Source organism: Streptomyces sp. BE20, from assembly GCF_036322525.1.
Classification (GTDB): domain Bacteria; phylum Actinomycetota; class Actinomycetes; order Streptomycetales; family Streptomycetaceae; genus Kitasatospora.
In genome coordinates this window covers 1-55,646 of sequence record NZ_JAQYWW010000471.1, presented here as the reverse complement: position 1 = coordinate 55,646, position 55,646 = coordinate 1, and the positions used below count along the sequence as shown (strand labels likewise).

Here is a 55,646-nt window from a genome sequence, read left to right as displayed (position 1 = left end):
CAGGACGGAGGCCGCCGCCGCGTTCCGCACTCTTCTGATGGGGAAGGGATTCGAGATGGCTCCGGAAGCCACTCTTGACTGGGTGAAGCTGAAGAATCCCAAGGACAAGTTCGTGGCGGTCCTCGACGGAGTGTCGGACAGCAGCCGCAATCTCTCGCTCAACGTCAGCACGCCCTGCGTCTGGCCGAAGGGGACGCCGCCGCCGTCCTGACGCTCGGGGGTGGTGTGTGCCCGGGAGTCGGAGGGGTTACTCCCAGCGGAAGAAGCGGGCGGCGGCGGTCAGGGCGAGCACCGACCAGCCGGCGAGGATGCCGAGGTCGGACCAGGGCACGCCCGCGCCGGTCTGGAGGACGGACCGCAGGCCGTCGGAGAGGGCGGCGATCGGGAGCAGCTCCAGGACGGACTGCACGGCCGCCGGGAACTTCGACAGCGGCACGATCACCCCGCCCGCGAGCAGCAGCAGGATGAACACCAGGTTGGCCGCCGCCAGCGTCGCCTCCGCCTTCAGCGTTCCGGCCATCAGCAGGCCGAGTCCGGAGAAGGCCGCGGTGCCGAGGACCAGGAGGGCGGCCACGGTGAGGGGGTTGCCCTGCGGGGACCAGCCGAGTGCGAGCGCGATCACCGTCAGCAGCGCCACCTGGAGCGCCTCGGTGACCAGGACGCAGCCGGTCTTGGCGGTGAGCAGCGCCCAGCGCGGCAGCGGGCTGGCGCCGAGCCGCTTCAGCACGCCGTACCGGCGCTCGAACCCGGTGGCGATGGCCTGCCCGGTGAACGCGGTGGACATCACGGCCAGCGCGAGCAGGCCGGGTGCCAGGAAGTCGACGCGCTTGCCGGGGCCCTCGACGGCGACGATGTCGACCGCCGAGAAGAGGACCAGCAGCACCGTGGGGATGATCACGGTGAGCAGCAGCTGTTCGCCGTTGCGCAGCAGCATCTTCGTCTCGAACGCCGTCTGGGCGAGCAGCATCCGGCCGACGGGGGCGGCACCGGGCCGGGGGGAGTAGGTGGTCACGAGCGGAGGTCCCGTCCGGTCAGGTCGAGGAAGACGTCTTCGAGGCTGCGGCGCTGTACGGCGAGCCGCTCGGGCAGGATGCCGCAGGCCGCGCACCAGCCGGTGACGGTGGCCAGGAGCTGCGGGTCGACGGGCGCCTCGATGCGGTAGCTGCCGGGCGTCGTCTCGGCGGCGGTGGAGCCGTCGGGCAGCTCCTTGAGCAGGGTGGTGAGGTCGAGTCCGGGCGGGCCGTCGAAGCTCAGGCCGCCTTCGGCGCCGTCCCGGCGCAGTTCCTCCGGGGTGCCTTCGGCGATCACCCTGCCGCGGTCGACGATCGCGACCCGGTCGGCGAGTTGTTCGGCCTCGTCCATGTGGTGGGTGGTGACCACGACGGTGACGCCGTCCCGGCGCAGGTCGCGGACGAGGTCCCAGGTGGCGCGGCGGGCCTGCGGGTCGAGGCCGGCGGTGGGCTCGTCCAGGAAGACCAGCTCGGGGCGGCCGACCACGGCCATGGCGAGGGCGAGCCGCTGCTGCTGTCCGCCGGAGAGCCGGCGGTAGGTGGTGCGGCCGCAGGAGCCGAGACCGAGCCGTTCGACCAGCGCGTCGACGTCCAGGGGGTGTGCGTGCAGCTTGGCGGTGTGCCGGAGCATTTCGACGGCGCGTGCGCCCGCGTACACGCCGCCGGACTGCAGCATCACTCCGATCCGGGGGCGCAGCGCCGCGCCCTGGGCGACCGGGTCGAGGCCGAGGACGCGGACGGTGCCGGCGTCGGGGCGGCGGTAGCCCTCGCAGGTCTCGATGGTGGTGGTCTTGCCGGCGCCGTTGGGGCCGAGGACGGCGGTGACGGCGCCGCGCGCGAGGGTGAGGTCGAGACCGTCCACCGCGGTCTTCTCGCCGTAGCGCTTGACCAGCCCGGTGATCTGGACCGCGGGATCGGAATGCATACCGGCGAGTCTAAGAGGACCGAACACGGCGGCCGTACGGGAGCCCGCACGCGAGCCCCGGCGGAGCCCGCGCGGGAGCGCGGCTCGAAGCGGGCCGGGGTCGGTGGACGGGGCGAGAAGGGCATGGCGGAGGATTGGATTCCGCTTGTGCGGACCCCCCGGCCCGGGCCCGGAGTCGTCCCGGTGACCGGCGAAGCGGAACCTCCGGTGATCGTTTCCGCAGGTCAGGTAAGGCTTACCTGCGTGACAGATGCCACGGATGAGGTCTGGGTCACGGCTTGTCCTGCCGGAAGGAATTACGCAACACTGGTGTTGTGAAAAACATGCGCGAGCACCCCGTACAGCCGGAGGCCGAGTCGGCCCCCGGCTGCGCCGTGCCCGCGACGGCGGCCGAGGTGCTCCTGGACGGCCACCGGGCCACCCGGGACCGGGTCGCCCGGTCGATCCTCGACCACGGTCCCTCCTCCGCCACCGATCTGGCGAACCGGCTCGGTCTGACCACCGCCGCCGTCCGCCGTCACCTGGACGGGCTCACCGCCGCCGGCCTTGTCGACGCCCGCGAACAGCGGGTGTACGGCAGCCGTGGCCGGGGCCGTCCCGCCAAGGTCTTCGCCCTCACTGACGGCGGCCGGGACGCCTTCTACCAGGCGTACGACCAGCTCGCCGCCGACGCCCTGCACTGGATCTCCGACGCCGTCGGCGGCGGAGCGGTGGGCGAGGAGGCGGTCGCCGCCTTCGCCCGCGCCCGGTTCGGGCGGCAGGCCGAGAAGTACCTGGAGACCGTCCGGTCCGCCAAGGCCGAGGAGCGCACCGAGGCCCTCGCCCAGGCGCTGAGCGCCGACGGGTACGCTGCCACGGTGCGGCGGGTTCCGTCCGCTGCGGCGCAGGCCCCGGCGGGCGCCCAGCTCTGCCAGCACCACTGCCCGGTCGCGCACATCGCCGAGCAGTTCCCGCAGCTCTGCGAGGCGGAGACCGAGGTCTTCTCCCAACTGCTGGGCACCCATGTGCAACGACTGGCCACCATCGCCCACGGCGACGGGGTCTGCACCACCTATGTGCCGGCACCCGGTGCCGCATCGTCGCCCGCCCTGCGCACTGTCGCCGGCCGGGGTACCGATGCCGCGCCGACTGCCGGTACGTCCACCGATGATTCAGCGTCCGCGCGTTAGGAAGCTCGCATGACTGACACCGTTTCGCACCCGGAGCTCGAAGGCCTGGGCACCTACGAGTACGGCTGGGCCGACCCGGACACCGCGGGTGCCGAGGCCAAGCGCGGGCTCAGCGAGGAGGTCGTCCGCGACATCTCCGCGAAGAAGAACGAGTCCGAGTGGATGCTGAACCTGCGGCTCAAGGGCCTCAAGCTGTTCGGCAAGAAGCCCATGCCGACCTGGGGCTCCGACCTGACCGGCATCGACTTCGACAACATCAAGTACTTCGTCCGCTCCACCGAGAAGCAGGCTGCGTCCTGGGAGGACCTGCCCGCCGACATCAAGGCGACGTACGACCGGCTCGGCATCCCGGAGGCGGAGAAGCAGCGCCTGGTCGCCGGTGTCGCCGCGCAGTACGAGTCCGAGGTCGTCTACCACCAGATCCGCGAGGACCTGGAGGAGCAGGGTGTCATCTTCCTCGACACCGACACGGCGCTGCGCGAGCACCCGGAGGTCTTCAAGGAGTACTTCGGCACCGTCATCCCGGCCGGCGACAACAAGTTCGCCGCGCTGAACACGGCGGTCTGGTCGGGCGGCTCCTTCATCTACGTGCCGAAGGGTGTCCACGTCGACATCCCGCTCCAGGCCTACTTCCGGATCAACACCGAGAACATGGGCCAGTTCGAGCGGACGCTGATCATCGTCGACGAGGACGCCTACGTCCACTACGTCGAGGGCTGCACCGCCCCGATCTACTCCTCCGACTCGCTGCACTCCGCGGTCGTGGAGATCATCGTCAAGAAGGGCGGCCGCTGCCGCTACACGACCATCCAGAACTGGTCGAACAACGTCTACAACCTGGTCACCAAGCGCGCCGTGGCGTACGAGGGCGCGACCATGGAGTGGGTCGACGGCAACATCGGCTCCAAGGTCACCATGAAGTACCCGGCCGTCTACCTGATGGGCGAGCACGCCAAGGGCGAGACCCTGTCGATCGCCTTCGCGGGCGAGGGCCAGCACCAGGACGCCGGCGCCAAGATGGTCCACATGGCGCCGAACACCTCCTCCAACATCGTCTCCAAGTCGGTGGCGCGAGGCGGCGGCCGCACCTCCTACCGCGGTCTGATCGAGATCGGCGAGGGCTCCAAGGGCGCCAAGTCCAACGTGCTCTGCGACGCGCTGCTGGTCGACACCATCTCCCGCTCGGACACCTACCCCTACGTCGACGTCCGCGAGGACGACGTCTCCATGGGCCACGAGGCGACCGTCTCCAAGGTCAGCGAGGACCAGCTCTTCTACCTGATGAGCCGCGGCATGACCGAGTTCGAGGCCATGGCGATGATCGTCCGCGGCTTCGTCGAGCCGATCGCGCGCGAGCTGCCGATGGAGTACGCGCTGGAGCTGAACCGGCTGATCGAGCTGCAGATGGAGGGCTCCGTCGGCTGATCCGCCGGCCGCCCCGCCGTCCATCGACACTTTGAGGAAGAGAGCACAACGAACAGCCATGGCTGACGTCAACACCCCCACCGGCTCCACCACCGCCGGTTCGATCGAGGTCGGTACGGCCGGCGCGGGCGCGCAGCTCGCCGGCCCCGGCACCGGCCGCGCCACCGTCCAGCAGCCGATCGACGCCCGCGTCACGGTCAAGCCGTCCTTCGACGTGGCGGACTTCCCGGTGCCGACCGGCCGCGAGGAGGACTGGCGGTTCACCCCGCTGCACCGCCTCGCCGGCCTGCACGACGGCACCGCCGCCGAGGGCGCCCAGGGCGAGGACAAGGTCGAACTGAGCCTGCCGGACGGCGTCACCGCCGAGACGGTCGGCCGCGGCGACGCCCGCCTCGGCAAGGCCGGCAAGCCGGTCGACCGGGTCGCCGCGCAGGCGTTCAGCGCCTTCCAGCAGGCGCTCGTCGTCACCGTCCCCAAGGAGACGGTGCTCACCGAGCCGGTCAAGATCGACGTGCACGGCGAGGGCGGCAGCCGCTTCGCCCACGTCGTGATCGACGTCAAGCCGTTCGCCGAGGCCGTCGTGGTGATCAACCACACCGGCACCGGCACCCGCGCCGCCAACGTCGAGCTGCTGCTCGGCGACGGCGCCAAGCTCACCTTCGTCTCCGTCCAGGACTGGGACCGCGACGCGGTCCACGTCGCGCAGCAGACCGCGCTGGTCGGCCGCGACGCGTCGCTGAAGTCCGTCGTCGTCACCTTCGGCGGCGACGTGGTCCGGATCCACCCGCGCGTCTCCTACGCCGCGCCCGGTGGCGAGGCCGAGCTGTTCGGCCTCTACTTCGCCGACGCCGGCCAGCACCTGGAGCACCGTCTGGTCATCGACCACGACACCCCGCACTGCCGCTCCAACGTGGTCTACAAGGGCGCGCTGCAGGGCAAGGACGCGCACGCCGTCTGGGTCGGCGACGTGGTGATCCGCGCCGCCGCCGAGGGCACCGACACCTACGAGCTCAACCGCAACCTGGTGCTCACCGACGGTGCCCGGGTCGACTCGATCCCCAACCTGGAGATCGAGACCGGCGAGATCGTCGGCGCCGGCCACGCCTCCGCCACCGGCCGCTTCGACGACGAGCAGCTCTTCTACCTGCAGGCCCGCGGCATCCCGGCCGACGAGGCCCGCCGCCTGGTGGTGCGCGGCTTCTTCGCCGAACTGGTCCAGCAGATCGGCGTCGCCGACATCCAGGACCAGCTGATGGAGAAGATCGAGGCCGAGCTGGAATCGGCGGTCTGACCCGATGAGCTTCCTTCGCGCCTGCGCGCTGAGCGAGCTGGCTGAGGACGAGCCCAAGCGCGTCGACCTCAACGGCGTCCCGGTCGCCGTCGTCCGCACCGACGAGGGGGTGTTCGCGATCAACGACATCTGCTCGCACGCGAACGTCGCGCTCTCCGAGGGCGAGGTCGAGGACTGCATGATCGAATGCTGGCTGCACGGTTCCAGCTTCGACCTGCGCACCGGCAAGCCCTCCGGGCTGCCCGCCACCAAGCCGGTCGCTGTCTACCCCGTAAAGATCGAAGGGGACGATGTGCTCGTCTCCGTCAACCAGGAGTCCTGAGTACCCATGGCAACGCTTGAAATCCGCGACCTGCACGTCTCCGTCGAGACCGAGAACGGTCCCCGCGAGATCCTCAAGGGCGTCGACCTGACCGTGAAGCAGGGCGAGACCCACGCCATCATGGGTCCGAACGGCTCCGGCAAGTCCACCCTCGCCTACTCCCTCGCGGGCCACCCGAAGTACACCGTCACCAGCGGCACCGTGCTGCTCGACGGCGAGGACGTCCTGGAGATGTCCGTCGACGAGCGCGCCCGGGCCGGCGTCTTCCTGGCCATGCAGTACCCGGTCGAGGTCCCCGGCGTCTCGGTCTCCAACTTCCTGCGCACCGCCGCCACCGCCGTCCGCGGCGAGGCTCCCAAGCTGCGCCTCTGGGTGAAGGAGGTCAAGGAGGCGATGGCCGGCCTCCAGATGGACCCGGCCTTCGCCGAGCGCAACGTCAACGAGGGCTTCTCCGGCGGCGAGAAGAAGCGCCACGAGATCCTCCAGCTGGAACTCCTCAAGCCGAAGATCGCGATCCTCGACGAGACCGACTCCGGTCTCGACGTCGACGCGCTGCGGGTCGTCTCCGAGGGCATCAACCGGGTCCGCTCGACCGGCGAGGTCGGCACCCTGCTGGTCACCCACTACACCCGCATCCTGCGGTACATCAAGCCCGACTACGTCCACGTTTTCGCGGCCGGCCGCATCGTCGAGTCCGGCGGTGCCGAGCTGGCCGACAAGCTGGAGGCGGAGGGCTACGAGTCCTACGTGAAGGGCGGCGCTTCCGAGTGACCCATACGCACGAGTCGAGGGTCCTGTCGGGCCTGCTCGACACCGACGCGATCCGCAAGGACTTCCCCGTCCTGCAGCGCCTGCTGCACGACGGCAAGCCGCTGGTCTACCTCGACAACGCCGCCACCTCGCAGAAGCCCCGCCAGGTGCTCGACGCGCTGAACACCTACTACGAGCGGCACAACGCCAACGTCCACCGCGGCGTGCACGTGCTCGCCGAGGAGGCCACGGCGCTGTACGAGGGCTCCCGTGACAAGGTCGCGGCGTTCATCAACGCGCCGAGCCGCAACGAGGTGATATTCACCAAGAACGCCTCCGAGTCGCTCAACCTGGTCGCCAACATGCTGGCCTGGGCGGAGGAGCCCTACCGGGTCGACGCGGACTCCGAGATCGTCATCACGGAGATGGAGCACCACTCCAACATCGTCCCGTGGCAGCTGCTCGCGCAGCGCAGCGGCGCGAAGCTGAAGTGGTTCGGGCTGACCGACGAGGGCCGACTCGACCTGTCGAACATCGACGAGCTGATCACCGAGCGGACCAAGGTCGTCTCCGTGACCCTGGTCTCCAACCTGCTCGGCACGGTCAACCCGGTCGAGGCCATCGTCCGCAAGGCCCAGTCGGTCGGCGCGCTGGTCGTCATCGACGCCTCGCAGGCCGCGCCGCACATGGTGCTGGACGTGCAGGCGCTGGAGGCCGACTTCGTCGCCTTCACCGGCCACAAGATGCTCGGCCCGACCGGCATCGGCGTGCTCTGGGGCCGCCAGGAGCTGCTGGAGGACCTCCCGCCGTTCCTCGGTGGCGGCGAGATGATCGAGACCGTCACCATGGGCTCGTCCACCTACGCCCCGGCGCCGCACAAGTTCGAGGCCGGTACCCCGCCGATCGCCCAGGCGGTCGGGCTCGGCGCTGCCGTCGACTACCTGACGAACATCGGCATGGAGAGGATCGCCGCCCACGAGCACGCGATCACCGAGTACGCGGTCGAGCGGCTGCTGGAGGTCCCGGACCTGCGGATCATCGGCCCGCGCACGGCCGTCGACCGCGGCGCCGCGATCTCGTTCACGCTGGGCGACATCCACCCGCACGACGTGGGCCAGGTGCTCGACGAGCAGGGCATCGCGGTGCGCGTCGGCCACCACTGCGCGCGGCCGGTCTGCCTGCGGTACGGAATTCCGGCGACCACGCGGGCGTCGTTCTACCTGTACTCGACGCCGGGCGAGGTCGATGCCCTGATCGACGGCCTCCACCACGTCCGGAACTTCTTCGGCTGACGGGACGGGGCACGCGAACATGAAGCTCGACTCGATGTACCAGGACATCATCCTGGACCACTACCGCAACCCCCACGGCAAGGGGCTGCGCGACGGTGACGCCGAGGTGCACCACGTCAACCCCACCTGCGGGGACGAGATCACCCTGCGGGTGCGGCTCGACGGCGGCACGGTCGCCGACGTCTCGTACGAGTCCCAGGGCTGCTCGATCAGCCAGGCCAGCGCCTCGGTGCTGAACGACCTGGTGGTGGGCAAGACCGTCGGCGAGGCGCAGGCGGTCCAGGAGGCCTTCCTGGCGCTGATGCAGAGCAAGGGCCAGGGCGAGGGCGACGAGGAGGTGCTGGAGGACGCGGTCGCGTTCGCCGGCGTCTCCAAGTACCCGGCCCGGGTGAAGTGCGCGCTGCTCAGCTGGATGGCCTGGAAGGACGCCACCGCCAAGGCCCTGGCCGAGCACCCCGCCGTCAACGACTGAAGCAGAAGAGGAGGACAGACACATGAGTGACACCGAGACGCCGACCCCTTCCGCTTCCGCCGAAGAGGGTCCGACCGTCATCGTCGGCACCACCGCCGGAACCGTCTCCGTCGAGGACCTGACCGAGGCCCTGATGGACGTCGTCGACCCGGAACTGGGCATCGACGTCGTCAACCTGGGCCTGATCTACGGCATCCACATCGACGAGTCCGACGTGGCCACCATCGACATGACGCTCACCTCGGCGGCCTGCCCGCTGACCGACGTCATCGAGGACCAGGCCAGGACCGCCACCGACGGCCTCGTCCAGGACCTGCGCATCAACTGGGTCTGGATGCCGCCGTGGGGCCCCGACAAGATCACCGACGACGGCCGCGACCAGCTCCGCGCCCTCGGCTTCAACGTCTGACGGTCGGATCTTCCGCCGATCCACTGCCGCGCGAACCTCCCCTTCGGGGGAGTGATCGCGCGGCAGTGGTGCGTCTGCCGGCGGACGCGGCCGAACGCCGCTGCCCGGGACGGATCCTCCGTCCCGGGCAGCGGCGTTTCCCGTGGTCAGGCGTGCCTGGGCCGGCGGGCGACGGCGACGGCCAGGGCGGCGCAGAGGGCTGCGGCGAGGAGGACGAAGCCGCTGGTGGCGGGGAGGAGGCCGTAGGTCTGGACGAGGGCGCCGACGGCGACGATGGGGAGGGACGAGCCGAGGTACACGATCACCCAGAGGGAGGAGAGCTCGGAGCCCCGGCGCTCCGGGTTCATCGCGGCGACGGCGCCGGTGAAGAGCGAGCGGAACGCGATCCCCTGGCAGGCGCCGCCGAGGACGCTGCCGATGAACAGCAGGGCCGGGGTGCCGGTGTACTGGGCGGTGACGACCAGGCCGAGGCCGGTGGCCAGGCCGGTCATGCCGAGGGCGATGACCAGGCGGTCGGCGGTCGGCGGGACGAGCAGCTGGGCGGCGGCCGAGGAACCGAGCAGCAGGGCCGCGACGACGGCGCCGGTCAGGCGGGAGTCGGTGTGCAGCAGCTTGGCGGAGAAGGCCGGGGCCAGGCTGAGGTAGACGCCGAAGACCGCGTAGGAGATGAAGCCGGCCGAGGAGGCCAGCAGGAACTCGCGGCGGCCGGTGATCGGCAGGGCCAGGCGCTGCGGACGCAGGTGGGCCGGGGTCGTGATGCGGGGCGGGGAGGCCGGCGGGCGGTTGCGGCCGGGCATCCGGGGGTGGACCAGCGCGAGCGGCACGCAGAGCGCCAGCAGGGCGATCGCGTGCAGCAGGAACGGGGTCAGCAGCGGGTCGGAGCCGCCGGCCAGCAGGGCGCCGACCACCGGGCCGAGCGCCACACCGCCCGCGGAACAGGCGAGGGTGAGCTTGGCGGCCAGGGTGGGGTGGTCGGGCAGCAGGTCCCCGAGGGCGGCCCCGGCGGCGCCGGTGGACAGGCCCACCGCGACGCCCTGGACGGCGCGGCCGGCGGCGAGCTGCCAGAAGCTGCCGGAGGTGGCGAAGACGACGTCCCCGGCGGCGGCCAGGGCCACGGCGGGCAGGATCAGCGCCCGCCGGCCGAGGTGGTCCGACCAGTGGCCGACCGCGGCCAGCACCGGGACCAGCGCGAACACGTAGATCGTGAACAGGACGGTGGTGTCCAGCGCGGTCAGGGACAGCCGCTGTTGGAGCAGCGGGTAGATCGGGGTGGCCAGGTTGGCGCCGATCAGCATGAAGAGGAGGGCGGCGGCGACGAGGCCGACGCGGACACCGCGCAGCGCGTTCCAGCGGCTGATCGCGGCGAGCCGGAGCTGGGCGCGGGGCGCGAGCTCCAGGGGAAGCAGGGCCTCCGACAGTCGGCGTCCGTCGAGCTGCGCGGTGCGCAGGCCGGAGCCGGCGGGGGAGAGGTCCGCCATGGCAGGGGTCTCCTGTGGCCGGGCACCACCGGGGTCGGCGGGGTATGCCGGCGCGCCCGTCCTGGGCGCTGTGGTGGTGGCCTCGGTGCGGGGCTCCCTGGTGGAGCGGGTGAGCTGAAGCGGGCTTCGTTGCCCGTGGGCCCGCGCGGGGTGTGCGCGGTACCGATTCGAAGGATAAGGGGTAGGCGCGCGCTCGCGGCGCGCGCCCCTTGAGGCCGGGCATCGGGCGTGCGCGGCCTATACGCTGAGGTGATGGACCGGTACGCGCGGGTGATGCCGCGGGGCCGGCGGATTGACCTCGGGGTAGGGAGAACGCGCAACGATGGCCGCACGACGTCGTAAGAACGCCGGGACCTCGGAGGCGGGCACGCCGGGCGAGGGTGCGGTGCTGCCCGCCGACCTGGAGCTGCAGGATCTGTACGGGGCGTTCGCCGCACACGGGTTGGACGACGACGACCTGGACGACTCGGCCGTGCTGGTGCCGCCGGTGACGCTGCCGCCCGAGGCCGAGCTGGCCGCGCAGGCGAAGGCCGTCCCGATGTTCGGGTGGGCCCTGGAGCTGGCCCGCTGGACGGCCCCGCACCGCACCGTGGACGAGTTCGGCGACCTCACCGACCCGGACCGGGAGCCGGCCGCCCGGCTGCTCGGCCTCGCGCCGGAGGAGGGCGAGGTGTCGGAGGAGGCCGTGGTCGAGGCGATGCGCGCCTGGTCGCTGGCCTGTGACCTGGATCTGATCGAGATCGGTACCACGGCGGCCGGCGAGCACGTCGCCGTTCCCGGGCCGGACCTGGAACCGGCCGAGGAGGGGGACCCGGAGACCGTTCTGGAGCTGTGGCTGACCGCCGCCGGGATCGTCCGCGAGCTGGCCGTCGAGGCCGACTCGATGCCCGAGCCGGGTCACGAGGGGCACGGCGGTCACGAGGGCGGGGAGGACGCCGAGGGCTCGGAGACCTCGGCGGACGAGGACGAGGACGAGGACGACGAGGACCGGCTCAGCGAGGTCGAGGAGGCCCGCGACGAGGCCGCCGAGCTGCTCGACGAGGCGCTCCAGGTGCTGTACGAGACCACGGCCTTCGCCGAGCCGGGCGGCGAGACCGTGCCGCTCGGCGTGCTGGCCGCGCTCCTGGTGGTGCCGGAGGGCGAGGAACCGAGCGAGGAACTGCTCGGTGACATCACCGACGTGATGGTCGCCCTGGACCCGATGCTCGCGGACCTGGCCGAGCTGGGCCTGCTGGACTACCGGCCGATCGACCCGGACCTCTTCGACGAGGAGGAGGGCGAGGCCGCGGTGCCGGAGGCCGACACGGAGGAGCCGCTGGACGAGGCGGAGTCCGCCCGCTTCGGGCTGGTCCGCCTCACGCCGCTGGGCCAGTACGGCATCCGGCAGTGGCTGCTGGAGGACGGCTACGACGCGCCGCTGGTCGGCGACCTGGCCGGGGGCGACGCGGCCGCGCTGCTCAGCGGGATCAGCGAGGCCGCCAACGTGCTGCCCGAGGAGGAACTGCGGGTCTGGATCACCGACCGGGATCCGGTGGAGGCGGCGCGCGAGCTGCTCGCCGCGGCGCGCGGCCACGACGCGTACGCCCCGATGCGCCGGATGCTCTGCCACTCGGCGCTGACCATGCTCGGCGGGCCCGCCGAGCCGGCCGTCCGGGAGGTGCTGGACGACCCGGAGCTCGGCGGCGGGGCGCGGACCTGGCTGGTCTCGCTCGGCGCGGCCGACGTGCCCGCGCCCGAGCGGGCGATGGCGCTGTGGACGGTGGTCGACGCGTTCGCGGCCCAGCTGCTCGACTCCGGCGGCGACCCGGAGCAGCTGCGCGAGCTGATCACGGACCTGCCGGTGACCGGCAATCCGGCGAGCTACTTCGGCGAGCTGTGGCGGGTCGACCACCCGTACACGGCGGACGTGCTGGAGGCGGTCGGCGAGCTGCACCTGGACCGGACGGTCGCCAAGGAGGCCCGCAAGGCGGCGTTCAAGGCGCGGTCGAAGGGCTGAGCCGCCCGGGGCCGCCCGGGTGGCGGGTGGCCCGGCTGCGGGGGCGGCGGGGCGCCCGGCCCGCCCGATCGGTCGCCGGCCTCACGGCAGGTCCAGCGAGCCGCCTTCGGCGATCGGGAAGAACGGGTTGTGGGCCAGCTCCCAGAGGTGGCCGTCCGGGTCCTCGAAGTAGCACGAGTAGCCGCCCCAGCTGGTCGGCGCCGGCGGCTTGACCACCGTCGCGCCGGCCGCCGCCGCCCGCTCCAGCGCGGCGCCCACCTGGGCGGGCGACTCCAGGTGCACCGCGAGGGTGACGCCCCGGAACGAGGGCTCGCCGCCGGCCGGCACACCCGCGTCGGCGGCCAGCTCGTCGTGCGGGAAGAGGCCGAGCACCGAGTCGGCGGTGCGGAACCAGACGATCTCCGGGCTGGAGACGGAGGAACGGCGCCAGCCCAGCGCCTCGTAGAAACGGGCACTCTCGTCGAGGTCGGTGACCCCGAGGGTGACGATGCTGATCCGGGCCGGGAATTCCGTGATTGCTGTCATGCCGGCCAGCGTACGAAGGGGGACCGACAGCCGGGCGCCCGGACACGGCCGCCGGCCGCCGGTTCCGTTTGCCGGGCCGATCGGCCCGCTGCGACAAAGGGCCTGATGACCCGGCAGGTCGGGCCACGTATCGTTGCCCGCAGTCGACGGGGCACGGCGAGGACCAGGAGGTGCGGCGCGGGATGACGCGGGCGAGCGGCAGCGGGCGGGACGGCCGGCACAGGGACGGCGCGGGGACGGTGGACCGGTTCGACCGGCCGGACGGATGCCGCGGTGACGACCTGGAGGAGTGCCTGGCGGCCCAGGAGGAGTTCGCCCGCCGCACCCTCGCCTCGGCCTCCTTCCCGGTGTACGGCGCCGCGCCCCTGCTCGGGCCGGGCGGGGCCGTGCTGGTCGCGTTCGAGGCCGGTGGCGCCGCCTCCGGCGCTGCCGGGACCGAGGCGTCCGGTGCGCGGTTCGGCGGTACGGGGACGGCCGGCGCGGGATTCGGCGGCGTCCGTACCGTCGCCGGGCCGGGCTGGATCGAGGTCGGCTCCGGCGACTGGAGCTCCCCCGACGGCCCGTTCATCACCGTGCGCACCCACCGGCCCGGCGTCGAGCGCCTCGGGCCGCTGCCCGAGCTGGACGACGTGGTCGAGGACGAGCGCGACCGCGTCTACGAACAGCTCGGGGTGGACGAGGGGGACGGCCCCGGCCGGGTCCGGGCGCTGCGCGAGTGGATCACCGTGGACGGCGAGCCGCGCGCGGTCGAGGTGCACGAGGACCGGCGCGGGCTCTGGTCCGGTGCGGCGCTGCCCGGCTGCTGCCCGATCAGCGGGGCCGAACCCGTGTGGGCCGGCCGCCTCCGGCTGGACGGACTGACCGTCACCGTCTGCGGCCGCGGGGTGCCGCCCGGCGGCGTCGAGCTGGCCCGGATCGGTGACCAGGAGCGGTACCTGCGGGGCCGGACCGCGATGCTGCGCGACCTGGCCGTCCGGCGGGGCCGCCAGGTACCCCTGGGCGAGCGCGAACTCGCCCTGGCCACCGGCCTGGAGGCGCACCGGGCGGTGATCGCCCAGGGCATCAGCGAGGCCGCCGCGGTCGAGGCGCGGGTCCGGGCCGGACGGGCGCCCAGGCCGTCCCGCGGAGCCCGCGCGGAGGCGGGCGCGCTGCGCTGGGAGACGGCCGTGCGGCAGCAGATGCGGCTCGCCTCGGAGACCCGGGAGGAGGCGCTGGCCGCGGTGGCGGCGATGGTCGAGCAGCTCAACCGGCTCTCCCAGCTGACCCACTGGGTGGTGGGGACGCCGGAAGGGGACGCCGCGGTCGAGGAGGTGATCCGGTACACGGTGTTCGCCAGCGAGGTGGCGAGCCTGCCGGCGCAGCGGGCCTGGGAACAGGTCCGGCGCGGCCGCGCCGGCCGGGGGCCGGAGGACCGGGTTCAGGAGGGGCTCGGGGAGGGCGAGGAGCACCGTCTCTGCGAACAGCTCTGGCTGGCCTCCTGGGAGCAGTGGCGGGTGGCCCGGAACGGTCGCTGAGCCCCCGTTCGCCCGCTCGACCTGCGGTTCGTCGGGGAAGGGCGGATCATGAGTTCGAATACGGTCGGCAAATGACCACCCTGACGAGGCATCTGCTTAACCGTGCGTTCACCGAACGGGCGGAGTCTCTGGGCGTCGACGTCCAGCCTCGACACCTCGCACGCCATGCACCGGGGACCGTCCCGGTCGGCGCCACCCCTCAGGAGTGACTGCCATGTCGCTGTCCCGCCGGGACTTCGTCAACCGTTCCACCGTCGTCGGGGCCGGTGTTCTGATCGCCGGCAGCGCCGAGGCGCTGGCCAGCGCGCCGGGCGCGATCGCCGCCCCGGTCGGCGGCGAGGCGCCGGCCGCCGCCGTCGCCGAGGCCGAGCGGGTGGCCGTCGGCTACGGCCCGCTGGTCCAGGACCCGGAGGGCCTGCTCGCGCTGCCCAAGGGCTTCAAGTACAAGGTCGTCAACCGGACCGGCGTCACCAAGCTGCGCACCGGCGAGTTCACCCCGAGCAACCACGACGGCACCGCGGCGTTCGAGGACGAGCGCGGCGGCAACCTGCTGGTCGTCAACCACGAGCTGTCCGGCGGCCGTGCCAACTGGCCGAACCCGGTCCCGCTGATCGAGGGCCACGTCTACGACCCGGGCGCGGCCGGCGGCTGCACCATCGTGCACGCCAAGGCCAACGGCAAGGTCGAGCAGTGGGTCGGCATCGCCGGTACCTCCACCAACTGCGCCGGTGGCGTCAGCCCGTGGGGCACCTGGCTGTCCGGCGAGGAGACCGAGGACAAGGCCGGCAAGAACGGCCTGACCAAGGACCACGGCTACATCTTCGAGGTCGACCCGTTCGACGACGACTACAACCGCGACCCGCAGCCGGTGAAGGCCTTCGGCCGGTTCGCCCACGAGGCCGTCGTCGTCGACCCGAAGCGCGCCCACGTCTACCTGACCGAGGACGCCTCGAACCCGAACGGCCTGCTGTTCCGCTGGACCCCGCCGGCCGGCTTCAAGCACGGCCGCTACCAGCTGCGCAAGCTGGCCGCCGACGCCGGTCTGCTGGAGGCCTTCAAGGTCTTCGACGCCCAGGGCAAGTTCGTCGACGACCTCTCCCGCGCCACCACGGTCGGCACCACCTACGGCGTGGACTGGGTCAAGGTCGAGGACCGCGACGCCCGCACCGTCTCGATCCGCAAGCAGTTCAAGGACGGCGAGGTCACCCGCGCCCGCAAGCTGGAGGGCATGTGGTGGGGTGACGGCGGCTTCTACTTCGTCTCCAGCTTCGCCCGCTCCGAGAGCCCGGTGCAGCACGACGGCCAGGTCTGGTTCTACAACCCGGTCCGCCGCACCATCACCCTGAAGGTGCTGCTGGGCGTCAACACCGACGTCTTCGGCGACCACGACAACTACGACGGCCCGGACAACATCACCGTCTCGCCGTACGGCGGCATCGTGATCGCCGAGGACGGCGAGGGCGTGTCCCACCTGTTCGGCGCCACCGAGGACGGGCTGACCTACCCGATCGCCCGCAACGACCTGAACATCGGCACCGCCACCAAGCCCGAGTTCAGCGAGTTCACCGGCGTGACCTTCTCGGACGACGGCAAGACCCTCTTCGCCAACATCCAGGTCCCCGGCATCCAGCTGGCCATCACCGGCCCGTGGCACCGGCTGAACGAGCACAAGCGCGGCCAGGGCTACGGCGCCTGAACCGACCGCAGGTGAGTGACGGGGGCCCGCTTCGGCGGGCCCCCGTCGCGTCCCCCGACGGGTGCGTCCCCCGGGGGCCCGGACCAGGGCCGGGCGTGGAGCGGGCGGGCTACGGCTCGGCCGGGAGCCGGAGCTGGAGCATGGCCAGCAGGCGTTGCTGCGGCTGGGCCAGGTCGATGCCGGTCAGCTGTTCGGCCCGGCGGACCCGGTAGCGCAGCGTGTTGGGGTGGATGTGCAGGGCGTCCGCCGCGACCCTGACCTCGCCCAGCGCGTCCAGCCAGGCCAGCACCGACTCGCCGAGCCGGGTGCCGTGCCGGCGGTCGTACGCGGTGAGCGCGGTCAGCCGCGGGTCGCGCAGGCCGCCGCGCTCCTGGAGCAGCGCCAGCACCTCGCTGACCAGTACCTCTGCCTGCACGTCGATCAGCGCCGCGACCTCCAGGTCCACCCCGCCGCGGCCCATCGCGTCCAGGATCCGGTCCGCCTGCGCCCGGGAGTCGGGCACCTGGGCGAGGCCCTCCACGGTCGACCCGATCGCCGCCCGCAGCGGGACGCCCAGGTGGTCCCGGGCCGCCTCGACCACCTCCCGCGCCCAGTCCCGCACCGTCGCCATCGGCAGGTTGGCCGGCAGCTCCGGCAGCAGCACGTACACCCGGGACTCGATCGGCGCGAGCAGCGCGGTCCGGTGCCGGGCCGCCGTGTGCACCGAGATCAGGCCGGTCACCTCGGCCCGGGTCAGCTCCTCGGTGGAGCCCGCGCTGTACGCCAGCACGGTCGCCGGGCGGCGCAGGTCCAGCCCCAGGTGGGTGGCGAGCGACTGCGCGCCGGTGGAGCCCTCCAGCAGGCCGGTGAGCAGCGTCCGGGTCAGCCGGACGTCCGCGGACAGCTCCCGGCGTCGGCGCACCAGCTGGGCCGCCGCCACCCGCGCCGCGCCGACCAGGGCCTGCTCGGCCAGCGGCGCGAGCGGCTGGGCCCCCTCCTGCACCCAGATGGTGCCGAGCGGCTGCGCGCCGGCCCGGATGCCGATCGCCAGCCGGCGGCGCAGGCCCAGCTCCGGGTGCGGGTCGACCGCGATCGCCGTGTCCGAGGTGCGCAGGTGCTGGAAGACGCCCCACTCGCGGAGTTTCGACAGATACGGTTCGGGGCCCTGCCAGCCGAGGATGGAGAGCCGGCGCAGGTCGTCCACCTCGTCCGAGTCGGAGGAGCGCGAGTAGGCGAGCACCCGGCTGGAGGTGTCCTCGATCGAGACGATGCCACCGGTGAGGACGGCGACCGTCTGGGCGAGCGAGAAGAGGTCGCCGGCGTTGTGCTCGGCGGTGCCCGGCGAGTCCGGGGTGTCCGGCCCGGCGATGATCGCGCGGGCGAGCGAGTCGAGGTGCTCCCAGCGGGTCTCCCGGCGGACCGAGAGCAGGGCCACGCCCGCCTCGGTGGCCGCCTCGCGCAGCGCGTCGGCCTGCCCGGGCGCGTCCAGTTTGACGGCCACCGCGGCGGCGCCGGCCCGTCCGGCCGCACGCAGCGCCGGGAGGGCGGCCCGGCCCCGGGCGCCGATGGCGAGCACCAGCTCGCCGGTGGCGGCGGTGGGCGGGTCCTCCGGGTCGAGGATCGCCACGTCGCGGACGGCGACGTCCAGTCCGTGCGGGGCGGCCTGGAGCTCGACCAGCGGCTCGCCGAGCGACATCAGCAACTGGCGGAGCGGGATGCCCGGGCTGGTCATCGGTCCGCCTCCTTCGGGCACCGGCCGGCCCCGTCCGGGGACCGGTCCGCCTTCCTTCCGCCGCCTCGCCGTTGCGGCGGTCCGCGCGTCGATCGGCGCGTCGATCGGCGCGATCGGCCGGCTGTTCATCCAGTTGGACAACGCCGTGCGAATGATTTTAGCCGCCCGGCCAATCAAGCGGGCCCTGGTGCGGGAATAGCGTTCGTCCTGTGGCCGTCGTGCGACCCGCGCCGGCATCCCCGCAAGACATGAAGGAGAGCGTGCGCTCATGGATGCTGTGACCCAGGTCCCCGCGCCGGTGAACGAGCCGGTCCACAGCTACGCCCCGGGCAGCCCCGAACGGGCCCGTCTGGAGGCCAAGCTGAAGGAGCTGGGCGGCCAGGAGCCGGTCCAGCTGACCATGACGATCAACGGTGAGCGCCGCATGGGCGCCGGCGCCGAGATCCACGTCGTCCAGCCGCACAACCACGCGGCGAGGCTCGGTACCCTGCGCAACGCCACCCAGGCGGACGCGCAGGACGCCGTCGATGCTGCCCTGGCCGCTGCCCCGGCCTGGCAGGCGCTCTCCTTCGACTCCCGCGCCGCGATCTTCCTGCGGGCCGCCGACCTGCTGGCCGGCCCCTGGCGCGAGACCCTGGCCGCCGCCACCATGCTCGGCCAGTCCAAGACCGCCCAGCAGGCCGAGATCGACACCCCCTGCGAGCTGGTCGACTTCCTGCGCTTCAACGTGCACTTCGCCCGGCAGATCATGGCCGAGCAGCCGATCTCCTCGGACGGCGTGTGGAACCGCAGCGACCACCGCCCGCTGGAGGGCTTCGTCTACGCGATCACCCCGTTCAACTTCACCGCCATCGCCGGCAACCTGCCGACCGCGCCGGCGCTGATGGGCAACGTGGTGCTCTGGAAGCCGTCGCCGACCCAGCAGTTCTCCGCGCACCTGCTGATGCAGCTGCTGGAGGCGGCGGGCCTGCCCAAGGGCGTCATCAACATGGTGACCGGCGACGGCCTGGCCGTCTCCGAGGTCGCGCTGAAGCACCCGGCGCTGGCCGGCATCCACTTCACCGGTTCCACCGCCACCTTCCAGCACCTGTGGCGCGAGGTCGGCACCAACATCTCCGGCTACCGCACCTACCCGCGGATCGTCGGCGAGACCGGCGGCAAGGACTTCCTGGTCGCCCACCCGTCCGCCGACAAGGCCGTCCTGAAGACCGCGATGACCCGCGGCGCCTTCGAGTTCCAGGGCCAGAAGTGTTCGGCGCTCTCGCGCGCCTACGTCCCGGCGTCCATCTGGGCCGAGCTGAAGGACGAGTTCCGCGACGAGGTCGACGGCCTCACCATGGGCGACGTCAGCGACCTGTCGAACTTCATGTCCGCCGTCATCGACGACCGGGCGTTCGCCAAGAACAAGGCCGCGATCGACCGCGCCCAGGCCGACCCGCAGGTCGAGGTGCTGGCCGGTGGCACGTACGACGACAGCGTCGGCTACTTCGTCCGCCCGACCGTCCTGGTCTGCCAGGACCCGGCGAGCGAGTACTTCCGTGACGAGTACTTCGGCCCGGTCCTCGCCGTGCACGTCTACGAGGACGACCGGTACGACGAGATGCTGACCCAGATGGAGTCGGTGTCGGACTACGCCCTGACCGGCGCGATCATCTCCCAGGACCGCGAGGCCGTCCAGCACGCGATGCTCAAGCTGCGCAACGCGGCCGGCAACTTCTACATCAACGACAAGCCGACCGGCGCGGTCGTCGGCCAGCAGCCGTTCGGCGGCGCCCGCGCCTCGGGCACCAACGACAAGGCCGGCGCCAAGCAGAACCTGGCCCGCTGGACCTCGACCCGTTCGGTCAAGGAGACCTTCGTCCCGCCGACGGACTACCGCTACCCGCACATGGGCTGAACGTCCTCCCCCCGGGACCTTGTCCCCTGACGCCCGGTCCCGCAACCGGCCGTCCCTCGGGCGGCGGACCCCACCCCCCGGTCCGCCGCCCGCCTTTCTGCCACCCTTAGAAGCACCAGTTCCAGGAGTCACGATGCTCCGTTCCGCCCTCCTCGCGGCCTCCCGTTCCCCGCAGGTCCGCACCGTCGTCGAGAAGTTTCCGCCGACCCACGCGATAGTCGAGCGCTTCGTCGCCGGCGAGGCCCTCGACGACGCCGTCACCGCCTGCGACGACCTGGTCGCCACCGGCCGCAAGGTCACCCTGGACCACCTCGGCGAGGACACCCAGGACGCGGCCCAGGCCGCCGGTACCGCCGAGGCCTACGAGCACCTGCTCGCGGCCCTCAAGGACACCGGCCTGGCCGCCGGCGCCGAGGTCTCGGTCAAGCTCTCGGCCGTCGGCCAGTTCCTCCCGGTGGACGGCGAGAAGATCGCGCTGGAGAACGCCCGCCGCATCTGCGAGGCCGCCGCCGACGCGGGCACCACGGTGACCCTCGACATGGAGGACCACACCACCACCGACTCCACCCTGTCGATCGCGCGCGAGCTGCGCGCCGACTACCCGTGGCTCGGCGTCGTCCTCCAGGCCTACCTGCGCCGGACCGAGGCCGACTGCCGCGAGTTCTCCGGCGCCGGCTCCCGGGTCCGCCTCTGCAAGGGCGCCTACAAGGAGCCCGAGTCGGTCGCCTTCCAGGGCAAGCACGAGGTCGACCTCGCGTACGTCCGCGCGCTCAAGGTCCTGATGGCCGGCGAGGGCTACCCGATGATCGCCTCGCACGACCCCAACATGATCAAGATCGCCGGCCAGCTGGCCCAGTGGAACGGCCGCAAGCGGGACTCGTTCGAGTACCAGATGCTCTTCGGCATCCGCCCCGAGGAGCAGCTGCGCCTCGCAGGCGAGGGCAACACCATGCGCGTGTACCTCCCGTACGGGCAGGAATGGTACGGGTACTTCATGCGCCGCCTCGCGGAGCGCCCGGCCAACCTGACGTTCTTCCTGCGTGCCATGGCGACCCGCGGCTGACGACCGCCGCCGAGGACACGGCCCGTACCCCCGATGCGCGGAGGGGTGCGGGCCGTTCTCGTCGTCCGGGGCCGGAGCTCGGAGGAAGTCCTCCTGCGACAGGGAACCCGTGATCGGTAGCTCGTGCGCCACAGCACGCGTGATGCCCCTCCTTCGGATGCGCGTCACGCCAGTGGCGGGTCGGAGGAGTTGTGCCGTGCGGGACGGTCTTTCACCCGATGGTGTGGGACTGGCTGCGGCGTAGGATCCTCCCGCTGGTGAACTGGGCTGCGGGAAGAAGGAGTTGGCATGGTGATGAAGCGGTTCGCGGAGCTGTCGACGCCGTTGGTGGCGGACGCGTGCGTGCGGCTCGGCGTCGAGGTGCGGGTGGCGCCCGCCGGGGTGGCCGCGGTGGCCCCGGGGAGCCGCGTCGCCGGGCGGGTGCTGCCGGTGCGGCACTACGGCAGCGTCGACGTCTTCCTGGAGGCGTACGGCTCCGCGGAGTCCGGGGACGTGCTGGTGATCGACAACGGCGGGCGGGTCGACGAGGCGTGCGTCGGTGACCTCGCGGTGCTGGAGGCGCGGGCCTCCGGGGTGGCCGGGCTGGTGGTGTGGGGGCTGCACCGGGACACGCCGGAGCTGCTGGAGATCGGGCTTCCGGTGTTCAGCTACGGCAGCCTGCCGCTCGGGCCGGTCCGGGTGGACGCCCGGGAGCCGGAGGCGCTGACCACGGCCCGCTTCGGCCCGCACCTGGTGAGCGCCGGGGACGTGGTGTTCGCGGACGCGGACGGCGCGCTGTTCGTCCAGGGCCCGCGGGTGGACGAGGTACTGGAGACCGCCGTCGGGATCGCCCGCACCGAGCGCGTCCAGGCGGAGCGGATCCGTTCGGGCGACACGCTGCGCCGGCAGACCGCGTTCGACCAGTACCTGGAGCGCCGTGCCCGGGAGCCGGAGTACACCTTCCGCCGGCACCTCCGGCAGGTGGGCGGGGCGATCGAGGAGTAGCCGCCCCGAGGGCGCGAACGGGTTGACGCGGCAGGGAGCCGACGGGCCCGGCTGCTCCTGTTCGCGGGAGCGGCCGGGCCCTCGGTGGTGCCGGTACCGGCACCGGTGCGGGTGCGGTCAGAGCATCGAGGCGGCGGGCTTGACCATCGCCCGGGCGGTCTTGGCGTCGACGTACTCGCCGATCGCGGTCATCACCCACTCGCCCGAGAACTGGCGGACCAGCTTGCACATCACCACGCCGGTGCGGGGCTCGGACTGGGTGAGGTCGAAGCGGACCAGCTCCTGGTTGGAGGACGCGTCGACCAGACGGCAGTAGGCGTTCTTGACGTCGGTGAACTTCTGCCCGGAGAAGGAGTTCACGACGAACACCAGGCCGCACACCTCCGGCGGCAGGCCGTTGAGGTGGACGGTGATCGACTCGTCGTCGCCGCCTCCCTCGCCGGTCAGGTTGTCGCCGGAGTGGGCGATGGAGCCGTTGAAGATGCCCAGCTTCATGAACCAGGCGGTGTCCAGCTTCTCGCGCTTCGCGTCGAAGGCGATGCAGGACGCGTCGAGGTCGATGTTGCGGCCGCGGCCCGCGGGCTCCCAGCCGAGGCCCATCCGGATGGAGGAGAGGAAGGGCTTGCCGTTCTTCTCCAGGGAGACCGAGCCGCCCTTGGTGAGACTGACCCGGCCCTTGTCCAGGGTGACCTTGGTGAGGGACGGTGCGGTCGGGGGCGCCGGCGGCACGGGCGGGGCGCCCTGCGGCATCGGTGGGGCGGAGGCCATCGCGACCCGGGGGTCGACGGGCGTCTGGACCGTCCGGGCCGTCGGCGCGGCGGGGGCCGGCGCGGCGGGCGGGGCGACCGGGGCTGCGGCGGGGGCCGTGGCGGCCGGGGCGGCCGGCTCCTCGACGCTGACGCCGAAGTCGGTGGCGATGCCCGCCAGGCCGTCGGCGTAGCCCTGACCGACCGCGCGGACCTTCCAGGCGCCGTTGCGCTGGTAGACCTCGACCACGATCAGGGCGGTCTCCCGGCCGAGCGGCGGCGGGGTGAAGGTGACCAGCACCTCGCCCGTGGCGCTGTCCCGGACGGTGGCGGTCGGCTCGATGCCCGCGAAGGTGGCGCCGGACTCGTCCGGGCTGGCGGTCACCACGATCTTGGTGATGCCGGCCGGGACGGCGGCGGTGTCGATGGCGATGGCGTCCGGGCCGCCGGCGGAAGCCGGACGGTGGGTCACGCCGGGCCCGTTCGGGGCGTTGTAGAAGACGAAGTCGGCGTCCGAGCGGACCTTACCGTCATCGGTCAGCAGCAGGCCCGAGACGTCCAGCGCCTTGGGTGCGGTGACCTCGACGGTCACCCGCGCGGTGGTCAGCGGGGCGTTTCCGCCTTGGGTCAGGACCGTGGACACGAACTCCTCCTGGGATGCGGTGGTGCGGGGCCGGCCCCGTGGGACGGGACGGCTGTGCCGACTGGCGACCACAGTAACGAACGAGGTGGCCGAGATGAGCCCGAACGGGAGCCGACCCGTCCGGTGGCCGGGCGGTCCTCCGGCGGGCGACCCGGTGGTCGGGCCGGGGCAGCGGGCCAGGTCAGCGGGCCGGTGCGGTCGCGTGGGCCCGGGGGCGCGGTACGGCGGACGCGGAGGGTCCGGCGGGGGCGCCGGGTGCGTCCGTCGGGGGTGCGAAGGTGCCGAGGGCGGCGACCGCGCGGGGGTGCCGGATGCCGAAGGCGGCGGCGCTCCAGGTCTCCGGCGCGGTGGCCGGGCACGGGGCGGCACTCGGCGCGGGCGCTGCGGAGGGGGCCGTCGGCGCGGGTCCCGCGACCGGTGCGGCGGTGGCCGCGGCGGAGCGGCTGCCGAGGACGCCGAAGACGTACCGGCCGGGGCGGACGTCGGTGCCGGGCGGCGTGGTGAAGCGGTAGACGAGTGCGCCGCGTTCGTGGTGGGTGGTGGTCACGGCGCCCGCCAGGTCGGTCCAGGCGGTGCCGGAACCGGGCGCCAGGGTGCCGGGGGCGAGCCGGAACTCGGTCTGCAGCGCGGTGAGCGGCTCGGTGACGGTCAGGGCGAGCAGGTGCCGGGTGCCGTTGCGGCCGAGGGACTGGACCAGGGCGGCGCCGGTGAGCGCCCGGTCGGTGTGGTCGGTGGCGTCGGTGTTGCCGGTTTTGGTGCCGCTCTCGGTCCCGGCGGTCGGGTTCTCGTTGCCGGTCTCCCTGCCTCCGGTTTCCCTGCCTCCGGTTTCCCTGCCTCCGGTCTCCTCGGAGGTCAGGCCGCCCGGGCCCGGGGGCGCGACGGGCGGGCGGGGCGCGGCGCCGCCCGGCGACGGGACGAGTGGCCGCGGAACGGAGGTCGCGGGGGCCGACGGTGACGGTCCGGACGGTGACGTGCCGTCGGCGGGCTCTCCGGCGGGGGGCCGCTCGGCGGCCGGGTACCCGTCGGCCTGAGGTCCGTCGGTGCCCGCCGGGTCGGCGCCGGGCTGCCGGCCGTCGGCGGCCCTCGGGCCGGGTCTCGGATCGCCGCCCAGGGCCTCGTTGCCGCCGGGACCGTTCCCGCCGAGTGCCTGGGCGGAGGGTTCGCCGGTGAGGCCGTGCGAGGTGGCCGGGCCGCGCGAGGCGGCCGGGCCTTCGGCGAGCGGCCGGCCGGACGCGGAACTCCCGGGGCGCGGCGCGCCCGACGCGAACGGGCCGGGGGAGTGCGTTCCCGCGGCCGGTCCCGGCGCGCCGGTTCCGCCGGCCTGCGGAGGGACGGCCGGTGCGCGGCCCGCGGGCCCGGTGGCGGTCGGGTCGGAGGAGGGCCCGTTGGCGTCGGGGGAGGCCGGACTGGGCGGCCCGCTGGATCCGACCCGGGCGACCCCGGCGCGCCGGCCCACGCCCTGCTGCTCGTTGAGCAGGAAGGTGGTGGCGATGCTGATGCCGACCACGGTGGACATCGCCATCGCGGCACCGGAGAACCGCAGCGTGGGCAGCCGGAGGCGCCCGCCGAACGGCTTCGGCCGACCGTGCCGACCGTGGCGTTCGCGGTGTCGGTCGTGCGGGTACGCCGCGTCCTGACCGGTGTCCTCGGACAGAGTCACCGGGCCCCCTCCCTCCCCTGAAGTCGCCGTTGCGGTCGTCGCATTCTCCCACGTACCGACGGCGGCGCCGGTGCTGCCGGACCGGGCGGACGGCCGCCTGGCCGGCCGGTCCGGCGAGGTCTCGTCCGGGGCTGCGCGTGCGGGGTCCACCGGTGACTCGCGCGCGGGCGCGCGCCGGCAGGGGGACGAGCGTACCAGCGGGCGGCCCGGGGGTGGCCAGCCCTCGGACGGAACCGATCCGATCCGTGGACAACCCTTCGGATAGCGGAAGTTGACGGTCCGTCTGACAGGATCGGTAAGGATCTGCCCGGTCGGGCAGGGATTATTGCAACCTCCTTGCAACCCTTGCCGCCCGGTGACCAGTGGCGCAGGCTGATGCCATCCCACGCCGTCCCGGAGAGACCGTCATGCCGCCCGACCCGCTGTCAGCACCCTCCAGTGCCCCTCTCGCCGCTACCCCCACGGGCGGCGATGAGGCAGGCTCCACCGCCGCTCCGGCGGCGGTGGAGGAGGTGCTGACCCTGCGGATCTCGTTGGGCGAGGAGGTGGTCGGCGAGGTCCGCACGCGGTTCCGGTTCGACGCCGACCGCCCGTACGAGGTGCTGCTGACGTTCCACCTGGGCCGGCCGGACGAGGCCGACTGGGTGTTCTCGCGTGAACTTCTGCGCGACGGCCTGCGCTCGTTGAGCGGTCAGGGCGACGTCAAGCTGTGGCCGGCGTACTGTCCGTGCCACGGCTCGACGTTGCACCTGGCGCTGGAATCGCCGCACGGCAGCGCCCTGCTGGAGGTCTCCAAACCGAAGGTCCGGGCCTGGCTGGACCGCACGTACGCGCTGGTCTCGGAGGAGGCGGAGCGCGCCTACGGGCCGACCGACGCCCAGCTGTCCGAGCTGCTGACGGGCGGCTGAGGCCGGACGGGCCGTGGGCCCGGAGGCTGGGCGCGCGAGGGTTGCGGGCCGGTGGGCGACGGCGGGGGCAGGTGTGCGCCCGGGAGCTGCGAGCGGACCGGCTGCGTGCCGACGGGCTGCGCGGAGGCGGGCTGTACGGAAACGATCTGCACGGAGACCGGTTGTCCGGAGACGGGCTGCGCGTTCCGGTGGTGTGCGTGGGGCGCGCGGGGTCGGGACGGGTGTGCGGGCAGGGCTCGTGGCGCGGCCGCGTCGCCGGGGCCGCGCGGGCCCGGTAACGGCGGGGGGCCGGGGAGCCGGGCCGTGCCGTCGGCCAACCCCGTCCGGAGCCGGCGTACGGCCGGTGCCGACGAGCTCGGCAGCAGGTCGTACGGGTCCTCCGGGCCGAGCACGCTGACCAGCACCGACTCGGCGAACCGGTACGGCCGGTGGGCCAGCAGGCCGCCCAGGTAACGGCGGAGCCGGGACAGTTCGGCCCGGACCGTCACCGTCCGGGCCGGGTCGCCGAACAGGCCGTCGGCCAGCTGGGCCGCGGTGTGGCCGTCCCGCTCGGTGGCGAGCAGGAGGAGCAGTTCGGCGTGGCGCGGGCTGAGTCCGTGGGACCAGCTGCCGGCGGCGCCGTGCACCGAGAGCTCGGCGCGGTCCGGCCGGCGCAGGTCGAGCCGGAGCCGGGCGCCCTCGGCCTGCTCGGCGAGCAGCCCCTGGTCGGGCCGGCCGTCCGGACCGCCGGTCGCGGTCGGGTCGTCGTCCTGGGGGCGGACCGGGCGGACCAGCCAGCCGTCGGCCAGCGGCTCGATCACGCACTCACCCAGGCTCGGCAGCCAGTGCACGGCCGCCGAGCCCCAGCCGCCGGCGGGCAGCCGCAGCCGCGCGGGCGGGGGGAATCCGGCGGCGGCGGCGGTCCAGCCGGCGGCGTCCACGACCAGGGCCGGACCGTTCACCCGGGCCAGCAGCGGGGCCGCCAGGGTGCGCAGGTGGTGCAGTGACTCCAGCCGCCGGGCGCGCAGCTCGGTCTCGGCCAGTCTGGCGGCGGTGGCGGTCAGTTGCAGGAGGTACGGGCGGACCGTGTGGGCCGGTCCGCTCAGGTTGATTGCACCGATCAGCCGCCCTGTTCCCGGGTCGTGGACGGGCGCGGCGACGCAGGTCCAGGAGTGGTGGCTGCGGAGGTAGTGCTCGGCGGAGTGGACGTGCATCGGGCGCTGCGCGCGGAGCGCGGCGGCGATGCCGTTGGTGCCGACACTCTCCTCGACCCAGCGGGCGCCGGTGAGGAAGCCGATCCGGTCGGCGCTGCGGCGCAGGCCGCGTTCGCCCTCCTGCCAGAGGATGTGGCCGTCGGCGTCGGCGATGGCCAGGATCAGCGGCGCCTGGCCGACCGGTTCGAGCAGCGTGTCGCGCAGGACCGGGAGCACCGGGTCGAGGCCGCTGGTGCGGCGGCGGTGTTCGATTTCGGCGGGGCCGAGGTGGACGGCGGCGGCGCCGGAGTCCGGGTCGAGGCCGAGTCGGCGCAGGCGGGCCCAGGAGTCGCCGATCTCGGGACGGGGTTCGAGGCGCGACTGGTCGTCGTCGGGGGCGGCGTCCCGGGCGGCGCTGCGGGCGGCGGCCTCGGCGAGGGCGCGCTCGTGGACCTTGGCCAGCTCCGCAGCGGTCTGCGGAGTTCGACGTTCGGGTCGTCGGGTCTGCCGTCCGGTCTGCCGCACTCCGTTTGCTCCTCGCCGCCGTTCGAGGGCGCGCCGGATTGACGCGTTGACGAAAGAGTACGGGCGCTGCCGGTTCCTGGGGATGGGGTCTGCCAAGTCGGAATACCACGGGGTATGAGAGTGAACATGCCAATGAGTGATGACCGCCGGGCGTCGGGTCCGGTGTGGCTGCGGGGGCGGGTGGTGCGTGGCCGGAGGCGAGGCGGGCGGGCGGCCTTCCGGGGCGCGGTCCGGTGCCGGGTCGCGGTCTCGTGCCGGGTGGTGGGGCGGGGGTGCGGCGGGTCCGGCGCGGGCCGGGAACGGGGCTGCGGCGGGGCGCTGCGGGGCGGAGCCGCGGCGGGTGACGGACCGGTCGCGGCGGTCGTGACGGATGCGCGTCGGGCGCACGGAGGCGCGTCGGGGGCGCATGTCCGGATGCCGGTCGCGGGGTCGCCGCCGGAGCGTCCGGAGGCGAGGGCGCGACGGGGCCGGCCGCCGACCTGCGAGGCCGCCCGAGGGGGGCCCGCCGGGCGTGCCCGGAATCGATCGGTATCCGGTGGGGACCACTGTTCTGGTAGTAGTTGTCTCCATGCTCCCGTTTGTTCTCGAAGTGTTCCGCCCCGGAAGGGCCCGCCGGTGACCGTCCTGCTGCCGACGGCGGCGGCCGTGACCGTCCCCGCCCCCGCGCCCGCGTCGTACGCGGCCGGTCCGCAGGCCGCCTACGACGGCAGCGGCGTCGACGGCGGCCTGTACACCCGGGTGGTCGGCTGGGCCGACGCCGCGCCGCACTGGCTGGACCGGCTGGTCGCGCTCTGGTCCGCGCTCGGCCTGGCGCTCTTCGCGCTGCTCATGCTCGCCGCGTGGTGGCGTGCGCGGGGGGCCGGGTCCGTGGTGATAGCGCGGGTACTCGCCTCGCCGCTGATCGTGGTCGTCGCGTACGCGGTGAACTCGGTGTTCAAGGGAGTGGTGGAGGAGGTCCGGCCCTGCGCCCAGCTCGGGGTGCGCGACACCCTGGAGTCCTGCCCCGGACCCGGCGACTGGTCGTTCCCGAGCAACCACACGGTGGTCGCGTTCGCCGCCGCCGCCGCGCTCTGGTTCGCCGACCGGCGGATCGGGTGGATCGCCGGGGTCGCCGCCGTCCTGATGGGTGCCTCCCGGGTGTGGGTGGGCGTGCACTATCCGCACGACGTGCTGGCCGGTGCGGTAGTCGGCGTACTGGTGGCGCTTCCGCTCGCGTCGGTGGCGGGCCGGGCCGCGCCGCTGGTCGACCGCGTGCGGAGCGGTCCGCTGCGCCCGCTCCTCGGCGCCGGGCTGCCCGCGCCGGCCGGTGGCCGACCGCCGGCGACGATGCGGCGGGGCTGAGTCGGACGGGTGCCGTCCGACCCTTGTGTGACCGGGGTGGCGGGGAGAGCATGTGAGCCGGGCGTGGGGCCCCTGTGGACGCGGCGCCCGCCCGGCTCAGTCGTGCCCGGGCGCCACGGGCGCCGGGCGTGCCAGTGGAGGGAAGTGCTGCCCATGCCGTACGGACTCGACATCACCCAGGGGGACTGGCCGGCCGAGGAGCTCGGCAAGGGGGTCGAGGGGCTGTTGGCCGAGGCGATGGTGCTCACGCTCGCGACCGCCGGCCACGAGCACGGCCCGCACGCCAACCTCGCCTTCTTCGCGTACGACGAGGACCTCGTCCTCTACTTCGTCAGCGAGCGTGCCACCCGGCACAGCCACCACCTGGCCGAGGAGGCCCGGGCGGCGGCGACCGTCTTCCTGCCGCCGCCGGTCTTCGGCGAGCAACTGCGCGGCCTCCAGCTGACCGGCAGCGCGGGGGAGGCGTGGGGGCGGCAGGCCGAGTCGGCGCTGGCCGCCTACCAGGGTCGGTACCCCGCCTTCGCGCAGGACGCGGAGATCCGGCGGCAGTTCCTCACCGGGGGCGGTGCGGCGGCGCTGTACCGGTTCCAGGTGGAGGAACTGACGGCGGTGGACGAGCCGAAGTTCGGCCGGCGGAACTACCTGCGGGCGACGGTGCGACGGTAGCGGGGTTCCCGGCACGGGTTCCCGGCGCGGGGCGCCCGGGCGAGCTGCCGGGGCGGGGCCGGGCGTGGTTCGGGGCGGGTGCCCCGGGCCTCGCGCCCCGGCCTCGGGCCCGAGTCGCGACCCTTCCCCCAGGTTGGCTGTACAACTTTTCGGTCGGTTCATCTGCGGGCCGCCGCTCCGACGCCCCTCGGTCACCTGGCGGCACCACCCTGGCCGCATGAGAGTCATCGTCGTAGGAGCAGGCGTGCTCGGCACCATGCACGCCTGGCACGCCGTGGAACGCGGCCACGAGGTCGTCCACCTGGAGCGAGAGGCCGAGGCGCGTGGCGCCTCGGTGCGCAACTTCGGCCTGGTCTGGGTCAGTGGCCGGGCCCAGGGCGAGGAACTGGACACCGCGCTGCGTGCCCGCGAGCTCTGGGAGCGGATCGGCGGCCAGGTGCCCGACCTCGGCTTTCGGGCCAACGGCTCGCTCACCGCGATCCGCACCGAGGCCGAACTCGCCGTCGCCGAGCAGGCGTTGACCCTTCCGGACGCCGCGGCGCGCGGCTACCGGCTGCTCGACGCGGAACAGGCCCGGGCCGCCAACCCGGCCCTGCGCGGCAAGCTGCTCGGCGCCCTGCAGTGCGACCGGGACGCCGCCGTCGAGCCGCGCACCGCCCAGCCCGCGCTGCGCGCCGCCCTGCTGGCCACCGGCCGGTACACCTTCCTGCCCGGGCGCGAGGTCCGCGACGTCATCGGCGAGAACGCCGTCCGCGACGACCACGGCGACACCCACACCGGCGACCTCGTCGTGCTCTGCACCGGCGCCTGGCTGGGCGGCCTGGTCCGCGAGCTCGCCCCCGAACTGCCCGTCCGCAAGGTGCGGTTGCAGATGATGCAGACCGACCCGCTGGGTGAACCGCTCACCACCTCCGTCGCCGACGGCGACTCCTTCCGCTACTACCCCGCCTTCGCCGGCGGTGCGCTGGAGCACCTCAAGGCCGTTCAGCCGCAGCCGCCGGTCGCCGCCGAGCACAAGATGCAGCTGCTGATGGTGCAGCGCCGGGACGGCGGTCTGACCATCGGCGACACCCACGAGTACGACCAGCCGTTCGGCTTCGACGTGGTCGAGGACCCGTACGACCACCTGGTCGGCGTGGCCGAGGAACTGCTCGGCCGCCCGCTGCCCCGGGTCCGGCGCCGCTGGGCCGGGGTGTACGCGCAGTGCGTCGACACCACCCGGGTCGTTCACCGCGAGCGCGTCCGCGACGGCGTCTGGCTGGTCACCGGCCCGGGCGGCCGGGGCATGACCTGCTCGCCCGCCATCGCCGAAACCACCGCCGAACTCGCCAACCTGTAAGAGGAACTGAAATGTCGTACGACATCCGCCTGGTCGTCCTGGACATGGCCGGCACCACCGTGGCCGACGACGGCCTCGTCGAGCGGGCCTTCCAGGCCGCCGCCGGCACCCTCGGCGTCGAGGCCGGCAGCCCCGAGCACGCCCGCATGCTGGAGCACGTCCGCGCCACCATGGGCGAGTCCAAGATCTCCGTCTTCCGGCACCTGTTCGGCGAGGAGGAGAAGGCCCAGCGGGCGAACACCGCCTTCGAGGCCGCCTACCACGACCTGGTCGACGCCGGTCACTGCGCGGCACTGCCCGGCGCGGCCGAGGCGATCGCCGAACTCCGCGGCCAGGGGCGGACGGTGGTCCTCACCACCGGCTTCTCCCGGGCCACCCAGGACCGCATCCTCACCGCGCTCGGCTGGCAGTCGATCGCCGACCTCACGCTCTGCCCCGCCGAGGCGGGCCGAGGCCGCCCGTACCCCGACCTCGCGCTCACCGCGCTGCTGCGCACCGGGACCGAGTCCGTGCGGCAGATCGCGGTGGCCGGCGACACCGGCTACGACATGCTGACCGGCGCGCGAGCCGGGGCGTCCGTGGTGGCCGGGGTGCTCACCGGCGCCCACGGCGAGGAGCGGCTGCGGGCCGACGGGGCGACGCACGTGCTGACGTCCGTCGTCGAACTGCCGGGGCTGCTCGGTCCGGTGGGCTGATCCCGTGCCGGGCGGGCGCGGCGGAGGGCGCGCCCGCCCGGTCGGCCGCCCGGTACCCCGCTCCGGTGTGGGCCGAGCGGGGTGCCGGGCGGTCCGCCGACGGCCGTGAGGGGGGGGCGGCCGGTCGGCCGTTCGCGCGTGGGCCGGGGCCGGGGGGACCGGGGCCGGGGGGCTGCACCGGTCGGGGGCCGCTGTCCGGGTCGGCCGCCGCGCGACGGCTATCCGGCGGCGAGCAGGGCGGGGAGTTCCCGCATGTCGTCGAAGACGACGGTCCCGGGGCCCGCCAGCCGGTCGGCTGCGGTGAGACCCCCGGCGTAGCCGAAGGCGCGCATGCCGGCGGCGCGGGCGGCCCGGACGCCGGGCTCGCTGTCCTCGACGACAACGCAGGCTGACGGCGGCACGCCCATCCGCTGCGCCGCGTACAGGAAGAGGTCGGGGGCCGGCTTGCCGCGGGCGACCTCGGTGGCGCTGAAGATCCGGCCGGCGAAGCGGTGGTGGAGCCCGGTGCGGCCGAGGGTGTGCGCCATCTTCTCGTGCGAACCGCTGGAGGCGACGCAGGTCGGCAGGGTGATCGCGTCCAGCGCCTCCGGCAGGCCGTCGACGGCGGTGAGTCCGGCGTCCACCTCCTCGGCGTGCCGCCGGACGAACGCCTCCCACCACGCTCCGGCGGTCTCCTCACCGAGCCGGGCGGCGATCTGTTCGTGGATCGCGGCCTGGGAGCGGCCGATGAAGCGCTCCACCACGTCGGCCTCGGCGAGCGGCCAGCCGAGTTCGGCACCGAGCGCGACCTGGACGCGGGCGGCGATCCGCTCGCTGTCCACGAGGACCCCGTCGCAGTCGAAGATGACGAGCCGTATCGGGTCCGGTGAGGGCGCCGACGGGAGTGCCGGTGAGGGTGCCGGTGAAGTGATCATGACCGGACAGCATAGGGGGGCGCCCGACCGCCGACGGGCCGCGCCAGAGCCGTCCGTCGGCGGGAGGTGACCGGCGGGAGGATACCGGCGGAAACATGGGTCCCGATATCCGTCATGGCGCCGCAACAATTCTCCCCGGGTATTGCCAGCGACTCCCCGCAACTCCTACAGTCGCTCGCATGGCAGCTGGCGATTTCCTGGCTGCTCGTCGGCATGTCGATTTCGGACGGCTGGCGAGCGCCCTCTGTACAGCCCACTCGGCGTGAGTCGGGCGGCGGTTCCCCGAAGGGCGGACGGGAACCGGCCGACCCGCGTCGCGATTCCTCGGGGTGGCTCGCACTCGCACCGTTCGTGCAGGTAGACGAGGCGCCCCGGTTCCTTTCAGGCGGACTGCCGGCGACTCGCCGTGCCCGTGGACGCCCTCCTGGGTGCGGGTGCGGACGAGTCGCGGGCCGGAGTTCCGCTTCCCGGCACCGATTTCCGGCAATGCCGAACCGGGATTTCCCGTGAGCGGCCTGCCGGGATCACCGAAAAGCACGGAGGGAATTCGAATGAGCGATTCCACGGGAGATTCGACCGGCAATTCGACCGACGGCCCGGTCGGGGACGGCCGGGCGCAGGCCGTCGGCCGGCGGGGGTTCCTCACGGGCGCCGCCGCCGTGGCGGCCACCGCGGCGGCCCCCGCCGCACTCCAGCTCGCCGCCGCCCGGCCCGCGGCCGCCGCCGGCGCCGCCGCCCGGCCGAACATCCTGCTGATCGTCACCGACGACCAGCCCAAGCACACCGAGTGGGCGATCCAGAAGACCGTGGACTGGATCGCCGGCCAGGGCGTCCGGTTCAGCCACGGCCACGTGAGCACACCGCTCTGCGCGCCGTCGCGCTCGTCGGTGTTCTCCGGCCGCTACGCCCACAACCACGGCGTGCGCAACAACGGTGCGTCGCACAGTCTCGACCAGAACACCACCGTGCAGCGCCACCTCCGGCAGGCCGGCTACCGCACCGGTCTCTTCGGCAAGTACCTCAACTCCTGGGCGCTGGCCGACAACCCGCCGCACTTCGAGGAGTGGGCGCTGCTCCAGCCCGCCTTCAACAACGCCAACTGGAACATCGACGGCACCGTCCAGACGCTCACCGGGTACACCACCAACATCATCAAGAACCGCACGCTGGCCTTCCTGGACAAGGCCGCCACCGACACCCGCCCCTGGTTCGCCTACGTCACCCCCTACGCCTCGCACGAACCCAACGTCCCGGCCGCCAAGTACGCCGACACGGTGGTGCCGCCGTGGAACGGCCGCCCCTCCGTGCCCGAGGCCGACCGCAGCGACAAGCCCGGCTACATCAAGAACGCCACCTCCACGCTCGCCGACGCCCAGGCGCTGCGGACCCGGCAGCTGCGCAGCCTGCTCTCGGTCGACGACGCCGTCCAGGCGATCCACGACAAGCTGGTGGCGCTCGGCCAGCTGGACAACACCCTGGTCATCTACGTCGGTGACAACGGGTACACCTGGGCCGACCACGGCTGGCTCAAGAAGTCCGTGCCCTACTCCCCGGCCCACGAGGTGCCGTTCTACCTGTCCTGGCCGGCCGGTGGGCTCGGCGCGGGCACGGTCGACAACCGGATCGTCGCCAACATCGACATCGCCCCGACCATCCTCGACGCCGCCGGCATCACGCCCGGCACCCCGCAGGACGGCCACTCGCTGCTCGGCACCTACAGCAGGGACCACCTGCTGGTCGAGTGGTGGAAGCAGGGCACGGCGGCGGGCGGCCCGCCCACCTGGTCCTCGTACGTCGCGAAGGACCGGCAGTACACCGAGTACTACGCGCTGCACACCGACGCGAACGGCACGGTGTCCGGCACCGGAGAGGTGAAGTTCCGCGAGTACTACGATCTGGCGGCCGATCCGTACCAGCTGACGAACCTGCTGTACCAGGCGACGCCGCAGGAGGAGCAGGCGCTCGGTGTCCCGGCGCTGGCGGCGCAGCTGGCCGCCGACCGGGTCGCCTGACCGGGCCGCCCGACCGCTCGACCACCGGTGGTCGGCGCCCCGCACCCGGTTCGCCCGGTGCGGGGCGCCGGCCCCGCACCGACCACCCGGAACGAGGAACCCCGTGCCGACCACCAAGCCCTGCTGCACCCCCGGACGCGGCACGGACACCGGCGGGACCACCGCCACCGTGCTGCCGCTCGCCGACCCGCGGGCGCTGCGTGTCGCGCGGCATCTGACCGGCCTGCCCGGTGGGCGGTTCCTGATGGGGACGGACGACCGGGAGGGCTACCCGGCCGACGGCGAGGGGCCCGTCCGGCCGGTCGAGCTGAGCCCGTTCCGGATCGCGCCGACCACGGTGACCAACGCCGCGTTCGCGACCTTCGTGAAGGCGACCGGCCACCGCACCGAGGCAGAGACCTTCGGCTTCTCCTACGTCTTCGAGGGCTTCCTGCCCGGGGAGCTCGCCGCCTCCTCGCCCGCGGTGGCCGCCGTGCCGTGGTGGCGGGCGGTCGCCGGGGCGGCCTGGAGGTCGCCGGAGGGGCCGGGCTCCTCCGTCACGACGCGTCAGAACCACCCCGTCGTCCACGTCTCGTGGAACGACGCGCAGGCGTACTGCGCCTGGTCCGGCACCCGGCTGCCGACCGAGGCCGAGTGGGAGTACGCCGCCCGGGGCGGGCTGGAGCAGCGGCGCTACCCGTGGGGCGACGAGCTGATGCCGGGGGGACGGCACCTGTGCAACATCTGGCAGGGCGTCTTCCCGACGCTGAACACGGCGGCGGACGGTCACCGGGGTACCGCCCCGGTGACCGCGTTCCGGCCGAACGGCTTCGGGCTGTACAACACCGTCGGCAACGTCTGGGAGTGGTGCGCCGACTGGTTCAGCCCCGGCTTCCACCGCACGGGGCCGGGCCACGACCCGGCCGGGCCGCCGGACGGCTCGGCGCGGGTGATGCGCGGGGGCTCCCACATGTGCCACGAGTCGTACTGCAACCGCTACCGGGTGGCGGCGCGCAGCTCGAACACGCCGGACAGTTCGGCCGGCAACATCGGATTCCGGGTGGCGGCCGACGCCGTGGACGGTGGGGTGGCCGTTTGACGGGCGCGGTGGGGGCGCTCGACGGCGGCCGAACCGCCGTGTCCTTCCGGGAGGCACGGGCCTCCCGGAAGAGGTGCCCACGGCCTCGGCGACTCAGAGCCCGAGGATCTCGCGGATGAGGCCGAGTTTCCGTTCGGGGGAGAGGTCTTGGGGGCGGTCGGCGAGCAGCCCGTTCAGGACGGTGGGGACGTCGGAGCCCTCGGGAGCCTGGATGGCGTCGATGACCTGGCACCGTAGGCCATCGTCCCGGAGGAACACCCATACTTCCTGCTCCTTGCGAGGTTCGCCGTTCTCCCGGGGTGAGAGCCGTCCGGCCGGAAACCAGCCGAGCCCCTCCTCGGTCAGGGTGTCGGCCACCTCGTCCAGGACGTACTTGCCGAGTCTTCGGTAGCCGAGCTCCTCGCGCAGGTCGCCGAGCGTGACTCTGAGCAGGCCACCTGCGAGACGGCAGCGCTCGGCCACGGTAGCGGCGTTGCCTTCGGCCGCCGCGAGGACCCCGCCTTGCGGATACGTTGGGTCGTTCATGCCCGGGCCAACGACTCCATCCCCCGAGCGATACGTCATTTCACCAGCCTGGACGCGGCCAAGAGAAGAAACGGTACTGCCCAGGGCCGTGACGGTGACCGGCGAGGGGCCGTGGTGGCGGTCGGGTGGACGGGCTCCGCCGAGCGCGATGTCGGGCTCCGGGTGCTCCTGGTCCCAACGGTGCTCCCGGCGTGCCCGGCGCGCCCGGCTCTCCGGGTGCTCCCGGCCCTGACGGTGCCCCTGGTGCCCCCGGTGTTCCGGGTGCTCCTGGTCCGAACGGTGCTCCCGGCGTGCCCGGCGTGCCCGGCGTGCCCGGCGCGCCCGGCTCTCCGGGTGCCCCCGGCCCCAACGGCGCCCCAGGAGCTCCGGGTGCTCCGGGTGTGCCCGGCCCTGACGGTGCCCCTGGTGCCCCGGGAGTTCCGGGTGCTCCTGGTCCCAACGGTGCTCCCGGCGTGCCCGGCGCGCCCGGCTCTCCGGGTGCCCCGGGCCCCAACGGCGCCCCAGGAGCTCCGGGTGCGAATGGTTCGCCCGGTGCCAACGGGCTTCCCGGTGCGAATGGTTCGCCGGGTGCGAATGGCTCACCTGGTGCCAACAGTTCGCCCGGTGCGAATGGTTCGCCCGGTGCCAACGGGCTTCCCGGTGGCAATGGCTCGCCCGGCGCCAACGGCTCACCCGGTGCCAACGGTTCGCCTGGTGCGAATGGTTCGCCCGGTGCCAACGGGCTTCCCGGTGGCAACGGTTCGCCGGGTGCCAACGGCTCACCCGGCGCGCCAGGCCCGGCAGGCCCGGCAGGCCCCGCAGGCCCCGCAGGGCCGTCCCAGTCTCCAAGCGGTCATGGCGGTCAGGGGCATGGTGGTCATGACCAGGGCGATCACGGGAATGGCCACGACAACCACGGCGACGTGCCGGGTGGCCCCGTCCACGGAGGCAACGTCCAGGGCGGCAACGTCCAGGGCGCTCCCGTCCAGGGCGGCAACGTCCACGGAGGCAACGTTCAGGGCGGCAACGTTCAGGGTGTTCCCGTCCATGGAGGCAACGTGCAGGGCGCTCCCGTTCAGGCCGGTAACGTTCAGGGCGCGCCCGTCCACGGAAGCAACGTGCAGGGCGGCCCCGTCCAACACCTGAACGAGTCGGGGCAGGCGCTCGCCGCGACCGGTGCGGGCGGATCGATCGGCGTCGTGGTCGGCTCCGTGGCCGCCATCGTCCTGGGAGGCGCACTCGTCCTCCTCGTGAGGCGAAGCGGGCGGGCCGCAGCCCGCCGTCGGCACTGAGGCGCACCTCGTTGTGGGCTGAGTCGCCGATCGGATGCTTCTGTCCGGTTGGTGATCAGTGAAGCGGTAGGTGGACCGGATCGAGCCGCTGTCGCCGGCCGACCCGGTCAGCGTGCGGCGGTGGGCAGACCACCGCCGCACGTCTTTTCGGCGGGCCCGGCCGGCCCCGGAGCGCTCTGCGCGAGGACCCCGTAGCCACTCCCGTCCGGCAGACGGGAGTGGGCGGGCCGCCGGCGCGTGCGCAGATGTCGAGCCGGACGTCGCCGGTGGCCTCCGGTGTCCGCGTCGACGGCCTCGGCAGCTGGATCCAGCAGGTCCGCGCGACCGAGTGGAGGACTCCGCTGGTCAACGCCAACAGCCACAAGTGCCTGGAGATCGAGGACTCGCTGACGACGGACGGCGCCGCGGCCCAGCAGTGGGTGTTCTCCCACTGACGTCGTGCAGTGACCGCGGCCGACCGGTTCCCGACCGGTCGGCCACGACCGCGTCGTGCCGGCTTCCCCACGGCTTCCCCGCAGTCTCCAGGCCGTTTCCGGGCGGCGGGACGAGTCCGCTGCCGATCGGGCAGCGCGCGCCTGCCCGCGATCGGACGCTCCGTCACTCCGTCCCTGGTGCGGCGTCCGAGGCCGGGGACTGCCGGCGGAAGGCGCCGGGGGGAACACCGTAGGCCTCGCGGAACGCCCGGCCGAACGCCGACGCGTGGCTGAAGCCCCGCCGCGCGGCGATGACGTGCACCGGCACCCCCCGGTGCGCGGGGTCGGCCAGGTCCTGCCGCGCTCGCGCGAGCCGCTGCTGTTGCAGGAAGCTCGCGACCGTGGCTCCGTTCCCCTCTCGCTGGAACAGACGGTGGAGATAGCTGACGGATATGTGGTGCGCGGCGGCGATCGCGCGGATGTCCAGCTGCGGGTCGTCGGCGTTGTTCCGCACGAAGGCCATGATGCGGAGCGCCAGGGTGCGTTGGCGGGTCTCCGGGGTCAGCGACCGGTCGGCGTCGAGGACACCGGCGAAGAGCGCGGCCACGAGGTCGGTCAGCACCGTGCTCAGGCGCGGGGCGTCGGCCGGCTGGTAGGAGTGGCTCTCCCTCGTCACCTGGTCAAGGAACGTGGCCAGCAGGGCTCCCATTCCGCCTCGGGCCGGGATGTTCCTTCCGACGATCCGTCGGGCGGTGCCCGGAGGCAGCGGAAGGAGGGCCTTGGGCACCTCGACCCCGATGATCTCGAACGGCTCCCGGAGTGCGCTGACGAACGGGAGCGACGTGTCGGTGGTGTGGTACTCGAACTCCTTGCGGGCGACGCTGTCCCTGCCCTGGGTGACCACTCCCGACCCGCGCTTGACCAGCGAGATGTGGAGGGCGTCGGGGTCCGACCTCCCTATCAGCTTCCGTGTGCGACGGAAGGTGAGGGGTTGGCATTCCAGGGGATAGACGGTGATCTCGCCGAGTGCGATGGTCCGCTGGTTCACCCAGAAGTCGGCAGCGTGATCGCTCCACATGTCCATGGGTGCGTGCGTCTCCGACATGAGCGCCCGCCAGCATTCGAACCGGTCGGCGGGCGGCAGGTCGGCACTACGGAACGTCCTCTCGGGCAGCATGATCACGGGTCTACACCGGCCGGGGCGGACCGCGCAAGGAAATCCCCGGGCTCCGGGCCGCTCCGCCGGCGACCGCTCCGGTGTCCGGTGCCGGGTTCGGGCGGCCGAGTCGACTGTCCGTCAAGATCCGGTCCACTCAACGCCGATGACCGGTGCGCCGGGTCTTGGAAGAGTGAGCGGCGGATCGAGCGGCCCGGAGGGCGACGCCGACGCACCCGGGGGCACGCCTCCGGGGCCGGCTCCTACGGGCGCTCCCCGGCAACATCGGTCGACAGATGAGGAAGCACCATGAGGAAGAGAATCGTCCGGACAGTCGTGGCGACGTCGGCGATGGCCGTCTTCGGACTCTTCGCGGCGTCCCCGGCGAGCGCGGCGTCCGCATCGTGTTCGAGTGGGGGCGGGGTCTGCACCAGTAGCAGCATCCCGGCGAACGGCAACCACCAGGTGTGCTTCGGGGGGCAGCACACCGCGCTGTCCTACTGGGGTCGTGCCGAGCTGTGGGACGCCGACACGGGCGTGATGGTCGGCTCCATCGCGACCAACCCGTTCCGGTGGCAGCAGGCGTGCACCGGCGGCCTGTACGGGGCCCACTACTACCTGCGTGGCACCGGCAACCAGTTCTACGGCGAGGTCTGGAACTGACCCCTGACCCCTGGCGCCCGCCGGCCGGCGGGCCGGCGGGCCGCCGAGGGCAGCGGAACGGAGCAGGAAGTCGGGGCGGCCGACTTCCTGCTCCGCAGGCGGTTGTGCGTCAGTGGCTGCCCTTCAGGTTGAGCACCACCACGCCGACGACGACCAGGGCGAGCCCCAGCCACTGCAACCGCCCCAGCGACTCGCCGAAGGCCACCACGCCGATGCCGGCGACCGCCGCCGTCCCCGCTCCCGACCAGACCGCGTACGCGACCGACACCGGGATGTGCTTCAGCGCCCTGCCGAGCAGGTAGAACGAGAGGACGTAGCCGATCGCCACCCCCACGCTCGGCCAGAGCCGGCTGAAGCCGTCGGTGAGCTTCAGGCAGCTGGTGGCGCAGATCTCGCTGAGGATCGCCAGGGCCAGGAGTACGTAGGGCACGGGAGGTCAGACCCCGGGCGCGGCGGTGAGCTTCCCCAGCAGCGCGACGTCGGCCTGCTCCAGGCTGTCGAGCAGCGTCACCCGCGAACCGCCCGGGATCCGGGTGTCGCCGGACGGGACGGCGAGCACCGCGCAGCCGGCCGCGGTGGCGGAGGCGACGCCGGTCGGGGTGTCCTCGACGGCGACGCACGCGGCCGGGTCGAGGCCGAGGCGTGCGGCAGCGGCGAGGTAGGGGTCGGGCGCGGGCTTGGTGCGCGGGGTGTCCTCGGCGGCCAGCGTGACGGCGAACCAGTCGCGGCCGATGGTGCCGAGCACCATGTCGACGACGCGGCGCGGCGAGGCCGACACCAGTGCGGTGGGCACGCGGGCGTCGCGCAGTTCGGCGAGCAGGGCGAGCGCGCCCGGCCGGGGGACGGTCTCGGCGGCGACCTTGCCGGCGAACGAGTCGCCGAGCCGGTCGGCGAGTTCGGCCTCGCTCAGCGACGTCCCGCTGACCCGGTGGAGGTGGGCGGCCGTGTGCTCGACGGCCTGGCCGAGCACCTCGGGGACGTCGGAGTCGGTGAGCGAGTGGTGGAGTTCGTCGGCGAGTTCGGCGGCGGCCTGCCACCAGAGGTGCTCGGTGTCGACCAGCGTGCCGTCCATGTCGAAGAGGACGGCGGCGGGCGTCACGGTCGCGGCGGGTGCGGCCGGCGACACCGGTGCGGCGGGGACAGCAGGAACAGCGGGAACGGCGGATTCAGCGGATGCAGGCATGGCGGTACCTTCGGTGGTTCATCAGGAGGAGGGCGGACGGGTCAGACCGTACGGCGGTCGACCAGCACCGGGCGCTCCGGCAGGGTCAGCGCGGCGTGCGAGCCGACGGGCAGTGCGGTGGCGGTCTCGGTCGGCAGGTCGGCCTTGACCTCGGTGCCGTCGCCGAGTCGGACGGTGAGCCGGGTGACGGCGCCCAGGAAGGACGCGGAGACCACCTGGGCCGGGCCGTCCGCCGCCGGGGCGAGCGCGACGTTCTCCGGCCGCACGAGCACGTCCAGCGAGCCGTCCGCGGGCAGCTCGCCGTCCACGGCGTGCCGGCGGCCGAGGACCTCGACGCCGTCGCCGGCCCGGACGCACGGGATGCGGCTCATGGTGCCGACGAACTCGGCGACGAAGGCGGTGGCCGGGCGGGCGTAGAGCTCGGCGGGCGCGGCGCACTGCTCCAGCCGGCCGGCGCGCAGCACCGCGACCCGGTCGGCCATCGAGAGCGCCTCCTCCTGGTCGTGGGTGACGAACAGCGTGGTGATCCCCAGCTCCTGCTGGAGGCGCCGGATCTCCTCGCGCAGCGACAGCCGCACCTTCGCGTCGAGTGCGGAGAGCGGCTCGTCGAGCAGCAGGACGCGGGGCTGGAGGGCGAGCGCGCGGGCGAGCGCGATGCGCTGTTGCTGGCCGCCGGACAGCTGGTGCGGGTAGCGGTCGGCGTGCTGGGGCAGGCCGACGAGCTCCAGCAGCTCCTTGGCCCGGTTGAGGCGCTCGGCCTTGCCGGCGCCGCGCATCCGCAGGCCGAAGGCGACGTTGTCGGCTGCGGTCAGGTGCGGGAAGAGGCTGTACGACTGGAACACCATGCCGGCGTCGCGCTTGTGGGCGGGGATCGCGGTGATGTCCTCGCCGTCGACCAGCACCTGGCCGGAGTCGTGCTGCTCGAAGCCGGCGAGGATGCGCAGCGCGGTGGTCTTGCCGCAGCCGGACGGGCCGAGCAGGGCGAGGAGTTCGCCGGGCTGCACGGTCAGGTCGAGGCCGTCGAGCGCGGTGGTGGCGCCGAAGGTGCGGCGCAGCGAGCGGAATTCGACGGTCGCGCCGCCCGATCGGGTGGCGGTCTTCTCAACGGCGAGGGAGGTCAAGGGAGTTCTCCGGAGATGCGGGGGAGGCCGGCGTGCGGTCAGGGAGGTCAGGACGTGGTCTTGGCGTGGCGCTCGCGGCCGAGGGTGGCCAGCAGGAGCAGGAGCAGCCAGGTGATCAGCAGGCTCAGGATGGAGACCGCGACCGACATGTGGGCCTGGCTGTTGCCGACCGTGTAGATCCAGACCGGGAAGGGCTGGTAGCCGAGGATCGAGGCGGCGGTGAACTCGCCGAGCACCAGGGCCAGGGTGAGGAAGGAGGCGTTCAGCAGCGCCCCGCGCAGGTTGGGCAGGACGACGGTGAACACCGCGCGCGGCCAGCTCGCGCCGCAGTTGCGGGCGGCCTCGACCAGGGTGCGGACGTCCACGGCGCGCAGGCCGGCGTCCAGTGCGCGGTAGGCGAGCGGCAGGCCCATCAGCACGTAGGCGATGACCAGGACCAGTGGGAAGTCCGGGTCCTGGACGAACACGAAGGTCTGGAAGAACGGCGTGTCCATCAGGTAGTCCGGGCCCCAGCGCAGCACGCCGATCAGGCCGGCGGTGAGGGCGACGGGAGGGACGACCAGCGGCAGGGTGCAGAGCACGTCGATCACCGGGCGCAGCTTCGGCGCGCCGAGCCGGACCGCGATCAGGGCGGGGACCAGCAGGAGCAGCAGCACCAGGACGGTGACGACGGCGAGCCCGAGGGTGAGCCAGAGGCTGTCGAGGAAGCCGGGCGCGGAGAGCAGCCCGGTGTACGCCTCGAAGGAGTAGCCCTGGGGCTCGTCGATCGAGAAGTAGCCGGCGGCGGCGAGCGGGACGACAAAGTAGATTCCGGCGATTCCCAGGACGGCGCCGCGCCACCAGCGCACCTTGGCGCGGCCGGTACGGGTGGGGGTCAGCTGAGCCATCGGGCGCTCCGGCGCTGGAGGGGGAGGTACACGGCCATCACGAGGACGGCCACGACGATCATGTTGAGGCTGAGGGCGAGGGCGAGGTTGCCCTGGCCGACCAGCACGTTGCCGGAGAGCGCGTCGGCGATCGAGCGGCTGACCAGCGGGACGGTCGCACCGACCATCGCGGCGGCGGTGGCGTACGCGGCGAAGGCGCTGCCGAACAGCAGGACGAAGCCGCCGAGCAGGGAGGGCAGCAGGATCGGCAGGGCGACGTGCCGCCAGTACTGGACGGTGGTGGCCCGGTTGTTCTGGGCCGCCTCGCGCCACTGCACCCGCAGGCCGTCCAGGGCCGGCGTGATGGTGAGCACCATCAGCGGGATGAGGAAGTACAGGTACACGATGGTGAGTCCGGTGAACGAGTAGAGCGTCCAGCCGTGGTCGGTGAGGTGGAGCAGCTGGGTGACCTCGCCGGCGTTGCCGAGGGTGGCGACGAACGCGAACGCGAGCGGCAGGCCGCCGAAGTTGGCGAGGACGCCGGAGGCGGTCAGCACGGCCTGGCGCAGCCAGGTGTGCCGGGAGGTGACCACGGCCTGGGCGATCGGCAGGCCGATCAGGGTGGCGAGCAGGGCGGTCAGCGCGGAGAGCTTGAGGCTGCTCAGCATGGCCGTCCAGTAGGCGCCCTGGACGGAGGCGGTGATGTTGTCGAACGTGAACTGGCCGCCGCCGCCCTCCGCGTCGGTGGAGGTGGTGAACGCGCCGATCACGATGGCGACGGCCGGCAGGCCGAAGCCGACGAGGAAGAAGAGCAGGAGCGGGACGGTGGCGAGCCAGGAGGCGCCGCCGAGCCGGGCGAGCGGTCGCCGCCGGGGGGCGGGGACGGTGGTCGTGGGGGTGGACGTCGTGGCGGTTCCGGACGCCCCCGCGCCGCCACCGGGGTCGGTGGCGGCGGGGGTGGTCGGCACCGGGGTGGGAGCCGTGGTCATGAGTGCCTTTTCGCGGTGGAGTCGGCCCGAAGTGCGGTGCGGGGCGGGAGTGTCAGCCCGCGATCGCCTTGGTCCAGTTCTCGGTCACGACCTTCTTGGCGGCCGTGATCTGGTCCTGGGTCGGGAAGGTGGTGAAGGGCTTCTCGACGGTCGGCAGCTTGGCGGCGGCCGCGGCGTCGAGGGTGCCCTCCTTCTTCAGGGCGTCGAAGGTGGACGGGGTGGCGTAGCCGCCGAGGAAGAGGTTCTGGCCCTCGGCGCTGAACAGGTACTCCTGCCACAGGCGCGCGGCGGCGGGGTGCGGGGCCCACTTGTTGATGCCCTGGTTGTAGAACTGGGCGTAGCTGCCGTCGGAGGGGATGGAGACCTTCCAGTCGACGCCCTTGTCCTTGAACTGGTCGCTGTAACCGGCGTTCAGGTAGGACCAGTCGATCGAGATCGGGGTCTCGCCCTTCTCGATGGTGGCGGGGGTCGACTCGACCGGGTTGAAGTTGCCGGACTGCTTGAGCTTGCCGAAGAAGTCGATGCCGGGCTGGATGTTGTCCAGCGAGCCGCCGTTGGCGAGCGCGGCCGCGTAGACGCCGCCGAACGCCGAGCCGGACTTGGTCGGGTTGCCGTTGAGGGCGACCTGGCCCTTGTACTCGGGCTTGAGCAGGTCGGCGAAGGTCTTCGGGCAGCTGGCGATCTTCTTGGCGTCGCAGCCGATCGAGATGTAGCCGCCGTAGTCGTTGACGGCGGCGCCGGCCGCGTCCTTCTGGGAGGCCGGGACCTTGTCGAAGGTCGCGACCTTGTAGGGGGCGAGCAGGCCGTCCTTGACCGCCTGGAGCGCGAACGCGCTGCCGAGGTCGACGACGTCGGGGGCGCGGTCCTGGCCCTTGCGGGAGGTGATCGCGTTGATCTCGTCCTGGCTGGAGCCGTCCGGGTTCTCCTCCTCGACCTCCAGGCCGTACTTGGCCTTGAAGCCGTCGATGATCTTGCCGTAGTTCGCCCAGTCCCGGGGCAGCGTGATGACGTGCAGCTTGCCCTCCTTCTTGGCGGCGGCGATCAGGCCGTCGATGCCGCCGAGGTCGGCCGCGGAGGTGGCCTCCTTGGCGTCCTTGGTGCCGGCCTTGGCGGCGTCGCCGGCCTTGGCGGTCGAACCGGCGGAGCCGCAGGCGGTGAGGGAGAGCGCGGCGGCGGTCAGTACGGCCGCGAAAGCGGCGGCGCGGGCACGGTGCACGGTCACGGGTCAGTCTCCTGATCAGGGCGTACTGCGAGGGGTGCGTTTCGCGGGGATTCGTCGGGCGAGTGGGGTGGCCGGGGCGGCCGGGCCGGGGTGAGCGGCCGATTGTTCGGCGCCCGAGTTGACTAGCCAACTTCGCTGACGGGGGTAAGTACGCCGGAGCCCGATGACGGGAAGGTGAACGGATGGCCCAGTCCCGGGGTCGGCTGCGGGAACGGTCGAATCAGGTCGCCGGCGGATGATCGCCGGAGTGCGATGCTTCGGTGGCGCAGCGGGATAAGGTCGGGCTGTCCGCGCCGGTACGGCTGTGCAGGACACCGCCCCTGGAGGGACATTGACTGACGTGGCAGTGGAGTCGGGCCGTCCGGCCGCCGAGGACCGCGCCACCGGCGCGCTCTACCGCAAGGTCGCCGCCGACCTGCGCGAGGCGATCACCACCGGCGCGTTCGGCGAGGCCGGCCGGCTTCCCGCCGAGGGCGCGCTCGCCGAGCAGTACGGCGTCTCGCGCGGCACCGTCCGCCAGGCGCTCGCGGTGCTCCGCTCGGACGGGCTGGTCACCTCGCGGCGGGGCACCCGCCGGGTGGTGCTGGGAACGGCCCGCGTGCAGAGCTTCTCCGAACTGCTCAGCTTCACGCACTGGGCGTACTCGATGGGGGAGGAGCCCGGCGGCATACTCGACTCGCTGGTCCGCCGCCCGGCCGACGCCGCCGAACGCGAGCAGCTCCGCCTGGAGCAGGGCGCGGACGTCTACGTGACGGTCCGGCTGCGCACCCTCTCCGGCAAGCCGGTAATGGTGGAGCGGACGGTCTACCCGCCCCGGGTCGGCGAGATCGTCGCCGAACTGCCGCCGGACGTCGTCTCGCACACCGAAGTCCTGCGCGAGCACGGCATCCTGTTCACCGACGCCGACCACACCATCGACATCGTCGTGGCCAACGCGGACGACGCCCGGCTGCTCGGCTGCCGCCGCGGCGGCCCGCTGCTGCGCGAGCGGCGGCGGACCACCGACCCGACCGGCACCCCCGTGGAGTGGTCCCAGGACCGCTACCTGCCCGGCACGGTGGCGTTCAGCGTGCACAACTCGCTGGCCGCGTCGGCGCTCTCCCGGCACGCCCGGGAAGTGGACTGAACCCTCGGCGGGGGGATGCGGACGGCGTTCGCGGCTCGGGGGCCGGAGCGCGCGGCGGGGTGGTGGGCCGGTCGGCCCACCACCCCGTTCCCCGTCCGCCCTCCGGAGGTTCAGCGCATCAACGCGGCCAGCAGCGGGCGGAAGTGCGCGAAGCCCGGGGTGTCCGCGTCGGCCTCCTTGGCCTGCTCGTCCCAGCGGCGGACCGCCACCGCGTCCTCGGCGCCCGGGTGCGCGGCGAAGGCCGCGGCCTGCTCCTCGGACATCGGGCCGCCCTGCACCCGGAGCGTGTACTCGGAGGCCTCGGACAGCCGCGCCCGGTAGCCCGGCTCGACCGCGCACAGGTAGCGCTTGGCGGCCACGTGCAGGCGGACCGGGTCGGTGACCTCCGGGCCGAACCAGCGGGCCAGCCAGTCCGCACCCGTGTCGCTGTGCCGGTTGTCCTGACCCTCCATCAGATCCCTTCCGTGCAGAGCCCCCTGGAAGTGGCCGACGTCGTGCAGCAGCGCCGCCGCGACCAGGTGCGGGGCCGCCCCGGCCGCCTCGGCCAGCGCGCCGGCCTGGAGCATGTGCTCGGCCATGGTCACCGCCTCGCCCAGGTACTCGCCGGCGCCCTCGCCCGCGAACAGCTCGGCGATCGCGTCCAGTGCGGCTGCCCGGCGGTGCAGTACGGCGAGGGTGCTGGCCAGCGAGTCCAGGTCGGCGTAGCAGCCCTGGAGGTGGCGGTGGCCGTCCTTCTCGAAGGCCGTCCGGGCGTGCATCAGGCGGACGTTGTCGAAGATCAGGCAGTCGCCCCGGTCCAGCCGGAACTCCAGCTGCAGCTCGGGGCGGAGGGTGATCGCGGCGAACCGGCGGTAGGCGTCGTAGAACGCGTCCAGCTCCCGGGCGGTCCCGCGCAGCGTGCCGATCGAGCGGTTGTTGAACCGCACCTCGCGGATCCGGCCGAGCGGATCCACCTCGATCAGCGGTCGGTCGGCCCGCAGTTCGGTGTCCCGGTCGCGGAAGACGAACGGGACGGGCGTGCGGGTCAGCACCGCGAAGGACTCCGGAGCCTCCTCGCGCAGGACCGCGGCCGCCGTGAACCCGTCCACCAGGCCGGAGTCCCCGCCGGTCGCCGAGTTCTCCAGGCAGTGCAGCAGCTGGAGGGTGGGGACCGGATCGCGGTACGGGTTGTCGGTGTGCGGGGTGATCGCCGCGCTGGTGAAGGCCAGGTTGTTCGGGTCCGGCTCGACCCGGACGTCGAACAGCTCGCCGTAGTTGGTGACCCGCACGTGCCCGAAGGTCCCGGCGACGGCGAGCACCTGCCGTTCCACCGCAGGCACCCCGCGCAGCACGGCGAAGCCGGACCGGCGTACGGCGGTCAGGACGGCGGCGCGCTCCGCCGGGTCGGCCAGGTAGGCCGTCCACTCCGCCTCCGGGAGGCCGTCGGCGAAGTCCGCCGCCGTCCAGAGGCGCTTGTCGGCCTCCGTCCGCCCGTCACCGTCGACGGTGCCGCCGGCCCGGCCGCCGGGCGCCGCCCCGGCCAGCCACTCCAGCGGGTAGCGGGACCGGTGCCCGTCCGACCAGAGCACCTCCAGGTGCCCGCCCTGCCCGTCCTGCCCGGTCTGTGTGCCCTGCTCGGTCTGCGAGGCGATCGCGAGGTCGTCCGGCAGGTCGGTGATCTGGAACAGCTTCTGCCCGTTCCGCGGGTCGCGGCATTCGGCGCAGGGGCAGTTGTCGCGCAGCCAGTACGGCGGAAGCTCGGGCATGGGGTTCCTCCTGGGCGGTCTCACGAGTGAAGTTGTATAGCCAACTTTGCGTTGTGAGGAGCCTCTCGGGCGCCGGTGAGATCCGCGTGGCGAAACGATGAACCCCTCGGGAACAGAAGCTCCCGAGGGGTGGTGAGACGTGGCCCGGCCGGGCGGAGGGTTCGGTCACCCGAAGGAGGGGCCGACCGCCTCCCAGGCGGCCTCCGCCGCCTTGAGGGCGGAGGTGGCGTCGGTGCCGGTGGCGGTGGCCAGGGCGGTGAGGGTGGCGCGGACCGTCCCGGGGGAGGCGGCCGGGCCGTAGTGGTTGACGCGGAGCATCCCGGCGGCGAGTGCGCCGCCACCGGCCTGGACGGGCAGGGTCGGGTCGAGGCGGCGGAGCTCGGCGGCCAGTGCGGCGGCGTCCAGGCCGGCCGGGGTGCGCAGGGTGGTGGCCACCGGGGCGGCGTGGGCGTCGTCCGGGACGAACGGGGCGAGGGTGCCGAGGGCGCGGACGCCGGCCCGGACGGCGGCGGACGCCGCGCCGTGGCGGGCGATCACCGCGGGCAGCCCGTCCGCCTCGATCCGGTCCAGGCAGGCGCCGAGCGCGAGCATCTCCAGCTGGGCCGGCGCGTGCGGCAGGACCGTCCGTCCGGCGTCCGTCCAGCGCTCCTTCCAGTCCAGGAGGGAGAGGTAGGAGCGGCGCGGGGCGGCCGGGTTGGCGGTGATCCGCTCCCAGGCCCGCGCGGAGACGGAGACGGCGGAGACCCCGGCCGGCCCGCCCATCGCCTTCTGGCCGCCGATCACGCACAGGTCGACGCCCCAGGCGTCGGTGAGCAGCGGTTCGGCGGCCACCGAGGCGACCGCGTCCAGCATCAGCAGCGCCCCGTGCGCGCGCACGACGGCGGCGATCTCGGCGACCGGGTTGGTGTTGCCCGTGGCGGCCTCGGCGTGCACCAGGGAGACGAAGTCGACCTCCGGGTGCGCGGCAAGCGCCTCGGCCACCTGCCCGGCGGTGACGGCGGTGTCGAACGGCACGGCGAGGTCGACGACGTTCGCCCCGCAGTCGCGCAGCCAGCCGCCGAAGGTCTGCCCGTACGGTCCGGTGACGATGTTGAGGGCGGTCGACCCCGGGTGCGCGGCGCTCCGGATCGCGGCCTCCAGCGGCAGCAGGGCCTCGCCCTGGGTGACGATCACGTCGGCGGTGGTGTGCAGCAGCGCGGCCACCTGGTCCTCGACGGCCGCGAAGTCGGCGGCGCTGAACGGGGGCAGGTCGAGGTAGGGGCTCACGGGGTCGGGCCTCTCACGTGGGGGAACGGTGACCGGAACGAGTCTGCCCCATCGGCGGTCCTTACAGGGAATGCCGTCGTCGGTAGAGTGCGGGCCATGAGCGATGGCACGGTGCTGCACGTCCGGGGTCGGGTGCTGGTCGGTCCGGAGGACGTCCGCGACGAACTCTGGGTGGTGGACGGCCGGGTGACCTTCGACCGCCCCGCGGCGGCCGGTGACGTCCGGAGGGTGGACGGCTGGGTGCTGCCGGGTCTGGTGGACGCGCACTGCCACGTCGGCCTGGACGCGCACGGCGCCGTCGACGCCGCCACCAGCGAGAAGCAGGCGCTCACCGACCGCGACGCCGGCACGCTGCTGATCCGTGACGCCGGTTCGGCCGCCGACACCCGGTGGATCGACGAGCGCGAGGACCTGCCCCGGATCATCCGGGCCGGCCGGCACATCGCCCGCACCCGCCGCTACATCCGCAACTACGCGCACGAGATCGAGCCCGGCGACCTCACCGCCTACGTCCGGGCCGAGGCGCGCCGCGGGGACGGCTGGGTGAAGCTGGTCGGCGACTGGATCGACCGGGAGCGCGGCGACCTCGCCGCCTGCTGGCCCGGCGACGCCCTGGCCGAGGCGATCGCGGCGGCGCACGAGGAGGGTGCGCGGGTCACCGCGCACTGCTTCGCCGCCGAATCGCTGCCCGACCTGCTGGCGGCCGGCATCGACTGCGTCGAGCACGCCACCGGCCTGACCGAGGAACTGATCCCGGCCTTCGCCGAGCGCGGCGTCGCGATCGTCCCGACGCTCGTCAACATCGCCACCTTCCCGCGCCTGGCGGTCGGCGGCGACCTCAGGTTCCCGGCCTGGTCCGCCCATATGCGGCGGTTGCACGCCCGCCGCTACGACACCGTGGGCGCCGCGCACGACGCGGGCATCCCGATCTTCGTCGGGACGGACGCGGGCGGCTCGATCGCCCACGGCCTGGTCGCCGACGAGGTGGCCGAGCTGGTCAAGGCCGGGCTGAGCCCGGCGGAGGCGCTCTCGGCGGCCACCTGGTCGGCGCGGGAGTGGCTGGGCCGTCCGGGCCTGGAGGAGGGGGCGTCGGCCGACTTCGTGGTGTACGCGGAGGACCCGCGGGCGGACGTCCGGGTGCTCGCCGACCCGCGCCAGGTGGTGCTGCGCGGGAGTCCGGTGGGGTGAGGCCGGGCGGACGGCGCGGGGGCGGCGCGCGGCCGTCGGCGGCCGGGCGGGCCGAAGATCATCCGGGTGAACGGGCTGTCGTTGTAGGCCGATAGGGTTACGCCCATGGCACCGCGTCCACTGAATGAGATCGTCGAGCCCGGGTGGGCCACCGCGCTGGAGCCGGTGGCCGGGCGGGTCGCCGCCATGGGCGACTTCCTCCGCGCCGAACTGGCGGCCGGCCGTACGTACCTGCCCTCCGGGCCGAACGTGCTGCGCGCCTTCCAGCAGCCCTTCGCCGATGTGCGGGTGCTGATCGTCGGGCAGGACCCGTACCCCACCCCCGGCCACGCCGTCGGCCTCAGCTTCTCGGTGGGGGCGGACGTCCGCCCGATCCCGGCCAGTCTGATCAACATCTTCCAGGAGTACGGGAACGACCTCGGTCTCCCGCAGCCCTCGAACGGGGACCTCACCCCCTGGACGCAGCAGGGCGTCCTGCTGCTGAACCGGGCCCTCACCACCGCGCCGCGCAAACCCGCCGCGCACCGGGGCAAGGGGTGGGAGGAGGTCACCGAGCAGGCGATCCGTGCGCTCGCGTCGCGCGGCGGCCCGCTGGTGGCGGTTCTCTGGGGCCGTGACGCGCGCAACCTGCGTCCGTTGCTGGGGGAGATTCCGGCGATCGAGTCCGCGCACCCGAGCCCCTACTCGGCGAACGGCGGCTTCTTCGGCTCGCGCCCGTTCAGCCGGGCCAACGAACTGCTGGCGCGGCAGGGTGCGCAGCCGGTGGACTGGCGACTGCCGTAGCCGGGCTGCCGTCGCCCGGCTGCCGTGCCGGTGGTCGTAGCCGGAGGCCGTTGCGGCGGGCCGTGGTGTTCCTGGGCGTCAACCTCACCCGAACGAGTGAAATGACGTTCTGTGTGACTCATGTGACGGATTGTTCGAGAAGACTGGCGGCTCGTCGTTCGGAGCGCCAGCCCCTTGGCCCCGCCCCCGCGGGCGGGTGATGTCGGAGGTGCGCTCCTCCTCGTCACCACCCGTGGGGGTACCGCCATGTCCTCGTACCGTTCCGTTCCCGTCGCCACCGTCGCCGCCCTCGCGGTGGCGGCGCTGATAGTCCCGGTGTCCGTCGTGCCGTCCGTCGCCCACGCCACCGCACCGGGGGCGCCGGGGGCGTCCCCGGCGACACCGGCCGAACCGGCGGCCTCCACGGGGGCGTCCCCGGCGCCCTCCGCCGGCAAGGCACGCGCCGTCACCGCCGAACTCGACCTGGACGTCAGCCTGTTGAACAAGACCGTGGACGTTCCGGTGAACATCGCACTCAACACGGTCGAGACCCCCGCGCAGAGGGAGGGGTCCGTCCTCACCGCCGTCGTCGAAGGCGTCGACCAGCAGGGCCCGGTCACCCTGGTCAGGGCCGACCTCGGAAAGTCGGTGACCAAGGTCGACGCCAAGGGCGCCTCCGCCGCCGTCCAGCTGGTCAACGCGGACGTCCACGCCCCCGGCCTCCCCGCCACCACCCTGCTCGGCCTGGAGGCGCTCAGCGCCACCGCCACCTGTCCGGTCGACGGGCGGCCGACCGCCGACGTGGTGGCCCCCGCGAAGCTGACCCTCCTCGGCAAGCCCGTCACCGTCAGCCTGTACGGGCCGACCAGGGTGGAGGTCCCGCTGGTCGGCAGCGTCTCGGTCGAGTTCTCCAAGAAGACCACCACCTCGACGACGGCCGCCGCCTCGGCCCTGGAGGTGCGGGTGGAGGTCAACCCGCTCAGCCTCAACGTCGCCAAGGTGACCGGGACCGTCACGGTCGCCTCGGTGAGCTGCGAGAAGCCGGTGCCGACGCCCTCCGCCCCGGCGCCCACCACTGCCCCGGCCGTGGCCCCGCCCGCCGAGGTGCCCGCGGCCCGGCCGGTGGGGGACGGCACTCCCACCGGCGCCGCCGGTACCGGCCGGGCCGCTGCCGCCCCGCCGTCCGCCACCGGTACGCAGGCCGCCCGCCGTCCGGCCTCCGCCGCCCCGGCCCCGGCCTCGGCGGACCACCTCGCCGCCACCGGCGGCAGTGACTCCACCGCCCCGCTCGCCGCCGGAGCCGCCGCCCTGGTCGCCGTCGGCGCCTGCGCCCTCTGGGCCACCCGCCGTCGCCGGGCCGCTGTCGCCGCCCACGCCCGCAGGCGCTGAAACCCGCCCCGGATCCCGTGCGGGAGTGCCATCTGCGGCACTCCCGCACGGTGACGGTGCCGACGCGGACGGTTGGTTCACATGGGCGTTACATGAGAGGAACAACCGGGAAACGGCGGCTTGCGACGCTACGCGGGCACCCACCACTCAGTTTGCGAGGGACACCGCCGTGGCAATCAAGGCCGAGTACATCTGGATCGACGGCACCAAGCCGACCGCCAAGCTCCGCTCCAAGACTCGGGTCCTGCCGAACGCCGACAAGATCCCCACCTGGGGCTTCGACGGTTCCTCGACCAACCAGGCCGAAGGCCACGCCTCGGACCGAGTGCTGGAGCCGGTCAAGGTCACCAAGGACCCGATCCGCGGCGGCGACAACATCCTCGTCCTCTGCGAGGTCCACGAGACCGACGGCACCCCGCACGAGTCGAACACCCGCGCCCTGCTGCGCACCGTCGCCGAGCAGTACGCGGCGCAGGACTCGATCTTCGGCATCGAGCAGGAGTACACCTTCTTCAAGGGCTCCCGCCCGCTCGGCTTCCCCGAGGGCGGCTTCCCGGCCCCGCAGGGCGGCTACTACTGCGGCGTCGGCGCCGAGGAGGTCTTCGGCCGCGAGATCGTCGAGCTGCACCTCGACCGCTGCATGGACGCCGGCCTCGCCATCTGCGGCATCAACGCCGAGGTCATGCCCGGCCAGTGGGAGTTCCAGATCGGCCCGGTCGACGCCCTGACCGCCTCCGACGACATGTGGATCGCCCGCTACCTGCTCTACCGCACCGCCGAGGAGTTCGGCATCGACGCCACCCTCGACGCCAAGCCGGCCAGGGGAGACTGGAACGGCGCGGGCGCGCACACCAACTTCTCCACCCGGGCGATGCGCGAGGGCTACGACGCGATCATCACCGCCTGCGAGTCGCTCGGCGCCTCCCAGGAGATCGTGCTGGAGCACGTCAGCCAGTACGGCGACGACATCCAGTCCCGCCTGACCGGCAAGCACGAGACCGCCCCGTGGAACGTCTACTCCTACGGCGTCTCCAACCGCGGCGCGTCGGTCCGCATCCCGTGGCAGGTCGAGGTGGACCAGAAGGGCTACATCGAGGACCGCCGCCCGAACGCCAACGTCGACCCGTACGTGGTCACCCGCCTGCTGATCAAGACCTGCTGCGCCGCCCTGGAGAAGGCCGGCCAGGTCTGAGCCACCGCTCACCGGTAACAGCTGAAGCGCCCGCCGGGCCTCCCCCTGCTGCACGGGGGAGGCCCGGCGGGCTTTTCGCGTGGTCGGGGTCAGTCGGAGTGGATGACGTCCGCCAGTTCACGGGCGAGAGCGGCGAGTTCCGGCAGACGCCGCGCCAGGTTGCGCAGGTGGATGGCGTACGCCTCGCGCTGGACGGGGCCGGCGGTCTCGGTGATCACCCCGGCGATCTCGCGTGCGGCGTCGGCCTTGTCCGCGCCGAGCATGAGGACCAGTGCGAACAGCCCGCCGGAGGCGTGGTTCAGTAGCTCCGGGCAGGCGGTCCTGACCGCGTCGAGACGGCCGAGGTCCGCGGCTTCGACGGCCGCGAGTGCCTCGGCGACGGCGAGGTCGGGGTCGGTGACGATCCCGTAGACCTGCTGTAGCGGCATGACCCGGGCCAGGCGGACGACCGCGAGGTGTTGGCGGACCTCCGGGTCGTCCACCTGCGAGAGCACCTCGGAGAACCGGGGGTCGTGCAGTTCCGACCGGTGCGCGGCGTGGAACGCGTGGGACTCGGGCCAGGTGGGGACGGCCGCCCAGGCCGCCGCGAGGGCCAGCGCGTCGTGCTCGCGCCGGCCGGCGGCGAGGACTGCGGGGAGGCCCAGGGCGTCGACGTCGTCGAGCACGGCGGTGATGTCGGCGATGTCCTGGTCCCCGGGGAAGACCTCGCCGGCCAGGCGCAGGAGGCGCCGTGAGGCGGGCGCCCGGAGGCCGTCGGCATGGGCTTGCAGGAACCTCTCGGTGTCGGGCCAGCCCTCATGGCTCCCCCAGGCATCGAGGAGACGGATGAAGTCGCTCGGAAGGGGGTCGGTGGCCCAGCCGGGCAGACCGCTCCCGAGAGCGGGGAGATGGGACACCAGCGTGCGGATCTCCAGTCTGGCGGCGCCCAGCTGACGCGGTTCACCGTCAGTGGCGGCGCCGGTGGCCTCGACGAGCAGTTCGAGTGCGCCCCGGCCGTCGCCCCGTCCGGCGAGCCAGAATGCGTAGTGGGCTCGTAGGACCGCCTGCGGGAGGGGGTGGCCGCGGAGGGCGGTCACGGCGTCCCGCCAGGCGGCGTGCACGGGTTCGGCGTCGGCCTGCTGCGCGGCGAGGGCGTGGAGGCTGGTGGTGAGGCCGGAGAGGAAGGCGGCGGGGTCCGCTTCGGCGAGGCGCAGGTGGTGGCCGACGGCTTCGGCGGTGGAGGCGAGGGCCCCGGCCCGGTCCCCGAGGTCGAACTGCTGGTTGGCGAGGTTGCCGAGGTTGCCCGCGAGGGCGGGGAGGTAGGCGGCTGGATCGGTGTCGGCGAGCGCGCGGTAGAGGGTGACTGCTTCGGTGGAGGTGGCCAGGGCCGTCGCGTTGCCGCCCGAGCTGGACTGCTGGACGCCCAGGTTGCCCAGGGCGCCGGCGAGGTCGGGGAGGAAGGCGTCGGGGTCGGTGTCGGCGAGCGCGCGGTAGAGGGTGACTGCTTCGGTGGCGGAGGCCCGGGCCGCCGTGTCGTCGCCTGCGCCCGACTGGTGGATGCCCAGGTTGTCGAGGGCGCCGGCGAGGTGCGGGAGGGAGGCGGCCGGGTCGGTGTCGGCGAGGTGGCGACAGATCGTGACGGCTTCGGTGGCGGTGGCCAGGGCCGCAGACCGGTCGCCGTTGTCGGCCTGTTGGGCGGAGAGGGTGCAGAGGGCGTCGGCGAGCTTGATGAGGAAGGCGTCGGGGGAGGGCCCGGTGTCGGCGAGCTCGATGTAGTGGCCGACCGCCTCCGTGGCGGAGGTCAGGGCGGCTGCCCGGTCGCCGTGCTCGGCCTGCCGGGTCGCGAGGTTGTTGAGGGCGCCGGCGAGCCGGGGGAGGTAGGCGGCGCGGTTGGTGTCGGCGAGCGTGCGGTAGTGGGTGACGGCTTCGGTGGCGGAGGTCAGGGCGGCTGCCCGGTCGCCG

At 73.3% G+C, this 55,646-nt stretch carries 50 protein-coding genes and 1 pseudogene (1 of these 51 running past the window's edge); 30 read left to right on the top strand and 21 right to left on the bottom strand.

Annotated features, from left to right (window positions below; genetic code table 11):
- Positions 1-211, top strand: partial view of a hypothetical protein gene (locus tag PUR61_RS05930; RefSeq protein ID WP_329876343.1) — the end only. It extends 335 nt beyond the left edge of the window; the window shows 211 of its 546 coding nt (coding positions 336-546); its start codon lies off the left edge, out of view; the stop codon is at positions 209-211.
- A 36-nt stretch (positions 212-247) separates the two neighbouring features.
- Here PUR61_RS05930 and PUR61_RS05925 read toward each other — a convergent pair whose 3' ends face one another.
- Together PUR61_RS05925 and PUR61_RS05920 are read right to left on the bottom strand one after the other, a co-directional pair.
- Positions 248-967 (bottom strand): ABC transporter permease, encoded by a 720-nt coding sequence (locus PUR61_RS05925; protein WP_329876444.1) that lies wholly within the window; start codon positions 965-967, stop codon positions 248-250.
- A 41-nt stretch (positions 968-1,008) separates the two neighbouring features.
- Positions 1,009-1,935 (bottom strand): ABC transporter ATP-binding protein, encoded by a 927-nt coding sequence (locus tag PUR61_RS05920; protein WP_329876341.1) that lies wholly within the window; start codon positions 1,933-1,935, stop codon positions 1,009-1,011.
- 323 nt (positions 1,936-2,258) lie between these two features.
- Here PUR61_RS05920 and PUR61_RS05915 point away from each other — a divergent pair, with 323 nt between their 5' ends.
- Genes PUR61_RS05915 through PUR61_RS05880 form a run of 8 tightly spaced genes read left to right on the top strand, consistent with a single transcriptional unit; the run spans position 2,259 to position 9,065 of the window.
- Positions 2,259-3,104, top strand: a complete 846-nt coding sequence (locus PUR61_RS05915) for a helix-turn-helix transcriptional regulator (RefSeq protein ID WP_329876339.1) — start codon at positions 2,259-2,261, stop codon at positions 3,102-3,104.
- Positions 3,105-3,113: 9 nt separating this feature from the next.
- Complete coding sequence (gene sufB / locus PUR61_RS05910) at positions 3,114-4,529, top strand: Fe-S cluster assembly protein SufB (protein ID WP_329876337.1); 1,416 nt, start codon at positions 3,114-3,116, stop codon at positions 4,527-4,529.
- Positions 4,530-4,587: 58 nt separating this feature from the next.
- On the top strand, positions 4,588-5,820 hold the full coding sequence (sufD, locus tag PUR61_RS05905) for a Fe-S cluster assembly protein SufD (protein ID WP_329876335.1): 1,233 nt from the start codon (positions 4,588-4,590) through the stop codon (positions 5,818-5,820).
- Between the two features lie 4 nt (positions 5,821-5,824).
- Positions 5,825-6,142 (top strand): bifunctional 3-phenylpropionate/cinnamic acid dioxygenase ferredoxin subunit, encoded by a 318-nt coding sequence (locus PUR61_RS05900; protein ID WP_329876333.1) that lies wholly within the window; start codon positions 5,825-5,827, stop codon positions 6,140-6,142.
- 6 nt (positions 6,143-6,148) lie between these two features.
- Positions 6,149-6,913, top strand: a complete 765-nt coding sequence (gene sufC / locus PUR61_RS05895; RefSeq protein ID WP_329876331.1) for a Fe-S cluster assembly ATPase SufC — start codon at positions 6,149-6,151, stop codon at positions 6,911-6,913.
- Between the two features lie 23 nt (positions 6,914-6,936).
- Positions 6,937-8,184, top strand: a complete 1,248-nt coding sequence (locus tag PUR61_RS05890) for a cysteine desulfurase (RefSeq protein WP_329876441.1) — start codon at positions 6,937-6,939, stop codon at positions 8,182-8,184.
- A 19-nt stretch (positions 8,185-8,203) separates the two neighbouring features.
- Positions 8,204-8,656: a Fe-S cluster assembly sulfur transfer protein SufU gene (gene sufU / locus PUR61_RS05885; RefSeq protein WP_329876329.1), complete on the top strand. Its 453-nt coding sequence runs from the start codon at positions 8,204-8,206 to the stop codon at positions 8,654-8,656.
- Between the two features lie 22 nt (positions 8,657-8,678).
- Positions 8,679-9,065, top strand: coding sequence for a metal-sulfur cluster assembly factor (locus PUR61_RS05880; RefSeq protein WP_329876327.1), 387 nt, complete (start codon positions 8,679-8,681; stop codon positions 9,063-9,065).
- A gap of 146 nt (positions 9,066-9,211) precedes the next feature.
- On the opposite strand, the gene PUR61_RS05875 is transcribed toward PUR61_RS05880, so the two are convergent.
- Positions 9,212-10,543: an MFS transporter gene (locus PUR61_RS05875; protein ID WP_329876325.1), complete on the bottom strand. Its 1,332-nt coding sequence runs from the start codon at positions 10,541-10,543 to the stop codon at positions 9,212-9,214.
- A 322-nt stretch (positions 10,544-10,865) separates the two neighbouring features.
- On the opposite strand from PUR61_RS05875, the gene PUR61_RS05870 reads away from it, so the two are divergent.
- Positions 10,866-12,539: a hypothetical protein gene (locus PUR61_RS05870; RefSeq protein ID WP_329876323.1), complete on the top strand. Its 1,674-nt coding sequence runs from the start codon at positions 10,866-10,868 to the stop codon at positions 12,537-12,539.
- A gap of 81 nt (positions 12,540-12,620) precedes the next feature.
- Here the strand turns inward: PUR61_RS05870 and PUR61_RS05865 are convergent, their stop codons facing one another.
- Positions 12,621-13,064 (bottom strand): VOC family protein, encoded by a 444-nt coding sequence (locus PUR61_RS05865; RefSeq protein WP_329876321.1) that lies wholly within the window; start codon positions 13,062-13,064, stop codon positions 12,621-12,623.
- Between the two features lie 182 nt (positions 13,065-13,246).
- Between PUR61_RS05865 and PUR61_RS05860 the strand changes: the two genes are divergently transcribed.
- Together PUR61_RS05860 and PUR61_RS05855 are read left to right on the top strand one after the other, a co-directional pair.
- On the top strand, positions 13,247-14,578 hold the full coding sequence (locus tag PUR61_RS05860; RefSeq protein ID WP_329876319.1) for a hypothetical protein: 1,332 nt from the start codon (positions 13,247-13,249) through the stop codon (positions 14,576-14,578).
- 214 nt (positions 14,579-14,792) lie between these two features.
- On the top strand, positions 14,793-16,274 hold the full coding sequence (locus PUR61_RS05855; RefSeq protein WP_329876317.1) for an alkaline phosphatase PhoX: 1,482 nt from the start codon (positions 14,793-14,795) through the stop codon (positions 16,272-16,274).
- Positions 16,275-16,383: 109 nt separating this feature from the next.
- Here PUR61_RS05855 and PUR61_RS05850 read toward each other — a convergent pair whose 3' ends face one another.
- Positions 16,384-17,985, bottom strand: coding sequence for a PucR family transcriptional regulator (locus PUR61_RS05850; protein WP_329876315.1), 1,602 nt, complete (start codon positions 17,983-17,985; stop codon positions 16,384-16,386).
- 268 nt (positions 17,986-18,253) lie between these two features.
- Here PUR61_RS05850 and pruA point away from each other — a divergent pair, with 268 nt between their 5' ends.
- The 3 genes from pruA (at position 18,254) to PUR61_RS05835 (ending at position 21,929) form a co-directional block, all read left to right on the top strand.
- Complete coding sequence (pruA, locus tag PUR61_RS05845; RefSeq protein ID WP_329876313.1) at positions 18,254-19,882, top strand: L-glutamate gamma-semialdehyde dehydrogenase; 1,629 nt, start codon at positions 18,254-18,256, stop codon at positions 19,880-19,882.
- Positions 19,883-20,015: 133 nt separating this feature from the next.
- A complete protein-coding gene (locus tag PUR61_RS05840; protein WP_329876311.1) occupies positions 20,016-20,945 on the top strand; it encodes a proline dehydrogenase family protein in 930 nt (309 codons plus the stop codon).
- Positions 20,946-21,233: 288 nt separating this feature from the next.
- Positions 21,234-21,929 carry an RraA family protein gene (locus PUR61_RS05835; protein ID WP_443035127.1) on the top strand — a complete coding sequence of 232 codons (696 nt, stop codon included), beginning with the start codon at positions 21,234-21,236 and terminating at the stop codon, positions 21,927-21,929.
- Between the two features lie 117 nt (positions 21,930-22,046).
- On the opposite strand, the gene PUR61_RS05830 is transcribed toward PUR61_RS05835, so the two are convergent.
- Together PUR61_RS05830 and PUR61_RS05825 are read right to left on the bottom strand one after the other, a co-directional pair.
- Positions 22,047-23,306 (bottom strand): TerD family protein, encoded by a 1,260-nt coding sequence (locus tag PUR61_RS05830; protein WP_329876437.1) that lies wholly within the window; start codon positions 23,304-23,306, stop codon positions 22,047-22,049.
- Between the two features lie 193 nt (positions 23,307-23,499).
- Positions 23,500-24,978: a hypothetical protein gene (locus PUR61_RS05825; RefSeq protein WP_329876309.1), complete on the bottom strand. Its 1,479-nt coding sequence runs from the start codon at positions 24,976-24,978 to the stop codon at positions 23,500-23,502.
- Positions 24,979-25,385: 407 nt separating this feature from the next.
- Between PUR61_RS05825 and PUR61_RS05820 the strand changes: the two genes are divergently transcribed.
- Positions 25,386-25,886: an SsgA family sporulation/cell division regulator gene (locus tag PUR61_RS05820; protein ID WP_329876308.1), complete on the top strand. Its 501-nt coding sequence runs from the start codon at positions 25,386-25,388 to the stop codon at positions 25,884-25,886.
- Here the strand turns inward: PUR61_RS05820 and PUR61_RS05815 are convergent.
- Positions 25,838-27,583 (bottom strand): GAF domain-containing protein, encoded by a 1,746-nt coding sequence (locus PUR61_RS05815; protein WP_329876306.1) that lies wholly within the window; start codon positions 27,581-27,583, stop codon positions 25,838-25,840. The genes PUR61_RS05820 and PUR61_RS05815 overlap by 49 nt on opposite strands.
- A gap of 645 nt (positions 27,584-28,228) precedes the next feature.
- Between PUR61_RS05815 and PUR61_RS05810 the strand changes: the two genes are divergently transcribed.
- From PUR61_RS05810 to PUR61_RS05795, 4 genes are all read left to right on the top strand, one after another.
- Positions 28,229-28,924 (top strand): phosphatase PAP2 family protein, encoded by a 696-nt coding sequence (locus tag PUR61_RS05810; protein ID WP_329876435.1) that lies wholly within the window; start codon positions 28,229-28,231, stop codon positions 28,922-28,924.
- A gap of 153 nt (positions 28,925-29,077) precedes the next feature.
- A complete protein-coding gene (locus tag PUR61_RS05805; RefSeq protein WP_329876304.1) occupies positions 29,078-29,590 on the top strand; it encodes a pyridoxamine 5'-phosphate oxidase family protein in 513 nt (170 codons plus the stop codon).
- Between the two features lie 217 nt (positions 29,591-29,807).
- Positions 29,808-30,929, top strand: a complete 1,122-nt coding sequence (locus PUR61_RS05800; protein ID WP_329876302.1) for a TIGR03364 family FAD-dependent oxidoreductase — start codon at positions 29,808-29,810, stop codon at positions 30,927-30,929.
- A gap of 11 nt (positions 30,930-30,940) precedes the next feature.
- Positions 30,941-31,624, top strand: a complete 684-nt coding sequence (locus tag PUR61_RS05795) for a phosphonatase-like hydrolase (protein WP_329876300.1) — start codon at positions 30,941-30,943, stop codon at positions 31,622-31,624.
- A gap of 218 nt (positions 31,625-31,842) precedes the next feature.
- Here PUR61_RS05795 and PUR61_RS05790 read toward each other — a convergent pair whose 3' ends face one another.
- A complete protein-coding gene (locus PUR61_RS05790; protein WP_329876298.1) occupies positions 31,843-32,538 on the bottom strand; it encodes an HAD family hydrolase in 696 nt (231 codons plus the stop codon).
- Positions 32,539-33,089: 551 nt separating this feature from the next.
- Between PUR61_RS05790 and PUR61_RS05785 the strand changes: the two genes are divergently transcribed.
- Together PUR61_RS05785 and PUR61_RS05780 are read left to right on the top strand one after the other, a co-directional pair.
- The gene (locus tag PUR61_RS05785; RefSeq protein ID WP_329876296.1) at positions 33,090-34,550 is read left to right on the top strand and encodes a sulfatase family protein; all 1,461 of its coding nucleotides are present in this window, start codon (positions 33,090-33,092) and stop codon (positions 34,548-34,550) included.
- Between the two features lie 169 nt (positions 34,551-34,719).
- Positions 34,720-35,628 carry a formylglycine-generating enzyme family protein gene (locus PUR61_RS05780; protein ID WP_443035129.1) on the top strand — a complete coding sequence of 303 codons (909 nt, stop codon included), beginning with the start codon at positions 34,720-34,722 and terminating at the stop codon, positions 35,626-35,628.
- 93 nt (positions 35,629-35,721) lie between these two features.
- Here the strand turns inward: PUR61_RS05780 and PUR61_RS05775 are convergent, their stop codons facing one another.
- Together PUR61_RS05775 and PUR61_RS05770 are read right to left on the bottom strand one after the other, a co-directional pair.
- Positions 35,722-36,153, bottom strand: a complete 432-nt coding sequence (locus PUR61_RS05775; protein WP_329876294.1) for a hypothetical protein — start codon at positions 36,151-36,153, stop codon at positions 35,722-35,724.
- Positions 36,154-36,911: 758 nt separating this feature from the next.
- The gene (locus PUR61_RS05770) at positions 36,912-37,181 is read right to left on the bottom strand and encodes a hypothetical protein (protein ID WP_329876292.1); all 270 of its coding nucleotides are present in this window, start codon (positions 37,179-37,181) and stop codon (positions 36,912-36,914) included.
- 9 nt (positions 37,182-37,190) lie between these two features.
- On the opposite strand from PUR61_RS05770, the gene PUR61_RS05765 reads away from it, so the two are divergent.
- On the top strand, positions 37,191-37,424 hold the full coding sequence (locus PUR61_RS05765; protein WP_329876290.1) for a hypothetical protein: 234 nt from the start codon (positions 37,191-37,193) through the stop codon (positions 37,422-37,424).
- Between the two features lie 245 nt (positions 37,425-37,669).
- Positions 37,670-37,858, top strand: coding sequence for an RICIN domain-containing protein (locus PUR61_RS05760; protein ID WP_329876288.1), 189 nt, complete (start codon positions 37,670-37,672; stop codon positions 37,856-37,858).
- Between the two features lie 163 nt (positions 37,859-38,021).
- Here the strand turns inward: PUR61_RS05760 and PUR61_RS05755 are convergent, their stop codons facing one another.
- Positions 38,022-39,014: an AraC family transcriptional regulator gene (locus PUR61_RS05755; protein ID WP_329876285.1), complete on the bottom strand. Its 993-nt coding sequence runs from the start codon at positions 39,012-39,014 to the stop codon at positions 38,022-38,024.
- 288 nt (positions 39,015-39,302) lie between these two features.
- Here PUR61_RS05755 and PUR61_RS05750 point away from each other — a divergent pair, with 288 nt between their 5' ends.
- Positions 39,303-39,656: a hypothetical protein gene (locus PUR61_RS05750; protein ID WP_329876283.1), complete on the top strand. Its 354-nt coding sequence runs from the start codon at positions 39,303-39,305 to the stop codon at positions 39,654-39,656.
- Positions 39,657-39,765: 109 nt separating this feature from the next.
- On the opposite strand, the gene PUR61_RS05745 is transcribed toward PUR61_RS05750, so the two are convergent.
- From PUR61_RS05745 to PUR61_RS05720, 6 genes are read right to left on the bottom strand one after another with little or no spacing between them, the layout of a single operon-like run.
- The gene (locus PUR61_RS05745; protein WP_329876281.1) at positions 39,766-40,086 is read right to left on the bottom strand and encodes a DMT family transporter; all 321 of its coding nucleotides are present in this window, start codon (positions 40,084-40,086) and stop codon (positions 39,766-39,768) included.
- Between the two features lie 6 nt (positions 40,087-40,092).
- Entirely contained in the window at positions 40,093-40,839 is a 747-nt protein-coding gene (locus PUR61_RS05740) for an HAD family hydrolase (protein WP_329876279.1), read from the bottom strand.
- A gap of 41 nt (positions 40,840-40,880) precedes the next feature.
- The gene (locus tag PUR61_RS05735; protein ID WP_329876277.1) at positions 40,881-41,960 is read right to left on the bottom strand and encodes an ABC transporter ATP-binding protein; all 1,080 of its coding nucleotides are present in this window, start codon (positions 41,958-41,960) and stop codon (positions 40,881-40,883) included.
- A gap of 47 nt (positions 41,961-42,007) precedes the next feature.
- On the bottom strand, positions 42,008-42,847 hold the full coding sequence (locus PUR61_RS05730; protein ID WP_329876275.1) for an ABC transporter permease: 840 nt from the start codon (positions 42,845-42,847) through the stop codon (positions 42,008-42,010).
- Positions 42,835-43,815, bottom strand: a complete 981-nt coding sequence (locus tag PUR61_RS05725) for an ABC transporter permease (RefSeq protein ID WP_329876273.1) — start codon at positions 43,813-43,815, stop codon at positions 42,835-42,837. Before PUR61_RS05725 ends, PUR61_RS05730 begins: the two co-directional genes overlap by 13 nt.
- Before the next feature lie 52 nt (positions 43,816-43,867).
- Positions 43,868-45,037 carry an ABC transporter substrate-binding protein gene (locus tag PUR61_RS05720; protein ID WP_329876271.1) on the bottom strand — a complete coding sequence of 390 codons (1,170 nt, stop codon included), beginning with the start codon at positions 45,035-45,037 and terminating at the stop codon, positions 43,868-43,870.
- A 340-nt stretch (positions 45,038-45,377) separates the two neighbouring features.
- On the opposite strand from PUR61_RS05720, the gene PUR61_RS05715 reads away from it, so the two are divergent.
- Complete coding sequence (locus PUR61_RS05715; protein ID WP_329876269.1) at positions 45,378-46,163, top strand: GntR family transcriptional regulator; 786 nt, start codon at positions 45,378-45,380, stop codon at positions 46,161-46,163.
- A gap of 110 nt (positions 46,164-46,273) precedes the next feature.
- On the opposite strand, the gene tmpA is transcribed toward PUR61_RS05715, so the two are convergent.
- Entirely contained in the window at positions 46,274-47,908 is a 1,635-nt protein-coding gene (gene tmpA / locus PUR61_RS05710) for a 2-trimethylaminoethylphosphonate dioxygenase (protein WP_329876267.1), read from the bottom strand.
- Between the two features lie 165 nt (positions 47,909-48,073).
- Positions 48,074-49,174 carry a pyridoxal-phosphate-dependent aminotransferase family protein gene (locus PUR61_RS05705; protein ID WP_329876265.1) on the bottom strand — a complete coding sequence of 367 codons (1,101 nt, stop codon included), beginning with the start codon at positions 49,172-49,174 and terminating at the stop codon, positions 48,074-48,076.
- 96 nt (positions 49,175-49,270) lie between these two features.
- Between PUR61_RS05705 and PUR61_RS05700 the strand changes: the two genes are divergently transcribed.
- The 4 genes from PUR61_RS05700 to glnII all read left to right on the top strand — a co-directional run bounded on the left by PUR61_RS05700 (position 49,271) and on the right by glnII (position 53,705).
- Complete coding sequence (locus tag PUR61_RS05700; protein ID WP_329876263.1) at positions 49,271-50,362, top strand: amidohydrolase family protein; 1,092 nt, start codon at positions 49,271-49,273, stop codon at positions 50,360-50,362.
- 105 nt (positions 50,363-50,467) lie between these two features.
- Positions 50,468-51,145 (top strand): uracil-DNA glycosylase, encoded by a 678-nt coding sequence (locus PUR61_RS05695; protein ID WP_329876261.1) that lies wholly within the window; start codon positions 50,468-50,470, stop codon positions 51,143-51,145.
- A 246-nt stretch (positions 51,146-51,391) separates the two neighbouring features.
- The gene (locus PUR61_RS05690; RefSeq protein ID WP_329876259.1) at positions 51,392-52,513 is read left to right on the top strand and encodes an SCO1860 family LAETG-anchored protein; all 1,122 of its coding nucleotides are present in this window, start codon (positions 51,392-51,394) and stop codon (positions 52,511-52,513) included.
- A gap of 169 nt (positions 52,514-52,682) precedes the next feature.
- Positions 52,683-53,705 carry a glutamine synthetase GlnII gene (gene glnII / locus PUR61_RS05685; protein WP_329876257.1) on the top strand — a complete coding sequence of 341 codons (1,023 nt, stop codon included), beginning with the start codon at positions 52,683-52,685 and terminating at the stop codon, positions 53,703-53,705.
- An 89-nt stretch (positions 53,706-53,794) separates the two neighbouring features.
- Here glnII and PUR61_RS05680 read toward each other — a convergent pair.
- Positions 53,795-55,646 (bottom strand): annotated as a pseudogene (locus PUR61_RS05680) (hypothetical protein); the annotation flags it as partial.

What these genes read in the sequence shown, in the direction of transcription:
- PUR61_RS05925 (WP_329876444.1), bottom strand. Translation starts at nt 967, where the DNA reads ATGCTGCTCGCCCAGACGGCGTTCGAGACGAAGATGCTGCTGCGCAAC.
- PUR61_RS05920 (WP_329876341.1), bottom strand. Translation starts at nt 1,935, where the DNA reads ATGCATTCCGATCCCGCGGTCCAGATCACCGGGCTGGTCAAGCGCTAC.
- PUR61_RS05915 (WP_329876339.1), top strand. Translation starts at nt 2,259, where the DNA reads ATGCGCGAGCACCCCGTACAGCCGGAGGCCGAGTCGGCCCCCGGCTGC.
- sufB (WP_329876337.1), top strand. Translation starts at nt 3,114, where the DNA reads ATGACTGACACCGTTTCGCACCCGGAGCTCGAAGGCCTGGGCACCTAC.
- sufD (WP_329876335.1), top strand. Translation starts at nt 4,588, where the DNA reads ATGGCTGACGTCAACACCCCCACCGGCTCCACCACCGCCGGTTCGATC.
- PUR61_RS05900 (WP_329876333.1), top strand. Translation starts at nt 5,825, where the DNA reads ATGAGCTTCCTTCGCGCCTGCGCGCTGAGCGAGCTGGCTGAGGACGAG.
- sufC (WP_329876331.1), top strand. Translation starts at nt 6,149, where the DNA reads ATGGCAACGCTTGAAATCCGCGACCTGCACGTCTCCGTCGAGACCGAG.
- sufU (WP_329876329.1), top strand. Translation starts at nt 8,204, where the DNA reads ATGAAGCTCGACTCGATGTACCAGGACATCATCCTGGACCACTACCGC.
- PUR61_RS05880 (WP_329876327.1), top strand. Translation starts at nt 8,679, where the DNA reads ATGAGTGACACCGAGACGCCGACCCCTTCCGCTTCCGCCGAAGAGGGT.
- PUR61_RS05875 (WP_329876325.1), bottom strand. Translation starts at nt 10,543, where the DNA reads ATGGCGGACCTCTCCCCCGCCGGCTCCGGCCTGCGCACCGCGCAGCTC.
- PUR61_RS05870 (WP_329876323.1), top strand. Translation starts at nt 10,866, where the DNA reads ATGGCCGCACGACGTCGTAAGAACGCCGGGACCTCGGAGGCGGGCACG.
- PUR61_RS05865 (WP_329876321.1), bottom strand. Translation starts at nt 13,064, where the DNA reads ATGACAGCAATCACGGAATTCCCGGCCCGGATCAGCATCGTCACCCTC.
- PUR61_RS05860 (WP_329876319.1), top strand. Translation starts at nt 13,247, where the DNA reads ATGACGCGGGCGAGCGGCAGCGGGCGGGACGGCCGGCACAGGGACGGC.
- PUR61_RS05855 (WP_329876317.1), top strand. Translation starts at nt 14,793, where the DNA reads ATGTCGCTGTCCCGCCGGGACTTCGTCAACCGTTCCACCGTCGTCGGG.
- PUR61_RS05850 (WP_329876315.1), bottom strand. Translation starts at nt 17,985, where the DNA reads ATGACCAGCCCGGGCATCCCGCTCCGCCAGTTGCTGATGTCGCTCGGC.
- pruA (WP_329876313.1), top strand. Translation starts at nt 18,254, where the DNA reads ATGGATGCTGTGACCCAGGTCCCCGCGCCGGTGAACGAGCCGGTCCAC.
- PUR61_RS05840 (WP_329876311.1), top strand. Translation starts at nt 20,016, where the DNA reads ATGCTCCGTTCCGCCCTCCTCGCGGCCTCCCGTTCCCCGCAGGTCCGC.
- PUR61_RS05835 (WP_443035127.1), top strand. Translation starts at nt 21,234, where the DNA reads ATGGTGATGAAGCGGTTCGCGGAGCTGTCGACGCCGTTGGTGGCGGAC.
- PUR61_RS05820 (WP_329876308.1), top strand. Translation starts at nt 25,386, where the DNA reads ATGCCGCCCGACCCGCTGTCAGCACCCTCCAGTGCCCCTCTCGCCGCT.
- PUR61_RS05805 (WP_329876304.1), top strand. Translation starts at nt 29,078, where the DNA reads ATGCCGTACGGACTCGACATCACCCAGGGGGACTGGCCGGCCGAGGAG.
- PUR61_RS05800 (WP_329876302.1), top strand. Translation starts at nt 29,808, where the DNA reads ATGAGAGTCATCGTCGTAGGAGCAGGCGTGCTCGGCACCATGCACGCC.
- PUR61_RS05795 (WP_329876300.1), top strand. Translation starts at nt 30,941, where the DNA reads ATGTCGTACGACATCCGCCTGGTCGTCCTGGACATGGCCGGCACCACC.
- PUR61_RS05790 (WP_329876298.1), bottom strand. Translation starts at nt 32,538, where the DNA reads ATGATCACTTCACCGGCACCCTCACCGGCACTCCCGTCGGCGCCCTCA.
- PUR61_RS05785 (WP_329876296.1), top strand. Translation starts at nt 33,090, where the DNA reads ATGAGCGATTCCACGGGAGATTCGACCGGCAATTCGACCGACGGCCCG.
- PUR61_RS05775 (WP_329876294.1), bottom strand. Translation starts at nt 36,153, where the DNA reads ATGAACGACCCAACGTATCCGCAAGGCGGGGTCCTCGCGGCGGCCGAA.
- PUR61_RS05770 (WP_329876292.1), bottom strand. Translation starts at nt 37,181, where the DNA reads ATGGACGGGAACACCCTGAACGTTGCCGCCCTGAACGTTGCCTCCGTG.
- PUR61_RS05760 (WP_329876288.1), top strand. Translation starts at nt 37,670, where the DNA reads ATGTCGAGCCGGACGTCGCCGGTGGCCTCCGGTGTCCGCGTCGACGGC.
- PUR61_RS05755 (WP_329876285.1), bottom strand. Translation starts at nt 39,014, where the DNA reads ATGCTGCCCGAGAGGACGTTCCGTAGTGCCGACCTGCCGCCCGCCGAC.
- PUR61_RS05750 (WP_329876283.1), top strand. Translation starts at nt 39,303, where the DNA reads ATGAGGAAGAGAATCGTCCGGACAGTCGTGGCGACGTCGGCGATGGCC.
- PUR61_RS05740 (WP_329876279.1), bottom strand. Translation starts at nt 40,839, where the DNA reads ATGCCTGCATCCGCTGAATCCGCCGTTCCCGCTGTTCCTGCTGTCCCC.
- PUR61_RS05730 (WP_329876275.1), bottom strand. Translation starts at nt 42,847, where the DNA reads ATGGCTCAGCTGACCCCCACCCGTACCGGCCGCGCCAAGGTGCGCTGG.
- PUR61_RS05725 (WP_329876273.1), bottom strand. Translation starts at nt 43,815, where the DNA reads ATGACCACGGCTCCCACCCCGGTGCCGACCACCCCCGCCGCCACCGAC.
- tmpA (WP_329876267.1), bottom strand. Translation starts at nt 47,908, where the DNA reads ATGCCCGAGCTTCCGCCGTACTGGCTGCGCGACAACTGCCCCTGCGCC.
- PUR61_RS05700 (WP_329876263.1), top strand. Translation starts at nt 49,271, where the DNA reads ATGAGCGATGGCACGGTGCTGCACGTCCGGGGTCGGGTGCTGGTCGGT.
- PUR61_RS05695 (WP_329876261.1), top strand. Translation starts at nt 50,468, where the DNA reads ATGGCACCGCGTCCACTGAATGAGATCGTCGAGCCCGGGTGGGCCACC.
- PUR61_RS05690 (WP_329876259.1), top strand. Translation starts at nt 51,392, where the DNA reads ATGTCCTCGTACCGTTCCGTTCCCGTCGCCACCGTCGCCGCCCTCGCG.